General features: G+C 39.3%; 46 protein-coding genes (1 of these 46 running past the window's edge). 32 read left to right on the top strand and 14 right to left on the bottom strand.

Going from position 1 to position 57,671, the window contains the following annotated elements; all coding sequences use genetic code 11:
* From E6H07_17920 to E6H07_17910, 3 genes are all read left to right on the top strand, one after another.
* A protein-coding gene (locus tag E6H07_17920) for a hypothetical protein (protein TMI61778.1) crosses the window boundary here: on the top strand, positions 1–38 show its 3' end. Its footprint begins 331 nt before the window's first position; 38 of the gene's 369 nt are visible here — the last part of the coding sequence; its start codon lies off the left edge, out of view; the stop codon is at positions 36–38.
* Positions 25–258, top strand: a complete 234-nt coding sequence (locus tag E6H07_17915) for a hypothetical protein (protein ID TMI61777.1) — start codon at positions 25–27, stop codon at positions 256–258. The genes E6H07_17920 and E6H07_17915 overlap by 14 nt, the downstream gene beginning before the upstream one ends.
* Before the next feature lie 67 nt (positions 259–325).
* Positions 326–1,015 carry an arginine-tRNA-protein transferase gene (locus E6H07_17910; protein TMI61776.1) on the top strand — a complete coding sequence of 230 codons (690 nt, stop codon included), beginning with the start codon at positions 326–328 and terminating at the stop codon, positions 1,013–1,015.
* A gap of 56 nt (positions 1,016–1,071) precedes the next feature.
* Here E6H07_17910 and E6H07_17905 read toward each other — a convergent pair whose 3' ends face one another.
* The gene (locus E6H07_17905) at positions 1,072–3,339 is read right to left on the bottom strand and encodes an aconitate hydratase (protein TMI61775.1); all 2,268 of its coding nucleotides are present in this window, start codon (positions 3,337–3,339) and stop codon (positions 1,072–1,074) included.
* Between the two features lie 213 nt (positions 3,340–3,552).
* Between E6H07_17905 and E6H07_17900 the strand changes: the two genes are divergently transcribed.
* Positions 3,553–3,774 (top strand): PspC domain-containing protein, encoded by a 222-nt coding sequence (locus tag E6H07_17900; GenBank protein ID TMI61774.1) that lies wholly within the window; start codon positions 3,553–3,555, stop codon positions 3,772–3,774.
* 50 nt (positions 3,775–3,824) lie between these two features.
* On the opposite strand, the gene E6H07_17895 is transcribed toward E6H07_17900, so the two are convergent.
* The 4 genes from E6H07_17895 to E6H07_17880 all read right to left on the bottom strand — a co-directional run bounded on the left by E6H07_17895 (position 3,825) and on the right by E6H07_17880 (position 8,048).
* Positions 3,825–6,002, bottom strand: a complete 2,178-nt coding sequence (locus E6H07_17895) for a M56 family metallopeptidase (GenBank protein ID TMI61773.1) — start codon at positions 6,000–6,002, stop codon at positions 3,825–3,827.
* A gap of 17 nt (positions 6,003–6,019) precedes the next feature.
* On the bottom strand, positions 6,020–6,379 hold the full coding sequence (locus E6H07_17890; GenBank protein TMI61772.1) for a BlaI/MecI/CopY family transcriptional regulator: 360 nt from the start codon (positions 6,377–6,379) through the stop codon (positions 6,020–6,022).
* 84 nt (positions 6,380–6,463) lie between these two features.
* Positions 6,464–6,874, bottom strand: a complete 411-nt coding sequence (locus tag E6H07_17885; protein ID TMI61771.1) for a hypothetical protein — start codon at positions 6,872–6,874, stop codon at positions 6,464–6,466.
* Between the two features lie 46 nt (positions 6,875–6,920).
* Positions 6,921–8,048 carry a cysteine desulfurase gene (locus E6H07_17880; protein TMI61770.1) on the bottom strand — a complete coding sequence of 376 codons (1,128 nt, stop codon included), beginning with the start codon at positions 8,046–8,048 and terminating at the stop codon, positions 6,921–6,923.
* 141 nt (positions 8,049–8,189) lie between these two features.
* On the opposite strand from E6H07_17880, the gene E6H07_17875 reads away from it, so the two are divergent.
* The 5 genes from E6H07_17875 to E6H07_17855 all read left to right on the top strand — a co-directional run bounded on the left by E6H07_17875 (position 8,190) and on the right by E6H07_17855 (position 14,724).
* Positions 8,190–8,807 (top strand): 2Fe-2S iron-sulfur cluster binding domain-containing protein, encoded by a 618-nt coding sequence (locus tag E6H07_17875; protein ID TMI61769.1) that lies wholly within the window; start codon positions 8,190–8,192, stop codon positions 8,805–8,807.
* Positions 8,804–9,778 carry a xanthine dehydrogenase family protein subunit M gene (locus E6H07_17870; GenBank protein ID TMI61768.1) on the top strand — a complete coding sequence of 325 codons (975 nt, stop codon included), beginning with the start codon at positions 8,804–8,806 and terminating at the stop codon, positions 9,776–9,778. Before E6H07_17875 ends, E6H07_17870 begins: the two co-directional genes overlap by 4 nt.
* A 204-nt stretch (positions 9,779–9,982) precedes the next feature.
* The gene (locus tag E6H07_17865; GenBank protein TMI61767.1) at positions 9,983–10,435 is read left to right on the top strand and encodes a DUF559 domain-containing protein; all 453 of its coding nucleotides are present in this window, start codon (positions 9,983–9,985) and stop codon (positions 10,433–10,435) included.
* Positions 10,436–10,457: 22 nt separating this feature from the next.
* Positions 10,458–12,719, top strand: coding sequence for a xanthine dehydrogenase family protein molybdopterin-binding subunit (locus E6H07_17860; protein TMI61766.1), 2,262 nt, complete (start codon positions 10,458–10,460; stop codon positions 12,717–12,719).
* 121 nt (positions 12,720–12,840) lie between these two features.
* Positions 12,841–14,724: a hypothetical protein gene (locus tag E6H07_17855; GenBank protein TMI61765.1), complete on the top strand. Its 1,884-nt coding sequence runs from the start codon at positions 12,841–12,843 to the stop codon at positions 14,722–14,724.
* Between the two features lie 53 nt (positions 14,725–14,777).
* Here E6H07_17855 and glmM read toward each other — a convergent pair whose 3' ends face one another.
* Positions 14,778–16,157, bottom strand: a complete 1,380-nt coding sequence (gene glmM, locus E6H07_17850) for a phosphoglucosamine mutase (GenBank protein ID TMI61764.1) — start codon at positions 16,155–16,157, stop codon at positions 14,778–14,780.
* A gap of 140 nt (positions 16,158–16,297) precedes the next feature.
* On the opposite strand from glmM, the gene E6H07_17845 reads away from it, so the two are divergent.
* Entirely contained in the window at positions 16,298–17,041 is a 744-nt protein-coding gene (locus E6H07_17845) for a methyltransferase domain-containing protein (protein TMI61763.1), read from the top strand.
* 56 nt (positions 17,042–17,097) lie between these two features.
* Here the strand turns inward: E6H07_17845 and E6H07_17840 are convergent, their stop codons facing one another.
* Complete coding sequence (locus E6H07_17840; GenBank protein TMI61762.1) at positions 17,098–19,071, bottom strand: hypothetical protein; 1,974 nt, start codon at positions 19,069–19,071, stop codon at positions 17,098–17,100.
* 111 nt (positions 19,072–19,182) lie between these two features.
* Here E6H07_17840 and E6H07_17835 point away from each other — a divergent pair, with 111 nt between their 5' ends.
* Positions 19,183–19,785: a phosphatase PAP2 family protein gene (locus E6H07_17835; protein ID TMI61761.1), complete on the top strand. Its 603-nt coding sequence runs from the start codon at positions 19,183–19,185 to the stop codon at positions 19,783–19,785.
* On the top strand, positions 19,786–21,081 hold the full coding sequence (locus E6H07_17830) for an HlyC/CorC family transporter (protein TMI61760.1): 1,296 nt from the start codon (positions 19,786–19,788) through the stop codon (positions 21,079–21,081).
* A 106-nt stretch (positions 21,082–21,187) separates the two neighbouring features.
* On the opposite strand, the gene E6H07_17825 is transcribed toward E6H07_17830, so the two are convergent.
* On the bottom strand, positions 21,188–21,724 hold the full coding sequence (locus tag E6H07_17825) for a hypothetical protein (GenBank protein ID TMI61759.1): 537 nt from the start codon (positions 21,722–21,724) through the stop codon (positions 21,188–21,190).
* A 103-nt stretch (positions 21,725–21,827) separates the two neighbouring features.
* Here E6H07_17825 and E6H07_17820 point away from each other — a divergent pair, with 103 nt between their 5' ends.
* The 4 genes from E6H07_17820 to E6H07_17805 all read left to right on the top strand — a co-directional run bounded on the left by E6H07_17820 (position 21,828) and on the right by E6H07_17805 (position 28,244).
* Positions 21,828–22,406, top strand: a complete 579-nt coding sequence (locus E6H07_17820; protein ID TMI61758.1) for a HupE/UreJ family protein — start codon at positions 21,828–21,830, stop codon at positions 22,404–22,406.
* Between the two features lie 36 nt (positions 22,407–22,442).
* Complete coding sequence (locus E6H07_17815; protein TMI61757.1) at positions 22,443–24,827, top strand: M1 family metallopeptidase; 2,385 nt, start codon at positions 22,443–22,445, stop codon at positions 24,825–24,827.
* Positions 24,828–24,970: 143 nt separating this feature from the next.
* The gene (locus E6H07_17810) at positions 24,971–27,355 is read left to right on the top strand and encodes a M1 family metallopeptidase (protein ID TMI61756.1); all 2,385 of its coding nucleotides are present in this window, start codon (positions 24,971–24,973) and stop codon (positions 27,353–27,355) included.
* 70 nt (positions 27,356–27,425) lie between these two features.
* Entirely contained in the window at positions 27,426–28,244 is an 819-nt protein-coding gene (locus E6H07_17805; protein ID TMI61755.1) for an esterase family protein, read from the top strand.
* A gap of 60 nt (positions 28,245–28,304) precedes the next feature.
* Here the strand turns inward: E6H07_17805 and E6H07_17800 are convergent, their stop codons facing one another.
* Positions 28,305–29,006 carry a hypothetical protein gene (locus E6H07_17800; protein TMI61754.1) on the bottom strand — a complete coding sequence of 234 codons (702 nt, stop codon included), beginning with the start codon at positions 29,004–29,006 and terminating at the stop codon, positions 28,305–28,307.
* Positions 29,007–29,149: 143 nt separating this feature from the next.
* Between E6H07_17800 and E6H07_17795 the strand changes: the two genes are divergently transcribed.
* Positions 29,150–31,792: a glycosyl hydrolase gene (locus E6H07_17795; GenBank protein ID TMI61753.1), complete on the top strand. Its 2,643-nt coding sequence runs from the start codon at positions 29,150–29,152 to the stop codon at positions 31,790–31,792.
* A gap of 92 nt (positions 31,793–31,884) precedes the next feature.
* On the opposite strand, the gene atpC is transcribed toward E6H07_17795, so the two are convergent.
* Both atpC and E6H07_17785 read right to left on the bottom strand, forming a co-directional pair.
* Entirely contained in the window at positions 31,885–32,139 is a 255-nt protein-coding gene (gene atpC, locus E6H07_17790) for an ATP synthase F1 subunit epsilon (protein TMI61752.1), read from the bottom strand.
* Between the two features lie 15 nt (positions 32,140–32,154).
* Positions 32,155–33,651 carry a F0F1 ATP synthase subunit beta gene (locus E6H07_17785; GenBank protein TMI61751.1) on the bottom strand — a complete coding sequence of 499 codons (1,497 nt, stop codon included), beginning with the start codon at positions 33,649–33,651 and terminating at the stop codon, positions 32,155–32,157.
* 135 nt (positions 33,652–33,786) lie between these two features.
* On the opposite strand from E6H07_17785, the gene E6H07_17780 reads away from it, so the two are divergent.
* The 13 genes from E6H07_17780 (at position 33,787) to E6H07_17720 (ending at position 46,672) form a co-directional block, all read left to right on the top strand.
* Complete coding sequence (locus E6H07_17780; GenBank protein ID TMI61750.1) at positions 33,787–35,415, top strand: hypothetical protein; 1,629 nt, start codon at positions 33,787–33,789, stop codon at positions 35,413–35,415.
* 35 nt (positions 35,416–35,450) lie between these two features.
* A complete protein-coding gene (locus tag E6H07_17775) occupies positions 35,451–36,653 on the top strand; it encodes a hypothetical protein (protein TMI61749.1) in 1,203 nt (400 codons plus the stop codon).
* Positions 36,654–36,778: 125 nt separating this feature from the next.
* Positions 36,779–38,572, top strand: coding sequence for a DNA polymerase III subunit gamma/tau (locus E6H07_17770; protein TMI61748.1), 1,794 nt, complete (start codon positions 36,779–36,781; stop codon positions 38,570–38,572).
* 72 nt (positions 38,573–38,644) lie between these two features.
* On the top strand, positions 38,645–40,342 hold the full coding sequence (locus E6H07_17765) for a pyruvate dehydrogenase complex dihydrolipoamide acetyltransferase (GenBank protein ID TMI61747.1): 1,698 nt from the start codon (positions 38,645–38,647) through the stop codon (positions 40,340–40,342).
* Between the two features lie 91 nt (positions 40,343–40,433).
* Positions 40,434–41,192 carry an energy transducer TonB gene (locus E6H07_17760; protein TMI61746.1) on the top strand — a complete coding sequence of 253 codons (759 nt, stop codon included), beginning with the start codon at positions 40,434–40,436 and terminating at the stop codon, positions 41,190–41,192.
* A 48-nt stretch (positions 41,193–41,240) separates the two neighbouring features.
* The gene (locus E6H07_17755; GenBank protein ID TMI61745.1) at positions 41,241–41,747 is read left to right on the top strand and encodes a transcriptional regulator; all 507 of its coding nucleotides are present in this window, start codon (positions 41,241–41,243) and stop codon (positions 41,745–41,747) included.
* A 1-nt stretch (position 41,748) separates the two neighbouring features.
* Entirely contained in the window at positions 41,749–42,123 is a 375-nt protein-coding gene (locus E6H07_17750; GenBank protein TMI61744.1) for a hypothetical protein, read from the top strand.
* Between the two features lie 86 nt (positions 42,124–42,209).
* Positions 42,210–42,608, top strand: a complete 399-nt coding sequence (locus tag E6H07_17745) for a hypothetical protein (GenBank protein ID TMI61743.1) — start codon at positions 42,210–42,212, stop codon at positions 42,606–42,608.
* Between the two features lie 9 nt (positions 42,609–42,617).
* Positions 42,618–43,334, top strand: coding sequence for a DUF2071 domain-containing protein (locus E6H07_17740; GenBank protein ID TMI61742.1), 717 nt, complete (start codon positions 42,618–42,620; stop codon positions 43,332–43,334).
* Between the two features lie 35 nt (positions 43,335–43,369).
* Positions 43,370–43,735 carry a CoA-binding protein gene (locus tag E6H07_17735; protein TMI61741.1) on the top strand — a complete coding sequence of 122 codons (366 nt, stop codon included), beginning with the start codon at positions 43,370–43,372 and terminating at the stop codon, positions 43,733–43,735.
* Between the two features lie 216 nt (positions 43,736–43,951).
* Positions 43,952–44,428 (top strand): hypothetical protein, encoded by a 477-nt coding sequence (locus tag E6H07_17730; GenBank protein TMI61740.1) that lies wholly within the window; start codon positions 43,952–43,954, stop codon positions 44,426–44,428.
* 72 nt (positions 44,429–44,500) lie between these two features.
* Positions 44,501–46,111: a T9SS type A sorting domain-containing protein gene (locus E6H07_17725; protein ID TMI61739.1), complete on the top strand. Its 1,611-nt coding sequence runs from the start codon at positions 44,501–44,503 to the stop codon at positions 46,109–46,111.
* A gap of 87 nt (positions 46,112–46,198) precedes the next feature.
* A complete protein-coding gene (locus E6H07_17720; protein TMI61738.1) occupies positions 46,199–46,672 on the top strand; it encodes a hypothetical protein in 474 nt (157 codons plus the stop codon).
* A gap of 260 nt (positions 46,673–46,932) precedes the next feature.
* On the opposite strand, the gene E6H07_17715 is transcribed toward E6H07_17720, so the two are convergent.
* Together E6H07_17715 and E6H07_17710 are read right to left on the bottom strand one after the other, a co-directional pair.
* Complete coding sequence (locus E6H07_17715) at positions 46,933–47,157, bottom strand: hypothetical protein (GenBank protein TMI61737.1); 225 nt, start codon at positions 47,155–47,157, stop codon at positions 46,933–46,935.
* A 79-nt stretch (positions 47,158–47,236) separates the two neighbouring features.
* Positions 47,237–47,860: a YihA family ribosome biogenesis GTP-binding protein gene (locus E6H07_17710; protein TMI61736.1), complete on the bottom strand. Its 624-nt coding sequence runs from the start codon at positions 47,858–47,860 to the stop codon at positions 47,237–47,239.
* Positions 47,861–48,106: 246 nt separating this feature from the next.
* Here E6H07_17710 and guaA point away from each other — a divergent pair, with 246 nt between their 5' ends.
* The gene (guaA, locus tag E6H07_17705; protein ID TMI61735.1) at positions 48,107–49,648 is read left to right on the top strand and encodes a glutamine-hydrolyzing GMP synthase; all 1,542 of its coding nucleotides are present in this window, start codon (positions 48,107–48,109) and stop codon (positions 49,646–49,648) included.
* Between the two features lie 31 nt (positions 49,649–49,679).
* A complete protein-coding gene (locus E6H07_17700; GenBank protein TMI61734.1) occupies positions 49,680–50,885 on the top strand; it encodes an amino acid ABC transporter substrate-binding protein in 1,206 nt (401 codons plus the stop codon).
* A 418-nt stretch (positions 50,886–51,303) separates the two neighbouring features.
* Here the strand turns inward: E6H07_17700 and E6H07_17695 are convergent.
* Positions 51,304–57,671: HYR domain-containing protein (locus tag E6H07_17695; protein ID TMI61733.1), on the bottom strand; the 6,368-nt coding region annotated here is incomplete at its 5' end.

Raw genomic sequence — 57,671 nt, 5'->3', positions numbered from 1 at the left:
TATTTGAAAAGGAAGAAGAAAAGGATGAAGAAAAATAAAAATATAAGAAATTTAGAGACTGAAAAACTCCGGCTCAGGGTAAAACAATTGGAGCTGGAAAAACAGATCCGCCGCGACTGGAAAGAATTAAAAGAAGATCTATCACCCCGCAACCTTATTGAGCATAAACTGGAGGCTTTTACAAATAAAAAAACAGGAGGCAGCCTTCTTTTTGACCTTATCAACTTTGGAGTAAGCCATTTTAGTAAACAGTTCTGAAAAAAATCATATTATATCCTAAGAATTGTAAATATAGCTGATAGCTTTGTTGAAATAATAGTGGTACATGCTGCATGAAAACTATGTTTATTACCCTGAGCAGTTAACCGGCGAAGAGCTGGATGCTTTTCTTGCCAGAGGGTGGTACCGTATGGGGCAAAGTATTTTCACCACTCATTTTATTTCTTTGCGTGATGAGGTTTACAGGGTTTATTGGTTCAGGTATGATCTGCAAAAACTGAAGCTGGGGAAATCTATCAAACGATTGATCAAACTAAACTCACAATTTCACGTCACTATTCGTCCATTTGAACTTTCAGAAGAACTTGAGCAGCTTTATTCACTGTATAAAACACATATTGATTTTGAAGCAGCGCAATCGATTCATTACTGGCTTCATGGCGATCAACCTATCAATGTATTCGATACTCATCTTGTTGAAGTAAGAGATAATGGTGTATTAGTTGCTGCAGGTGTATTTGATAAAGGTCACGAAAGCATTGCGGGTATCATGAATTTTTATCATCCGGATTATAAAAAATTCAGCCTGGGCAAATACCTGATGCTTATAAAGATCCAATATGCTTTACAGGCTGAAAAAAAACTGTATTATCCTGGTTATATCGTTCACAATTATCCCCGCTTCGATTATAAATTATTTGTGGATAGTAATGCTGCAGAAATTTATATCCCTGAACGGCAGGGATGGTTTCCTTATGATGCAGCTTTGCTGGAAGCCAATGAAGAAAAAACATAAAAAAGTCCTGTTACTTTCAACAGGACTTTGAAAAAAACATATAAGTATTATTTCTCTTACACAATCTGCGAAGAACGTATCACATTCAATGCACCACCAGCCTTAAACCATTCGATCTGCTGAGCATTATAAGAATGATTAGCTTGAATAGTTTCACTGCTTCCATCCGCATGATTGAGTACTACCTGCAATAGTTTACCAGGTCTAAAAGTTACCAAGCCTTCGATATCAATAGTATCGTCTTCAAGAATTTTATCGTAATCAGCTTTATCGGCAAATGTGAGTGCCAACATACCTTGTTTTTTCAGATTGGTTTCGTGTATGCGGGCAAAAGATTTAACCATTACTACACGAACACCTAAATGACGTGGTTCCATCGCTGCATGTTCTCTTGAGGAACCTTCACCGTAGTTCTCATCTCCTATTACGATTGTTCCAATACCTGCAGCTTTATAGACACGTTGTGTCGCAGGAACGGGACCATACTCCCCTGTAACCTGATTCTTTACCGTGTCAGTTTTTTCATTAAAAAAATTAACTGCACCAATCAGCATGTTATTACTGATATTATCGAGGTGACCACGGAACTTTAACCATGGTCCTGCCATACTTATATGATCAGTTGTACATTTTCCTTTTGCTTTAATAAGCAGTTTCAATCCTTTTATATCAATCCCTTCCCAGGCTGCAAAAGGATAAAGTAATTGTAAGCGTTTGCTGTCGGGGCTTACTTTCACAGATACTTTACTTCCATCTTCAGCCGGTGCCTGGTAGCCTGCATCTTCCACATCAAATCCTTTTGGAGGTAATTCAAACCCGGTTGGCTCAGCAAGCATCACTTCCTCGCCTTTTTCATTTTTCAGTTTATCAGTAAGCGGATTAAAAGCAATAGTTCCCGCCATTGCCAATGCTGTTACTATTTCAGGTGATGCCACGAATGCATGTGTGCTGGCAAGACCATCATTTCTTTTTGCAAAATTCCTGTTGAAAGATGTGATGATTGTGTTCTTACGATTAGGATCATCAATATGTCGTGCCCACTGACCAATACAAGGGCCGCATGCATTTGCCAATACAACACCTCCCGCATCTTCAAACTGTTTTATGAACCCGTCCCTTTCAATTGTAAAACGAACCAGTTCGCTTCCCGGAGTAATCGTGAATTCAGATTTTGTTTTTAATCCTTTATTCATCGCATCTTTTACAATAGAAGCCGAACGGCTGATATCTTCATAAGAAGAATTGGTGCAACTTCCGATCAATGCTACTTCCAGTTTTTCAGGCCAGCCATTTTCCTTCACGGCTTTTGCTATCTGTGAAATAGGCGTTGCGAGATCGGGAGTAAATGGTCCGTTAATATACGGCTCCAATTCATCAAGGTTTATTTCTATTACACGGTCAAAATATTTTTCCGGGTTAGCATATACTTCTGCATCACCGGTCAGATAATCTTTTATTTTATCAGCAGCAGCAGCAACTTCTGCTCGGCCTGTTGCTTTCAGGTAACGGTTCATACTTTCATCATACCCGAAAGTAGATGTCGTTGCGCCAATCTCTGCACCCATATTACAAATAGTTCCTTTACCTGTACAACTCATGCTTTCAGCTCCTTCACCGAAATATTCAACAATTGCATTTGTACCTCCTTTTACTGTAAGGATACCTGCTACTTTAAGAATTACATCTTTAGCAGAAGTCCATCCACTCATTTTGCCTGTAAGCTTCACCCCTATTAATTTCGGCATTAATAACTCCCAGCTAAGGCCCGCCATCACATCACATGCATCGGCACCGCCAACACCAATTGCAATCATTCCTAAACCGCCTGCATTAACAGTGTGACTGTCGGTACCGATCATCATTCCACCCGGGAATGCATAGTTTTCCAATACAACCTGGTGAATAATACCAGCCCCTGCTTTCCAGAAACCAATTCCATATTTGTTGGAAATGGAACCAAGAAAATCATATACTTCACGATTTGTTTCTATAGCCAGGGCAAGATCCTTTTTAGCACCGATCTTAGCCTGTATAAGGTGATCGCAATGGACTGTTGATGGCACTGCAACTCTTTTACGACCAGTCGTATCAAACTGTAATAATGCCATTTGTGCCGTTGCATCCTGCATAGCTACTCTATCAGGTGCAAAATCAACATAGGCTTTCCCTCTTTCAAAATCTGTTACTGCCAGGTCTTTCCAAAGATGAGAAAATAGAATTTTTTCTGACAATGTAAGAGGGCGGCCCAATGCTTTGCGGGCAGCATCTATTTTGGCCGGCATTTCACTATAAGCTTTTTTGATAAGATCGAGATCGAATACCATGAGGAATGAATTTGAAAATTTGAAAATGTGATTAATGTGCAGATTTGCGAACTTGCAGATGTGCGGATGAGACAAGTTGGTCAAAACAAACCAATTAATCCGCACATTCGCACATTAACCAATCCACACATTCGAGTCGCGAATTTACGGAATGTGGATTGTTTTTCCGGCGATGCGGTTGGAGGATTTTCTATTATTTTCTAAATTAGCAATATGAACCGATTCAAAAGCTTTGTAGAATGGAATGCCTTTGGGGTTTGTTCGGCTATTGGCAATCGCCTAGGCATTGCAACCACCAAGATCCGGCAGTATTTTATTTACCTCTCTTTACTTACAATGGGCTCGCCGGTCATCATCTATCTTATTCTTGCTTTCTGGAGAAATATGCGGAAATATATCTGGGCCGCAAAACGAAATCCCTGGTATTATTTATAAAAAAGCCTGCAGATATTTTCTACAGGCCCTGAAATATTTTAAACAGATTTTTAAATAACCGTCTTCTTTGTACTTGTCAGTGTCTTTTTTATATCACTCAGATCAGTCAGTATTTTAAAACCCACTTCATCACCCTCATGAAAAACGGCAATGGTCAGGTCTTTAAAATCTTTAGCAGAAAAAGTTGAGCTGCTTCCTTTATATTTTATAGTGCCGCTGATATTTGTCAAAACACCATCATTAAAATTCTTATCGGTGAATTTCAGCTCATAACCCTTTTCCTTCATCTTAGTTATCAGGTTCTCCAACTCTTTCTCTGTTGTATTCTTTGTGATATTGATCACTATATCGAAATCTATTAAAACCGCAGTTACCGGAGTAACTGTTGTAACTACATCAGTTTTTAAATTCGTTACTATAGGCGAAGAAACAGTCGTTGCCAGTTTTGCATTCATAATATTATCATTAGCAATCTTCACATTTACATTTGTGCTGGTCACATTAATTGCATTAATATTATTATTTGCAACAAGGTTAGATTTTAAAGTAGTTGCTAAAACTGATGTGATCTTTGTATTGATATTACTATTAACTGATGTGGTTATATCAGAAACTATAATGGGATCACCATATTTTTCAATGAATTGTTTTTTCTCCTTTTCATTTTTCAAATCGAAAACTTCTTGAGTACCATCTTTTGATTTTACAGTCATTACATTATTGTTTAAATCAAAATCTGCAGTCACACCGTTTTTTGGTTTTACTCCAATAACTTTTGTTGGTGGTGTTGCAGGTGCTGCAGGTGTTGCTGGTGCTGCTGGCATTGCTGGCTGAGCCGGTACTGGAGCCGGAGATGGCATTGGTAAAGCACCATACTTATCTTCAGCCTTTTTTCTCTCAGCATCATTATCTATTTTATATTCCTCCGAAGTCCCATTTTTCTTATTTATATGTACAATGGCAACGGTATTATCAAGGTGATAAACCCATCCCACATCTTTTACATCAGTGTTTCTTTTCAGAAAGTCGCTTACAGTATTTATTTCTGCTTTCTTTGGCTCGCCAGGTTTAGACGGATCTTTAGGTGGCGGCGGTGGAGGAATTTCGCCATACAAATTCTTATAGTAATCAGGCTTTTTATTCCATGTTGTAAGAAGCAACCGTTTTACTTCCTTTTTGTTTTTGTCTTTTATCACCACTTCACATTCGCCGGATTTATCTTTTATGTTAATGATATAACCTTTGCTATTCGGACTCTTTACTTCAGGAACTGTATCCCTGGTAATTGCTTCACTGGTTTTAAAAGGCGGCTGATCCTGATCCTGGTTTTCAAAAACATCAATTTTATCTCTGAATGCAAGTAATAACACTGCGGTAGCTGGCAGCAAAAACAACAACCGCAGCAATTGTCGTTTTGCACTTTTTGTTTTGTTCATCATGGCTATACGTTTTTTTAATGAAGAAAAATTAAACTGGGTAGCTATACTAAATTGACTGTTGCCAATTACTTTCAGCAACAGGTATTGATATTGTTTTTTGTCAATGCCATTTTCAACAACTTTATTATCGGCAATGAACTCAAGATTCTGGCGAATGGATTTTTTAAGCAACCAGGCAAAGGGATTATACCAGTTAATTATACAAAGCAACTCCACCCAGATAATATCGATCGTATGCTTTTGTCTTACATGCACAAATTCATGACGAACTATTTCTTCTAATTCCTCTGAAGTATGCTGGCTGCAATTGATAAAAACAGCATTTCCAAAAGAAAAAGGAATAATACTTTCATCGACCTGGTAAATTTTTATGCCCCCATCAGAGATCAGCTCTGCTTTGTTCCTGATGCGGATAAAAGAGATATAGCGCATAAGAAACCGGATTAGCAATATTGCGGCTCCCGTCATTAATGCAAATGCTGCCCAATCCCATTTATCATAGTTAGTTGACCAGATGGGTATGGGACACTGAGATGCCTCTTCCAAAGCAATAGTATATTGTCGAACAGAAGGAATTAATTGTATAAGATCATTCCCTGGATCGTTACTGTTTCCTACAATTGATGAGACATTAATAAAAGGAATAAAAAAAGAGATCAGGGTATAACCCACCAGGTACCAACGGTTGGAATTATAAAATGTAAGCCTGCGTAATACAAACTGGTAAAATAGCCATACTACAGCGAGGCTGATGGAAAGCTTGATCAAATAACTGATTAAGTCATGCATAAGTTCCGGTTAATGGTTTATATGTTTCCTTTTTCAATCATCGTAATTATTTCTTTCAATTCTTTTGCGGAAAGCTTTTTTTGCTCCACAAAAAAGTTTACCAGCTCTTTGTAAGAGTTATCAAAATATTCCTTCACCACTTTACCCATGAACTTCTTTTTATAATCCTCTTCTGTTATCGCTGGTTTATACAAATAGGCATTCCCTACAAGCCGGCTGGTGAGATAGCCTTTCTTTTCAAGGTTTTTAATAGTAGAAGCTACAGTAGTGTAAGGCAGCGCCTCATCCAAATGATCCATAAAGGATTTTACATTGCCTTCGCCGGTACGCCATACGGCTTGCATGGTTTCTTCTTCGGTATGTGTAAGTTTTTCCATATCTACGAAATTTTCGTAAAGCTACGGTAATTTCGTAGAGTTCCAAATTTATTTTGCAGGAATTTGTTAAAAGGAAATAAAGAGTCAGTTTACAATAACTGTATCCGTTTTAAATAACAGGTTCTGATTATAAAAATGCAGGTAATATGTTCCTCGTACTGCTGGTGTAAGTAAAATTGAATTGGTTGAATTATAAATGGCTTGCGCACAATTTGTGCTTTTGCATGGTATTGTTCCTTTTACTTTTATGAAGTATTTAAACTGATAAACCGTGCCAGATGGAGTTGGTTGTTGTGTGATCTCCATACCAGAAAACCTGTAACATAAATCAGGTCCGTAACTATTAATAGTACTTGTAATGCCTTGATCAAGAATAGCTGCAGCAGGTGTATTTGTTGAACTAATGGTTAAATAAGTATCACATAGCTCCTGGTCATTTTTCTTACAACTAAAAATCAATGAAACAATTAGTGCAATTGATAATATTTGTTTCATAAGCAACTTTAATAACCCTGACAAGAGTTTAAAGAATTCCGTTGCATCAGATAAGTTCCTTCACTTTTGCTACCACTGCATCCACTTCTTCTTTAGTATTATGTTTACTAAAAGAAAAACGAACGGCTACCCTATTAGGGTCATTATTAATAGCCCTGATAACATGGCTACCAACATCAGCGCCGCTGCTACAGGCACTGCCACCAGATACACAGATATTATTCATATCAAGATTAAATAATATCATTTCTGATTTTTCATTCTTAGGGAATGAAGCATTGAGGACTGTATATAAACTTTTACCTAAATAATCGCCATTGAAATGAACAGTCGGAATATTTGATTCCAGTTGCCCGATCATGTAAGTCTTTAAGGATTGAACGTATGCAGCATCTTTTTCCATTGCAGCATCAGCAAGCTGTAATGCTTTAGCAAAACCAACTATGCCATACAAATTTTCCGTACCAGCCCGCATATTACGTTCCTGGCCGCCACCATAAATAATGGGTTTGATCTTTATATTATCGTTGATATATAAAATTCCAACTCCTTTCGGGCCATGAAATTTATGCCCCGCTCCCGTTGCAAAATGCACCGGCTTGCTACGCAGATCAATTTTATAATGGCCAACTGTCTGCACCGTATCGCTATGAAAAATGGCATTGTATTTTTTACATATTTCTCCGGTTGCATAAATATCCAGCAGGTTTCCTATCTCGTTATTTGCATGCATCAAACTTACAAGACATCTTTCCTCATGAGATGCCAGCTGAGTTTCCAGGTCTTCAAGATCTATATGCCCGTTGGGTAAGAGTCTTACAAAACTACTTGTCACTACATCATCATGATCAAAATGTTCAACTGCATGTAATACTGCGTGATGTTCGATGGATGATGTAATGATATGACGACAACCCAGGTCATGTATAGCTGAAGAGATAGCCATATTATCACTTTCTGTTCCACCACTTGTAAAAAATATTTCACCCGGATGAGCATTCAGAATTTTTGCCACGGTTTTCCTTGCATTCTCAATTGCCAGCCTCGATTCACGACCGTATGAATAAATTGAAGATGGATTACCAAAATGAGTTGTCATATAGGGCAGCATAGCTTCAAGCACCTCTTTATCAAGGGCTGTAGTGGCTGCATTATCAAAATAAATACGTTGCATGGGGTGCAAATATAATTATTCAGAATTGAGTGAAACAGGTTTTGTACCAACAGGCTTAAATGCCTGATTAACTATGCCATATGCAATATTTATTTTTCTGCGACCTGTAGAAAATCTAACTTAGAAAGATATAATTCAACTATGTACACAGAAGAACAAAACCATTGTCCGCATAAAAGCCGGCGTGGATTTCTGAAAAAATCAACAGCTATTGCAGCATTGGTCACCGCTTCACCGGTTTTGCTGAAAGCCGCAGAGAATGAAGAAAAGATAGCTTCCTACTTTGAAAAAATTCCATTACAACTGGAAATAAATGGTGTAGCACAAAATCTTTCCGTTGAACCGAGAGTAACCCTGCTTGATTTATTGAGGGAGCAATTGGGTTTAACAGGTACAAAAAAAGGTTGTGATCACGGCCAATGCGGAGCTTGTATGGTACATGTTGATGGTAAACGCATCAATTCATGCTTGTCACTTGCTGTAATGAATCAGGGAAAAAAAATTACGACCATCGAAGGGCTTGCAAAAGGAGATGATCTTCATCCTATGCAGGAAGCTTTTATGAAACATGACGGTTTCCAATGCGGTTATTGCACACCGGGACAGATCATGTCGGCGATAGGATGCATAAGAGAAGGTCATGCAAATACACCTGAAGAAATTCGTGAATACATGAGTGGTAATATCTGCCGCTGTGGTGCTTATCCAAATATCATTGATGCAATTATGGAAGTAAAAAAAGGAGGGCAAGCTGTATGATAAACTTTGAATATACAAGAGCCACAACTGCTAAAGCGGCAACAGATGCACGAATAAAAAATAGATCATCGCAGTTCATTGCCGGCGGCACCAACCTGGTTGACCTGATGAAAAAAGGTATAACAACACCCGATCGTTTGATCGATATAAATGCATTGCCATTAAAAGATATCAGCAGTGATGCAAAAGGCTTAAGCATTGGAGCATTAGTTCTGAACAGTGCAGCAGCTGAGCATGAACTGGTAAAAACAAAATATCCTTTATTAGCAATGGCTTTGAATGCTGGTGCCTCTGCCAGTTTGCGGAATATGGCAACTGTCGGCGGTAATATTATGCAGCGTACACGTTGCCCTTATTTTTATGATACAACGATGCCCTGCAATAAAAGAAAACCCGGAAGTGGTTGTGGTGCCATGGAAGGTTATAACCGGATGCATGCCATTTTTGGCGCCAGCTCTAAATGTATTGCTGTTCATCCGAGTGATATGTGTGTAGCACTAGCTGCATTAAATGCAACGGTGAATGTAAGTGGCCCGAATGGAGAAAGAAAAATTCCATTTGCAGATTTCCATCGCTTGCCGGGTGATACACCTGAACTGGATAATAATTTACAAACTGGCGAATTGATTATGTCCGTCAATGTACCGGTTAATAGTTTTAATAGATCATATTACCTGAAGGTACGTGACCGCTTATCCTATGCATTTGCATTGGTATCAATCGCAGTTGCATTGGAAGTAAAAGATGGAGTTATTAAATCAGCTTCTCTTGCAATGGGTGGCGTTGCACATAAACCATGGCGATTAACTGAGGTTGAAAAATTCTTAGTTGGTAAAAATATTTCGCAGGAAACTTTTGCTGAAGCTGCTACCCTGGCGTTGGCAGGAGCAAAAACATATGAGCATAACCAGTTTAAAATTAAATTGGGAAAAGCGGCTATCATAGAAGCATTAACCAAAGCAACGGCATAAACCCTCCCCTGCCCCTCCAAGGAGGGGATGCTGAGCTCAGCCCCAGCTTTCCGACGACCCTATGATTAATCGAAACAGATTGAATAATGAAACAAGCGTTGAAGTTCACGGTTACGCAAAACAATTGAGGACTCTTCCCCTCCCCCGGGAGGGGCGAATTAAGTGAAGTAACAAATTATAAACGACCGGGGTGGGTCAACACAAATGAGAAGAAAGATTATTCCATATAATCCGATACTGAAAGAAAGAGCAAAGTCTCTTAGAAAAAATATGACTTTCTCTGAAGTGAAATTGTGGAATGAAATAAAGAATGGGAAAATAAAAGGATATGATTTTGACAGGCAAAGACCAGTAGCCAACTATATATTGGATTTTTATTGTAAAGACCTCCAATTAGCGTTAGAAGTAGATGGTATTACGCATCATGATGAGGAAGTAATGCGAAAAGATAAAATAAGACAAGATGAGCTGGAAATGGTGGGAGTTAGTTTCTTACGTTTTAACGCATTGCTTGTGATAAATAAAGTCGAAGCAGCAGTAAGGGAAATAATACAATGGGTTGAAAAATATGAGGAACAGTATGGAGTGAATGAGTTTGTAAAACGAAAACGTGAAGCACTGGCCAATCCGGGACCAAGGAGAAGGAAACGTAAATGAACAAGTTTTAATAAAAAAGATTATGAATAATAACTACGAACAACTCCCCTTAGTAGAGGGGAAAATTGAAAACTCTGGACAAAACAATACTTCAGGTTGGTTTGCAGATGATGACCGTGTGGATGGATTGGCAAAAGTTACCGGCACAGCAAGATTTACGGCTGAGTTCAAATTAGCCGGTCTGGCCTATGGAGTTTTTGTAAACAGCACTATTGCAAAAGGATCGATCAGTAGCATTTATCTCAACGAAGCAAAAAATGCTCCCGGCGTTATTGATATTATTTATTATCTCAATTGCCCGGTTGTACCAGGCTACAAAGCAGCAGATCTTTCAAAGAACCCGAATGCAAGAGATTATTTTGGTTTGAAAGTTTTCTTCAACAATCTCATTGTTAGTAATGGTCAGCCCATAGCAATGGTGGTGGCTGATACTTTCGAAAGAGCAGTATATGCAGCATCGCTGGTACAAGTGGAATACAATAAAGAGGAACCCACAACAGATTTTGAAAAAAATAAATTCAACGATAAAATTTTAAAGCCCCGCGGCGAATACCTGCGCAAGGAAAAAGATGCCTGGAAAAATGCAGACGTAAAACTGGAAGAAGAATATACGATACCTATAGAAACGCATAACCCGATGGAAATGCATGCAACGATTGCATCATGGGAAGGCGATAAATTAACTGTGTATGATAAATCGCAGGGACCAAAAGGTGTGCAGAGTGAATTAGCAAGAATTTTTGGACTCGATGAAAAAAATGTAAAAGTGATCACTGAATTTGTGGGTGGTGCATTTGGTAGTAGTTTAAGAAGCTGGCCGCATGTACATGCAGCGGTTATAGCTTCGAAGAAATTAAACCGCCCGGTAAAATTGACATTGAATCGTGAACAAATGTTTACCATGGTAGGCTATCGTCCTTATAGCTGGCAAAAGATCGGGATCGGCGCAAGTAAAGATGGAAAGCTTACAGGTATAACGCATCATGCTGTGAGCAATACATCAACCTATGAAGACTTTACAGAAGGTATAGCAACTGTATCTCAGTATTTATATGAATGCCCCAATGTAAATACGAGTTATAAAATTTTACCGCTTGATATTAATACACCTACATGGATGCGTGGCCCCGGCCCTGCATCCGGATGTTTTGGTTTGGAAACTGCGATGGATGAACTGAGCTATAAATTAAACATTGATCCAATTGAATTACGTATTATCAATGATGCAGAAGTAAGTCCGCTGAATAAATTGCCATGGACCACTAAATACCTGAAAGAATGTTATGCACTCGGTAAAGAAAAGATCGGCTGGAGTAAACGACCTACCGTTCCCGGTACATTAAAAGAAGATGGAATGCTGGTTGGTTATGGAATGGCAGTGGGTATTTTCGGTGCTGGTCGTGGTGGTGCAACAGCAAAAGGAGTTTTGAGAAGTGATGGAAGTATATTGCTTCAAAGTGCAGTAAGTGATATGGGGCCGGGCACATCAACAGCGATGGTAAGAATTGGAAGTGAACAAATGGCGATTGATGACAGCAAAGTAAAATTTGAACTGGGCGATACTGATTTTCCTACCGGGCCAACACAGGGAGGATCAGGTTCTGCAACCACAGTTGGTTCTGCGGTAATTGCAGTATGCGATGCCATTAAGCAAACATTGAAAGAAATGGCAATTGAAAGTATTCCTGCTTTTAAAAATATAAAGGCTGATGACATCAAATATGAGAATGGCAAACTTGTTTCAGGATCAGCGTCTATTCATTTTACTGATCTGTTGAAACAAACAGGCAAACCAGAGATACAGGTTTCAAAAGCTTCTACCGGTTTTGCACAGCGGGATAAATATGTTACGAATTCTTTCTCTGTGCATTTTGTAAAACTGCATGTACATCCTGTAACCGGTGTGATAAAACTGAAACATATTGTATCAGTGGCTGATGCAGGAAAAATCATCAGTGAAAAAACGGCACGCAGCCAAATGGTAGGTGGTGCTGTTGGGGGTATTGGTATGGCAATGACAGAAGAAACATTGATGGATCATCGCTATGGCCGTTATATTAACAGCAATTTTGTGGACTATCATGTACCTGTACATGCTGATGTGCCACCAATGGATGTTTTATTTGTAAACAAGCCGGATAATATTATCAGCCCGACTGGTGCAAAAGGTATTGGCGAAATTGCTTTGGTTGGAGTTGCTCCTGCTATCTTAAATGCAGTTTATAATGCAACGGGAAAAAGAGTAAGGAATTTGCCGGTGACGCCGGATAAGTTGATTAGTTGATTTCGCAGATGTACTATCTAAAGTTTTTCAAAATTGAGTTGTAAAGGCGTAAATTTAAATGTCGTGGGCAATTTTAACATCCATCCAGCAAACAGACTTTCAGTCTCGAAAACCAAAACAAATGAAAAAGAATTTATTGACATTGACTGCTTGCTTAACTATTACCGTAGTTTACTGTCAAAATGGAGCTGAAAAAGAGTTAATCAAGAAATATGATTTACCCAGTAGCTTCTTCAGCCCAGCTTACAATGCTAAAGAATACATAGTAACCCATTATGACAGCATATCGAGGTCAAATGGAAAAAACATATTACCCCCAGAAGACTTAGTAATTAAATCAGCAACATTTTTTATGCGAAAAGAAATGTTTGATAAAGCCTATTGGTTACTCAGGATGAATATTGATAATTACCCTAATAACTATATATTATACCAGCAAATGGCAGATTATTATAAGGCCAAAGGAGATAAAGACAGATCATTTGTGTATTATTCAAAAGCATTAGTCGTAAAATATAAGGAACCCTCTTTATTTGCAGATTCATTAATAAAATTTGACACTGAAATCATCAAGGATTACGACCAGTTATCTAAAAATATTGGACGAAAGACTCCGCCGCCACAATATCTGGTAAGAAACATTGCAAACAATTTAATTCGGCTCAATAAGAAAGATAAGGCCATGATTCTATTTAAAATGAATTACGAAAATAATCCCGAAAATTCTACGGCGCTTGATGATATGGGGGATTATTACGAAAACCTTGGAGATAGTATAAAGGCCTTTGAATATTGGGCTAGGGCTGCTTCGGTTCAGAACAAACTGCCTGATAACTTTTTTAATGCGTCTTTCAATCCTGTGAATTATTTAAACTCTTTCTATTCAAAACAACCTGGAGTTTCCGGAGAAAAGACCTTCCCCCCGGAGCAATTAGTTAATTGGCTTGGGTATGTTTTTTTATCCGGGAAAATGTTTGATAAAGCTGAAATGCTTTTTAAACTGAATATTGAGAACTATCCCAAAAGCAGTAATGTATTTGACAGTATGGCTGATTATTATGAAGCAACGGGAAATAAAGAAAAGGAAAATGAATTTCGTCAACAATTCGAAAAACTAAAACCTAAAAACTCATCAACACAGCAGAACTCACCGAGAGAAGTGATTGCTGATACAGCTTTTGATACTCAAGTCGCAGTGCCCATTTGTCAAATTAATTGTCCGGTTATTTTATTTGATGAAGCACATAATAATTATCATAAAGCTACAGGACGTTATAAACCATTTGCCCGCCTGATGGAAAATGATGGATTCAGAGTAATACGAAGCTTGACTCCTTTTACAAAAGAATTGCTGGGACAGGCAAATGTTGTAGTAATTGCAAGCCCGGGTGCAATTAATGTTGCTGAGATACAGATTTTGAAAGATTGGATTCAACAAGGTGGATCCTTACTTGCGATTACAGACCATGATAATTTTACGATTGATGAGTTATTATATTCCGTAGGTGCAGAGACACAGGAAATAAGTATTACCCTTGATTCACTTCATAGCAGCAGGTATCGGCCAGATGGTGTGACAATTAATCCAGGAAGTATTTATTTCTCTGAAACTGATAGGTCGTTGGGAAATCATTCAATACTTCGTGGTAGGAATGATTCGGAGAAAATAAAACGGGTACAAACGTTTGCCGGAAGGACTGTTGTTGGCCCAGACGGGAGCTCAGCACTTTTACCATTAAGTGAATCTGCAATTGATTTTATGGTTGTAGATCCGGCACAACCTAATATTTCAAGAGTCGCGATAAAAACAAAAGGTTTACGGACACATGGGGTAGCATTTAATTTTGGAAAAGGAAAAGTGGTAGTACTTGGTGAGGCCGCCATGATAACAGCCCAGCTTTGGCCTCCGAATTACACTCCGGATGCAGGAATGAATGTTCCCGGTTCAGATAATAAACAGTTTGCTTTGAATATTATGAGATGGCTGACAGGTTATTTAAAATAGACTATCATTTGACTTATTACAGACATGCTTTAGGTTCTGAAAAGCACAGTTGCTTACATAAACTCCTTAATATCCCTCATGATCTGCAGAGCAATGTTATTAGCAGTTGTTTCAAAATCACTTTCTGAATAAATGCGGATGATAGGTTCGGTGTTGGATGGACGCAGATGAACCCAGTCTTTGTCAAATTCTATTTTCAATCCATCTTCGGTATTGAGCGGTTGCTTTTTGTATTTCTTTTTTATTTTTTCAAAAATGGCTTTCAGGTCAATGCCATTTTCCAGTTCTATTTTATTCTTGCTGATAAAATAATCAGGATAATTGCTGCGCAATGATTTGATCCCTTTTTTATGATTGGCCAAATGACTTAAAAATAAACCGATACCGATCAAAGCATCACGGCCGTAATGGAAATCGGGAACTATGATACCGCCATTACCTTCACCGCCAATTACTGCATTCACTTCTTTCATCTTCTTTACCACATTCACTTCTCCCACCGCTGATGGAAAATATTCGCCGCCGTTTTTCAACGTAATTTCTTTCAGCGATTTGGTGCTACTCATATTGCTTACGGTGTTCCCCTGTTTTTTACCCAGGATATAATCAGCAACTGCGACCAATGTATATTCTTCTCCAAACATGCTTCCGTCCTCACATACAAAACAAAGACGATCAACATCCGGGTCAACAGCGATACCCAGATCAGCTTTATTTTTTACTACTTCATTACTTAATTCCCTTAAATGTTCAGGCAATGGCTCCGGATTATGTGCAAATTTTCCATTTACTTCTCCGTTCAGCACTATCACTTCATTTACACCCAATGCTTTTAATAACGCCGGAACATATGTAGCCCCGGTAGAATTAATTGCATCGACTACGACTTTAAACTCTTTTTTAGCAATTGCTTTCGCATTTACCAACGGGTATTTTAAAATAGCATCAATATGCTTTTGCAGATAAGTTTCATCAGTAGTAACTGCTCCAAGTCTTTCAACTGAATTAAAAACAAATTTCTCTTTTGATGCAAGCTCTAAAACTTTTGCACCGATCTCAGCTGAAATAAATTCTCCTTCGTTATTCAACAATTTCAATGCATTCCATTCTCTCGGGTTATGGCTGGCTGTAAGAATAATTCCGCCATCAGCATTTTCCATTTTTACTGCGATCTCAACTGTTGGTGTTGTAGATAATCCCAGGTCAATTACATCAATGCCCAATCCTGTAAGTGTACTTACGACAAGGTCACGAACCATTGCTCCGCTGATGCGGCCATCACGTCCAATTACAATTTTTGCTTTTGATTTACCCGCAGCGATGATAGTGCCGAAGGCTGCAGCAAATTTTACAATATCAACAGGTGTGAGATTATCACCGGGTACTCCCCCGATCGTGCCTCTTATTCCGGAAATGCTTTTTATCAGTGCCAAGATCTTGTGTTTATGGTTCGGACGGCAAAAATACGTAAAACAGGGTTGACATAAATGTTATGTATTACACTAATTAAAAACAATACAGTCAATATTTATCCGCATCATTTGAGTAACCCCTGGCTAACTTACATTTGCTTATGGCTCAAACAGCATGGTACTCAGAATGGTTTAACTCCCCTTTTTATCATAAACTCTATTTTGACAGGGATGAAAAAGAAGCTGCCGCATTTATTAAAAAACTCCTGGAACATCTTTCCCCTTTACCTAACAGCCGAATGCTTGATGTAGCTTGTGGCAAAGGCCGGCATAGCAAAATACTAGCTTCTCTCGGCCACCAGGTTACTGGTATTGATATTTCACCTAACAGTATTGCTTTTGCAAAACAATTTCAAAATGACAGGCTGGAGTTTTATGTGCATGATATGCGGCTGCCGTTCTATATCAACTATTTTAATTATGCTTTTAATTTCTTTACCAGTTTCGGTTTTTTTAAAACAAGACGAGAACATGATGATTCCATCCGCACAATTGTAAAAAGTTTAAAGCCCGGTGCTGTGTTTGTGATAGATTACCTGAATGTGCATTATTCAGAAGATCATTTAGTACATAATGAAGTAAAAAAAATTGACGGTACAACTTATACTATTCACCGCTGGGATGATGAAGCCCATTTTTACAAAAAAATAATAGCAGAAGATGTTGCACTCAGCAAACCGCTGGAATATACTGAGCAGGTAGCTAAATTTTCTTTAGGTGATTTTAATGATATGCTCAGTTACCAGGGCATGCAAGTGAAAGAAGTGTTTGGCGATTATGAATTGAATGCCTATGATGTAAGGAAAACGCCGAGGCTGATCCTTATTGCAGAAAAGTCTAGATAGTAAAATGATATTGTGATATTGTTACTACAGACTCCTGACTCCCGACTACTAACTCCTCATTCCTTCTTATTATTCATGATCATCCACCTGGCTGTTTCATAAAATGCAGATGTGAAAATTGAAAGCTTTTCCCGGATCGAATCCTGTTGTGGTTTTGAATACCTGAGTGCATTAGTTGTAAATGGAATTAATTGTTCATCAGGAAATTCAAGATTCTTCGTAAAATAAAAATCATCTGTCACCATTCCGATCCTGCCTGATGTATTGGTTGTAAATGCAAAGTTTTTTCTTTTGGTTGAATCCAGCAAATCACGGCCCAGCGTTGTATTTACATAGGGCTGGTGTATCATGCCTGCAATGGTAGGCAATACATCGATCTGCGATACTACTTCTTTTCTTTTTTGCGGCTGTAACAGTTCCGGCGCATAAAACAAGAGGGGTACATGCATATCCGTAAGCCGCTGCTCAGTCCATGCTGCATGATAAATGGAAGTTGCATCACCGGCAACTCCATGATCACCGACAAAAACAAAAATGGTATTGTGAAAATAATTTTCTTTTTGTGCAGCTTCAATAAATTTCTGGAAGCAATAGTCGGAATACCGGAATGAATTGAATTCATTAACCGATTCAAATCCGTATTTCTTTAGCTGCAATTCATCAACCTGGATCTTTTTAAATGCCGAATCGACTTCAGGGATCATAAATGGCCGGTGGTTGTCGGCTGTTTGTACCAATGCAAAAAATGGTTTGGTTTGTTGTTTAAAAACATCATTTGCTTCGAGAAATAAATTCTTATCACTGATACCCCAAACATTCACTTTCGGTGATTTTAGTTTTCCTTCTGTATACTTCTGCAAACCATGAATATTGTTCAGCAATCCATCAAAATTGCTGAACTCAGGATTTCCGCCAAGAAAATAAAATTTTTCATATCCTTCAAAATTATTGATGATAGTACGTTGCTGCACGGCTACTGAATCACGGGTGGAAAACTTGTAATTCTGCGCATCCGGGATGCCGGTTATCAGGGCAAATAAACCTCTTGCTGTGGAAAAATGCGGCGAAAAACATTTTTCAAAAAATACCCCGTTATTTCTCAGTGAATCAAAGAAAGGAGTTGTATTTAGCGGGTTGCCGCTCATACTGCTTTTATACATGCTGAAACTTTCACACATCACCAGTACAATGTTCGGCCTGCTTTCCAGTGAAGCGCTGCCAGGTAGTATCTGGCGTCGGTAATTCAATTCACCTTTTAAATTCAGTTGCATCCATTCTTCCATTACCGGTATTGCTTCTCTTGCTTTTATTGTATTGAATTCATGCTTGCGACCTTTGAGTGTACTGAAAAAATTTTGCAAGGGGTTAATGGCGATATAAGATTTAAAACTGTTTTTGAATTTAAAACTGTCGCTTCTTTTTAATGGCGGCCAGGATAGAGAACCATAAATGAACAATCCCATTATCAATGCAGCAATAAAAAAATATTTCCTCCTATAAGGAATTCCTTTACCATCTGTTGATCTGATCACCTGCCAGTGACTTTTATGATACATCCAGCGGAAAAGCATTACAGCTACTATCAAACCCAGTATCATCCAGATAAGCGGATAAGTTTGCCACATCATTTGCAATGAGATCTTTGGGTCTTCTACAAAATTCATGGCCTTGGCATCCAGCGGTTCAAGATTATAAGAAAAACTGCCAAAGCTTGCAGCAAAAAAGAAGAACAAAATAAAAGTGATGATAGCAAGATACCATGTCCACCATTTTTTATTTTGAGAAGAATAAAATGGTGACATTTCTGGCCGCATGCTGACCAGTATGATCGGGAACATGACGATGGATATCCAGCGTAGATCATACCGCAATCCCATGAACAAAGAAGGCAGAATATCATTAAAAGAAATAGTGGCGGGTTTGAAAGCAAAAAAAGTGATTAGTCGGTAAAGAGTGAAGATGAATAAAAAGATCAGGAACAGGTTGAGCACCCATAAAATTGTTTTTGGTATCCTGAACCGTGAAAACATCTGCCGTTTGATTTTTTTTATGAAGAATGCAAAGTAAAACTAATTCAGCTGTATCTGCAATGAGTATTAGACCACCTTTAACATTACTGTGTTACATTTGCGCCATAGAAAATGCTATTGAATATTGTAAATACCCTGGTAGATGCTGACCGTTGGCTGTTTAAAAAAATAAACAGTGACTGGGTGAATGATTTCTTTGATGCTGTTTTTCCTTTTCTAAGAGAAGGTAATCACTGGCTGCCGGTTTATGTATTTCTCTTCTTTTTCGTTACTCTGAATTTTAAAAACGGTTGGTGGTGGGTGGTTTTTTATATCTGTACTGTTGCCATCACTGATTTAACCGGCACTAATTTATTTAAACATAGAATTGAACGTTTGCGTCCTTGCTCAGATCCTGATTTTATGGACCAAGTCCGTCTTATTCTCGATCATTGTGCCGGGGGTTATAGTTTCATTTCAAATCATGCTGCTAATCATTTTGGCATGGCTGCATTCACTTATCTCAGTTTCAGAAAAACATTCAATAGTCCTTACCTGCGCCTGATTTTTTTATGGCCCTTGTTGGTATCTTATGCCCAGGTATATGCCGGCATACACTATCCTACTGATGTTTTTTGTGGTGGCCTTTGGGGCTTACTGATCGGTTCATTGGTAGCACAGTTTTTCAATAAGCGCTACGGAATCGCTATCTTCGATAATCAACTTAAAGCATAGATGGAAATCTTCATATTACTCGTTCTTATTTTTATCAACGGATTATTTGTAATGAGTGAAATAGCCCTGGTATCGGTTCGAAAATCCAGGCTGGAAAGCATGGCCGAAAAAGGAGATGAAAAAGCAAGAAAGGCCCTCGAACTTTCCAATAATCCGGAAGTTTTTTTATCGGCTGCTCAAATCGGCATCACTTTAATTGCTATTCTTACGGGTGTGTACTCCGGTGACAGGTTCAGCGTTTACCTTATCCCTTTCTTTGAACAATTTGATTTTCTGAGATCCTATGCAGAAAATATTTCAATTGCGATCGTTGTAATCATTGTTACATTTCTTTCCATCATTTTTGGTGAATTGATACCTAAACAGATCGGGTTGCTGCGGGCAGAACGGATCTCAAAATTAGTAGCAGGCCCTATGCGAAATTTTGCAACAGTTACCCACCCGATAGTATGGTTGCTGAATAAGATAAGCACTTTATTCTTCCGCATTTTTAATATAAAGAAAAGTAAAGATGATGCAGTGACAGAAGAAGAGATAAAAACCCTTATCACAGAAGGAACCGAAGCAGGCACTATTGATGAAGCTGAACAGGAGATCATTGAAAGAGTGTTTCATCTCGGCGACCGTAACATCACTTCGCTTATGACACACCGCAGTGACATTATCTGGTTCAATCTTGACGACACTGAGGAGAAGATAAAAGAAAAGATCATCAAAGAACCACATTCGGTTTACCCGATTTGCGACAATGATATTGACGAATTAAAGGGCATTGTAACTATCAAAGATCTATATGTGGCAGATGATATGACACTGTTCAAAGAACTGATGAAACCCGCCATGTTTGTTCCAGAAAATAATTCTGCTTACCAGGTTTTGGAAAAATTTAAAGAATCAAAGGAGCATAGCTGTTTTATTGTGGACGAATACGGAACAGTATTAGGCATGATCACTTTGAATGACATACTGGAAGCAATTGTTGGTGAAATGCCGCAGCCTGATGTACCGGATTATGAAATACAGGAAAGAGAGGATGGATCTTTTCTTGTTGATGGACAAATACCTTTTTATGATTTTTTGGTTCGCTTTGATAAAACAGAATGGATGAACGAAGGTGAACATGAGTTTGATACGCTGGCGGGATTTATTTTGCATGAGCTTGAACGCATACCATCAACAGGCGACAAATTTGATTGGAAAGGTTTTACTATAGAAATTATTGATATGGATGGTCACCGCATTGACAAAGTGCTGATAAAAATAACAGAGGAGTTGAGAGAGGATATGGATGAGTGATTCTGGATAGTGGATACTGGATTCTTGATGCGGTAAACACTTCTACATCATAAAGTATTATTAATTTGAAGACTATTACCAGTATCCGATATCTAGCATCCAGCATCTAGAAACTAAACTCCGCATTCTTTACCGGGTAATCCAATTTGGTGCTCTTCCTGTTCCCGTTTACAATTACATGAACGATCTCCGTTTGGTCGTCGAACATATCATGCATTATAGAACTGATAATAGAAACTTTTTTAACTGAAGCAACATTATCGGCCTGTAAATAAGAAAAAACTACCACATCTTCTTTTTCATAACCTACAAAATTCAAAGGAATTATTTTTCCATCAATGGTTATCTGCAAATGTGATTTAAGGTATTCAAAGATCACCTTGTTATTATCCGAAACAGCTTTAGTGCTGGTGAGGTCAATTGTCTTTTTATTGTTCTTGCTTAAGATGCTTTCAAAGTCATCCCAGAAAGTTTTACAGGTTATTTCGAGGGTTTTATCTGTCCCATTATGTTCTATTTCTACCGTAGCGATATGGAGGGGATGTGCCTTATTTTCATTGATTTGAACAGCCGGTTTGCCCCCCATAAAAAGAAGCATTGAAAAGAAGGGGGTAAAACACCATTTATAGAGCATTATTGCCATTAGCCAAATTAAATTTTATTGGGACAAAAGTCTGCTTTATTTTGATGCCCGGTTAAGGATAGCTGTTAAAATTTTATGAGTGGTTTAGCCGGAATGGGTATCTATGAGTGATTTTTCCTTTTATTTTAAAATTGGCTGGGAACATATTGTCAGCTTTGACGCAATGGACCACCAGCTTTTTATTTTAGCGCTGGCCGCCATTTATGTCATTAAAGACTGGAAACAGGTATTAGTACTGGTAACTGCTTTTACAATTGGTCATTCGCTTACTTTATACCTTAGCGTAAAAGAACTGGTAACCGTAAGCAGTAAATGGGTTGAGTTTTTAATACCCTGTACAATTTTTATAACAGCCATTACCAATTTGTTTCAGAAAAAATTTACCCCACGTACCATCCGTATCAATTATTTTCTGGCCTTGTTCTTTGGCTTGATCCATGGTTTGGGTTTTGCAAATACGATTCGTATTGCACTGGCAAGTGATCAAAGTCTTGGATGGGGATTATTTGGATTTAATGTTGGATTGGAAGCCGGGCAAATTGTAATTGTGTTGATCATTTTGACGATAGCCACTTTGGTCATGGATGTATTTAAAGCTAACCGGAGAGAATGGGTGGTTTTTACTTCCGGTTGTGCATTTAGTGTTGCTGTAATTACTGCCATCGAAAGATGGCCATTATGATATCAATTTTTTAATTAATAAAAACCTGTAACAAAAATGAAACGTGTCTTTTTATTTATTGCTTTTGCTTTTGCAGTTTACAGTATTGGATTGTCCCAGGACATAAAGAACAATTCCAACAGTAACCATGCAAACAAATTTGAGCAATTAGGAACCATTCTGCCTACACCAAATGAATACCGCACAGCTAGCGGCGCCCCCGGCACTAAATACTGGCAGATGCGTGCAGACTATGACATTAAGTGTACACTGGACGAAGTAAACAACAAACTGACTGGTTCTGAAACCATCACTTATTTCAACAACTCACCTGATGTATTGAGTTATCTCTGGTTGCAACTGGACGAGAACCAGCACAGCACCGCTAACAATGCAAACTATCAAACCGGCAATCCGATGCAGCCGCAGGTGACTGATAAAATGCTGGATCGTTTTGACGAAAGAAAAAGCGATAATGGATATGGTTTTATGATCACTAAACTCACTGATATCATGGGTAAGCCGTTGAAATATGTGATCAACAAAACAATGATGAAAGTGGATCTGCCTACTCCGTTGAAGCCGGGTCAGAAAATTTCTTTTAACCTTGATTGGAATTATAAAATTGCTAACCGTGGAGATTTTCTCCGCTTTGGTGGTGCAAGAGGTGGTTATGAAAATTTTCCAGAAGATGGAAATAACAATTACACCATGACACAGTGGTACCCCCGCATGTGTAAATACGGTGATGAAATCGGATGGCAAAACCACCAGTTTACTGGTACGGGTGAGTTTACACTCAGCTTTGGAAACTTTAAAGTTCAGATGACCGTTCCTGCTGATCATGTGGTTGGTGGTACAGGTCTTTGTCAGAATTATGCACAGGTTTTATCACCTACGCAAATGGCAAGATGGACCAAAGCACAAAATGCTGCTGACCCGGTACAAATTGTAACACTGGATGAAGCATTGAATGCATCTAAAGTAAAAAGCAACAGCAAAACTAAAACATGGATATACAAAGCAGATAATGTTCGTGATTTTGCATGGACAAGTTCAAGAAGATTTGTATGGGATGCTATGGGTACAACGGTAGAAGGAAAAAAAGTAATGGCGATGAGTTATTATGCAAAAGAAGCTTATCCTATCTACAGTAAGATCTCAACAAAAGCAGTAGCACATACTATTAAAACCTATTCAAAATTTTCTATCCCTTATCCTTACCCCAGTGCAGTAAGTGTGGAAGGCAACCAGGGTATGGAATACCCGATGATCTCTTTCAACCCAGGTCGTGCTGAAAAAGATGGCTCTTATAATGAAGGACAAAAGAATGCAGCCATTTTCGTTATCATTCACGAAGTGGGGCATACATTTTTCCCAATGATCATTAACAGTGATGAAAGACAATGGACATGGATGGATGAAGGTTTGAACTCTTACATGCAATATCTCACCCAGGAATTGTGGGATAATAAATTTCCTTCAAGAGGAGGCCCGGCTTGGTCAATCACTGATTATATGAAATTGCCGAAAGAACAACTGGAGCCGATCATGACCAACAGTGAAAACATCAACAACTTTGGTGCAAATGCTTATGATAAAGTTGCTACCGGTTTAAATATTTTAAGAGAAACAATTGTAGGCCGTGAGTTATTTGACAATGCCTTCCGTGAGTATGCAAAACGCTGGGCATTCAAACATCCCACACCGGCTGACCTGTTCAGAACATTGGAAGATGCAACAGGTGAAGACCTTGACTGGTTCTGGAGAGGTTGGTTCTATGGTACCGATGCATGTGATATTTCAATTGACACTATTAAACATGCAAAAGCAGATGTTACAGCGATCCCAAATCAAACAAAAGATACAGTTGTATACCGTGCTTTACCAAAAGCACAGGTAACCCGTGATGATATTTCAAAAATGAGAAACCGCGAAGACAAGAATATTGTTTTTGAAACAGACAAGGATACCGCCCTCCGTGATTTTTATTGGAAATACGATCGTGAAATGGAAAAGTATGATACAGCGAAATATCCTGTAACTATAAAAGCACAAACTGAACAATTAGACCAGGAAGGCCAGAGCAAGTATGCTAATAAAAATATGTACGAGATCACTTTCAGCAATAAAGGTGGATTGATCATGCCGATCATTCTTGAGTGGACCTATAAGGATGGTACTAAAGAAATAGAAAGAATTCCTGCACAGGTTTGGCGCAAGAATGAAAACAAGGTGATCAAAACTTTTGTAAAGGATAAAGAAGTAGCATCTGTAAAACTGGATCCGTTTAATGAAACGGCTGACGTCAATACCGATAATAATACTTATGGCGACATTAAAGAGCCAAGTAAGTTCAAAGTATTCAAGCAAAAACAGAATGTAACTCCTGCCCCAGGCATCAACCCGATGCAGAAGGCAACCGAGAAAAAAGCGTTCTGATCTTTTTGATAGAGTTTGAAAAAATGCCATTGGTTTTGAAGCCAATGGCATTTTTTATTTCCATTTGGATAAACGGCAGCTTTCTGTATTCATTTTTCTGTTAGTTTTGGAAACATCCCTATTTCAGAATAAAAATTCACACAATGAAAAAACTTCTTTCTGTCATTTTCACAATGATGGCTGTTTCAGTTGTCATTTCTCAAAACACCCAAAATAATTCAGGCAGTAATCACGGTAATAAATTTGAACAAATGGGCGGCAGTTTTCCTACGCCTAATGAATACCGCACTGCAAGTGGTGCCCCAGGTCCTAAATACTGGCAACAGCGTTGCGACTACGACATTAAATGCGAACTGGACGAAAAAAACTTAAAGCTTAACGGTAGTGAAACCGTTACTTATTTCAACAACTCACCGGATGTGCTTGAATTTCTCTGGTTGCAACTTGACGAAAACCAGCATAGCAGTGTGAACAATGCAAATTACCAGTCGAGCAATGTAATGGACAGAAGGATTTCACCACAACAGATCGATAGAGCAAATGAAGGAACAAGTGATAACGGCTACGGTTTTAATATTCTGAAGCTGACTGATGCTCTTGGCAAAAATCTCAAATACGATGTCAATAAAACAATGATGCGGATTGAATTGCCTGCACCATTAAAGCCCGGTCAAAAATTTACTTTCAAACTCGATTGGAATTATAAAATATCTGATCGTTTGGGTCGTGGTGGCCGTGGTGGTTATGAATATTTCCCTGAAGATGGTAATCATGTTTTTACCATGGCACAATGGTATCCTCGTCTTTGTGTTTATAGCGATTTCCAGGGATGGCAAAATCATCAATTCACTGGTCGTGGAGAGTTTGCACTTACTTTCGGAAACTTTAAAGTTCAAATGACCGTACCTGCAGATCATGTTATCCTGGCAACTGGTGAAGGACAAAACTATGCAGCTGTATTAACACCTGCACAGCTTGCAAGATGGAATAAAGCACAAGTTTCAAAAGAGCCGGTAGAGGTAGTAACACTTGATGAGGCTAAAGCTGCAGAGAAACAAAAAAGCGACAAAAAGAAAACATGGATATTCAAGGCTGATAATGTTCGTGACTTTGCATGGGGCACATCACGTAAATTTATCTGGGATGCATTGGCAACAAAGGTCGAAGGGAAAAGAGTCATGTGTATGAGTGGCTATCCAAAAGAAGCTTATGGTTTGTACAGAAAATTTTCAAGTAAAGTAGTAGAACATACGATTCAAACTTATTCAAAGTTCACGATCCCTTATCCATATCCTGTTGCACAAAGTATTGAAGCATCAAGCGGAATGGAATATCCAATGATATGCTTTAATAATGGTCGTACTGAAAAAGATGGTACTTACAGCGAAGGAACTAAATACGGAATGATCGGTGTTGTTACACATGAAGTAGGTCATAATTTTTTCCCGATGATCATTAACAGCGATGAACGCCAATGGAGCTGGATGGATGAAGGCCTGAATACTTTTGTACAATTTCTTACTCAAGAGCTCTGGGATAATAAATACGCTAACAACCGCGGACCAGCAGCATTCATCACTGATTATATGAAGCTACCTAAAGATCAACTCGAACCTATTATGACCAACAGTGAGAATATTGTTCAATTTGGTCCTAATGCATATTCAAAACCCGCAACTGGTTTGAATATTCTCCGCGAAACAATCATGGGTAGAAAGAGTTTTGATTACGCATTTCAGAAATATGCAAAAAGATGGGCTTTCAAACACCCTGAACCGGCAGATTTCTTCCGTACAATGGAAGATGCAAGTGGCGAAGACCTTGATTGGTTCTGGAGAGGTTGGTTCTATAGCACAGAAGCTTGTGATATTTCGCTGGACAGCGTAAAGTATGCCAAGCCTGATCTGAGTTTTGTACCTGAAGCAACAAAAGAACAAACACAAAAACGCAGCATTGACAAACCCAGGCTTGTCCCGGATAATGATATTTCAAAAATGAGAAACCGGGAAGATAAAAGCATCACTTTCCAGACAGATGCTGATACAACCCTTCGTGATTTTTATTGGCGTTATGCAAGAGGTCTTGAACCTTATGATACAACACAATTCAGTGTTACCATTCCTGCCAGCAAACCTGAAACGTTGACGGATGAGGAAAAAACGAAATACGCCAATACAAATATGTATGAACTCACCTTCAGCAATAAAGGTGGCCTGGTAATGCCAATCATTTTGGAATGGACTTATAAAGATGGGACTAAAGAAGTAGAAAGAATACCTGCACAGGTATGGCGACTGAATGAAGGAAAAGTGGTAAAAACATTTATCAAGAATAAAGAAGTAGCTTCTGTAAAGTTGGATCCCTTTAAAGAAACGGCGGATATAAATCAGGATAACAATTCCTGGAATACAATTCCCGAGCCTTCCAAGTTTACTGTCTTCAAAGGAAGACAAGGTGGACCAAGAGGTGCTGGACCGGGCCAGGCAAATAACCCAATGCAGAAAGCAGGCGAGAAAAAAGCATTCTAAAATCCAAATTTCTAAATCAAAAGCGAAGGCTGATCAATTCAACCTTCGCTTTTTTATTATCTTTCCTGTCATGAAGAATTTTCTTTTATCCCTTACTGTACTATTCATTTTACAAAATTCTTTTGCAGGAACTGTTGACACTATCATCATCCGCAGCAACAGCATGCAAAAAGATATTAAATGCGTTGTTATAAAACCAGCTACTTATAAGAAGAAGAAAAAAAACACTTACCCAGTTGTATATCTCCTGCATGGATATAGTGGCTCTTACAACAACTGGATAAAACAAGAACCTGATCTTATAAAATATGCTGATGATTACCAGTTGATAATTGTTTGCCCTGATGGTGAATTCAGCAGTTGGTATATTGATAGCCCGGTTGACAGTACAATGAAATTTGAAACCTACGTTGGAAAAGAAATTCCTGAAGCCATTGATAAATTATACAGAACAATTCCGAATAGAAAAGCAAGAGCAGTAACCGGCCTGAGCATGGGTGGTCACGGTGGATTGTTTCTCGGCTTACGTCATTCAGATATTTTCGGTGCATGCGGTAGTATGAGTGGCGGAGTTGATCTTAGACCCTTTCCTAAAAACTGGCACCTGCTGAGAAGACTCGGAGACACTATTATTCATGCAGACAACTGGAAAAACTATTCTGTGATCAATGTGATTGATCAACATAAAGGCGATTCTTCAAAAATTATTTTCGATTGCGGCACTGAAGATTTCTTTTATGATGTAAACAAAGCACTACATGAAAAAATGCTGCGGTTAAAAATTCAGCATGATTATATTGAACGGCCTGGAAAACATGACTGGAATTATTGGCGGAATGCCGTGAAGTATCAACTACTCTTTTTCAAAACATATTTCGAAGGAAAGTAAAAAAGATAAAGTTACGATTCAACAATAAAACAATCCAGCATCTGGAATCTAGTATCCAACTCAATACCCCGTCTTTCCATCCCTTACCTTAACGCTCTTCTTACCGGAGTTTTTCTTTTCATACTCCATCATCTCGGCTGTTTTTTTCACCGATTTATTTCCCAGTGAGTCTGTAGTGGGCTTATATCCTTTGGTTACATCAATCGGTGTCAGGTCTTCGCCTTTACTGTTTTGTGCACCTTCTATTTTATCCAAAAAATATTTTTCATGTTTTGTTATCGTTCCAAACTGTGGGTCATAATAGGTCCATGTACCATGCTTCAATGAAAAACCTTCCAATTTTACAATAGCATATCTCAGTACCTTATCAGGATTATCCGGATCTGTTACCGGTACAGTATCCCATGGATTGTCAGGATTCACTGCTTTCCAGCTTTCCTCTCTCACTAAACCACCACCCAACAAAAAATACTGACAGATACCATCTTTATTTCCCCAACGATAATTTTCCTGGGCAATCTTATCACCCATTGGTGTGTAACGTCTCCAAGTACCAACTCTTTTATCATTTTCAAAATAACCCTCCTCTTCATAACCTTGTTCCCCACGCAATTCAGGCACTATCACCACCCATGGACCTTGCTTTTTGCCCTGCATATCAATGCGGTTTAATGTATCTCCCTTTGGACCAATCTTATAGTCTTTGTATTGGCCAAAACCATTTATAGAAATTAAAAGGGCAAGTAGAATAATGAATCGCATAGTTTAGTATGTTTGATGATATTAGATTTTTGTTTCCGGCTGCAGTAATTCTGCTCATCGTCTGTTGCGTCGCACTCTTTTACGTTCAGAACTTTGCTCAGCATTCTTCGGCCACACATGAATAACGCCAAAACACCTCGTTTATGCTTACGAAATTAATACAATTTTGCTGCTTCGTTTCAGTACTTGTTCTTAGTTTAACAACCTACTCACAGCCAGCCCCTACTTCTGGAGAAGAAAGACTGAAAACTATTCAACAGCGCAAGACTCTTGAACAGAATTCTTTAGTGAATAATGTTAAATTCCGCAATATCGGCCCAGTTACTATGAGTGGCCGTGTTGTTGATATTGAAGCTAACCCTGAAGACCCGACAGAATTTTATGCCGCCTATGCGAGTGGTGGTCTGTGGCATACCACCAACAATGGTCAATCATTTAATCCCATTTTCGATAGCGAAGATATTTTGACTATTGGCGACATTGCTGTTGATTGGAAAAACAAAACTATCTGGATCGGTACTGGTGAAGTAAACAGCAGCCGTTCTTCTTATGCTGGTATAGGCGTTTATAAAAGTTCAGACAATGGTAAGACATGGAGCTACCAGGGTTTACCTGAATCACATCATATCGGAAAAATCTTATTGCATCCGACTGATCCGAACACTATTTGGGTAGCAGCATTGGGTCATTTGTATTCTCCTAATAAAGACCGCGGTGTTTACAAAACAACAGACGGGGGAAAAACATGGAAACAAACTTTATTTGTTGATGATAATACTGGTGCAGTGGAAATGGATATTAATCCATCCAACCCGAAAGAAGTGTATGCAGCCGTTTGGTATAAAACAAGGCGTGCATGGCAATTTGAAGAAAGCGGAAAGACCAGCGGCATTTATAAAAGCAATGATGGCGGCGATACATGGCAATTTGTTTCCGGTCCCGGCTCAGGTTTTATGACCGGTGAAAAGATCGGACGTATTGGTCTGTGTGTATTTCCGAAAAACCCGAATATTGTTTATGCAATTGTAGATAACAATAATCCAAAACCTGATACAACACAGAAGAAAGCTGACTCGAGTTATAAAAAAGAATTTTTCAAATCCATTACAAAAGAACAATTCCTTGCATTAGAAACACGGTGGATCGATACATTTCTCCGCAAAAATTTCTTTCCGGCGAAATATACTGGTGCAGGTGTGAAAGAATTGGTGAAAACCGATAAAGTACCACCCACTGCACTATACGATTACCTCGACAGTGATGATGGTTTTCAGAATACAGGCATTTATGGTTGTGAAGTATACCGCAGCGATGATGCAGGAAAAACATGGAAGAAAACACATGATAAAGCCATTCCTACTTTCAATACATATGGCTATTACTTTGCAAAAATTTATACATCCTCTACTAATCCGGAGAATGTTTATATACTTGGCTTTAATGCGATGTACTCAAAAGATGGTGGAAAGAATTTTGTAAGCATTGATAAATCAGGTGTGCATGCAGATCATCATGCGTTGTGGGTAAACCCTAAACGTGATGGCCATATCATCAACGGAAATGACGGTGGCATCAATCTCTCGTATGATTATGGCGAGCATTGGTTTAAAGCCAATTCAATACCTGTCGGACAGTTTTATGGGATCACCACCGACAATGCAAGACCTTATAATGTTTATGGTGGTTTGCAGGATAATGGTGTATGGGTTTTTCCTTCTCAATCACCCCGCAATCCATTTGCTGGATCAGGTTTGGGTCAAACTGTTACAGCAGAAACAAGTATCGGTGGTGGTGATGGTATGCAGGTGCAGGTAGATCCAAGAGATAATGTTACCACTTACTCCGGTTCGCAGTTTGGCTCTTATGCAAGAACCAACCGGGTGACAAGAGAAAACACAAAACGAATTACTCCGAGGCATGAATTAGGTGATAAACCTTTGCGTTTTAACTGGCAGACGCCTATTTGGCTTAGCCAGCATAATCCTGATGTACTTTATTATGGTGCCAACCGTTTTTATCGTTCATTAAATAAAGCTGATACATTATTACCAATGACCCCGGATTTAACCAATGGCAGAAAACCGGGTAATGTACCTTATGGTACACTTACAACTATTCACGAATCACCTTTACAATTTGGATTGGTATATACAGGTTCGGATGATGGCAATATTCATATAACAAAAGACGGAGGATATAATTGGGAGCAGATAAACCAAACTGTAATAACTACACAGCCTTCTTCAAAAACAAAAGTAAAGACTATAACAGGAAAACCTCAAACTTCTCTCAAACTTCAAACAAACAATCTCTGGGTTAGCCGTGTTACTGCTTCTGGTCATAAAAATTCAAGAGTATATGTTTCATTGAACGGTTATCGCTTCGATAATTTTGCGCCGTATTTATATGTAAGTGAAGATTACGGACAATCTTGGACTACAATTGGAAAAGATCTGCCAAACGAACCCATCAATGTAATAAAAGAAGACCCGAAGTATGACAGCATATTGTATGTAGGAACAGATGGTGGATTGTATGTAAGCATTGATAAAGGAAATAATTTTATGTTATGGAATGCAGGTATGCCTAAATCCGTTCCGGTACATGACATAACAATACAACAAAGGGATAATGAAATTGTGATCGGCACACATGGCCGCAGTATTTATATTGCTAAGCTGGATGATGTGCAAAAATTATTAAAAGACCCTGAGTACAGGGTTAAGATGGCAAAGGAAAAAGATCTAAAGACAAAAGTAGATAGTAAAGGGAATGATATAAACTGACCTTACATCTATTACAAATAAAAATCCCCCCGGTCACGAAGAGCGGGGGGACAATTTCATTTCACAATTCCGGATAAACTGGTTTTCCTGTCTCAATGCACGGGTACTGCGCCTTCGACTAATACGGTTACTTTATTATTTAATACTTCGGTAAATCCACCCTGGATATCGAAGCTTTCTGTATGTGTTTTATCTTTTAGGATCTTCAGACGTCCCGGTTTCAATGCACTCACTAATGGCGCATGTCTGTCCAGCACTTCAAAACTTCCGCTGATGCCCGGCATCTGCACGCCGTACACTTCATCGCTGAAAACTTTTCTTTCTGGTGTAAGAATCTCTAGATTCATAGTTTTTAATACTTTTTATTTAGCCTCAGCCATCAATTTCTTACCTTTTTCAATTGCATCATCAATTGTACCTACCAGGTTGAATGCTGCTTCAGGATAGTCATCCACTTCACCATCCATGATCATGTTAAAACCACGGATCGTTTCTTCGATCGGAACGAGTACACCTTTCAAACCAGTAAATGCTTCAGCCACATGGAAAGGCTGAGAAAGGAAACGTTGTACTTTTCTTGCACGTTGTACAGTCATTTTATCATCGTCGCTCAATTCATCCATACCAAGGATAGCGATGATATCCTGTAATTCTTTATAACGCTGTAAGATCAGTTTAACACGGTTAGCACAATCGTAGTGCAGATCACCAACGATCTTAGGAGTAAGAATTCTTGATGTAGAATCCAGCGGGTCAACCGCAGGATAGATACCTAAGTCAGCGATCTTTCTTGACAATACGGTTGTAGCATCAAGGTGGGCAAAGGTTGTTGCAGGCGCCGGGTCAGTCAAGTCATCCGCAGGTACGTAAACCGCCTGTACAGATGTGATAGAACCATTTTTGGTAGAAGTGATACGTTCCTGCATCAATCCCATCTCTGTTGCAAGCGTCGGCTGATATCCCACCGCTGAAGGCATACGGCCTAATAATGCTGATACTTCAGAGCCAGCCTGTGTAAATCGGAAGATATTATCAACGAAGAACAGAATGTCTTTTCCTTTACCCGTACCATCACCATCACGGAAATATTCCGCAACAGTCAAACCACTAAGGGCAACCCTTGCACGGGCACCGGGTGGTTCATTCATTTGACCGAATACGAAAGTCGCTTTTGAATCTTTCAGGTCTTCCATATTCACTTTGCTCAGATCCCACCCGCCTTTTTCCATGCTATGTTTGAAATCGTCACCATATTTCATGATGTCTGCCTCGATCATCTCACGCATCAGGTCATTTCCTTCACGAGTTCTTTCACCCACACCAGCAAATACTGATAAACCTGCATATGCTTTTGCGATATTGTTGATCAATTCCTGGATCAATACTGTTTTACCCACACCTGCACCACCAAACAGACCGATCTTACCGCCTTTTGCATAAGGCTCAATCAGGTCAATAACTTTAATACCGGTAAATAATATTTCGGCAGCAGTTGAAAGGTTTTCAAACATTGGAGGTTTGGCATGAATCGGACGACCTCCTTTTTTAGAAACGGCAGGCAATCCATCGATAGCGTCGCCGGTTACATTAAATAAACGTCCATTAATACCCTCACCAACTGGCATTGCAATAGGAATACCCGTATCAACAACCTCCAGCCCACGAACAAGGCCCTCGGTACCATCCATTGCTATGCAACGAACGCTGTCTTCACCCAGGTGCTGCTCTACTTCCAGAACCAGTACATCGCCATTCGGCCTTTTCAGTTCCAATGCGTTATAAATTTCGGGGAGGGTGCCATCGAATTGCACGTCAATCACGGCGCCGATGATCTGTTTGATTTTGCCAGCTTTTGCCATAAATTATTTAATTAGGTAGGTCTGTTTTGAGGCCGCAAAGGTAAGGGGGTAGGGGTAATCTGCCAATTTGAAAAACAAGGAATTTGAAGGTGGGGAAAATATAAATTGAAGGCATGGCTTTTGCAAAACATCGGTATGAAAAAAATATTTATCGCTATCGCCATCCCGGTTTTGCTTATTGCCTGTAATAATGTGAATACCGATACTGAAAGTACTTCTAAACAGGAATCAGAAAAGAAAATTAGTCTCCGTGACAGTGGAATTAATTCCACAAACTCATATTCTAACCTGTTTTTTGACAGCACAGTATTAGAAAATTTTGTTGCCGAAAAAAAAATAGATGATACCCTGGCTCGCCGCATGCGCAGCTTTTATAATACCCGCAATTACCAGTTTGCATGGTTTAGCAGTAATGGACTTACTGAACAAGCACGAGGCTTTTGGAACCTGCATGATTATGTGATGGCTTATGAACCCGATTCTTCCCTGACTGATAAAAAGTTCCAAAAAAGAATGGATAACCTGCTGGCAGAAGATGATTTGTCTGTTTCAGCTTCTGATAAAACATATTTGAACACTGAGCTTACATTGACGCAACATTTCATTTTATACATGTTACATAATTATGATAAAGGTTATGTAAAGCGTAAAGAAATGGAGCGGTTCATACCCCGCAAAAAAGAAGATGCACTTGCTTTGGCTGATTCATTGATAAATAAAAAACATAAAGATGATAAATATTTTGAAGATGTAAATCCAACCTATAAAGCGTTAAAAGATCAATTGGCAAAATACCTGGACATTGCAAAAAAGGGGGATTTACCGCAGGTTAATCCAATAAAAAAATCACTTAAGAAAGGAAGCAGTTCACCAGAAATAGTATCAATAAAAAAGATATTACTCGCTACCGGAGATCTGGCAATAGCCGATACCAGTCAATTGTTTTCTGACACATTAGAACTGGCTGTAAAAGGTTTCCAGGAACGATTTGGATACACCCCTACAGGTGTCATTACAGATTCCCTGATCAAACAAATGAATGTTCCTGCAAAAAAAAGAGTACAGCAAATACTCATGAATATGGATCGTATGCGGTGGCTTGCCAGTGATCCAAAAGGAAATTTGATCATAGTGAACATCCCCGAATTTGTGTTGCATGTTTATGAAAGTGGTAAAAAAGTTTTTGATATAAATGTTGTAGTGGGTAAGGAAGGACATAATACAATGATGTTTAATGGCGATCTGAACCAGGTAGTGTTTTCGCCGTACTGGAATGTTCCGCCAAGTATTGTAAGCAAAGAAATTTTACCTGCAATTGAAAGAAACCCAAATTATCTGCAAGGACAAAATATGGAGATCACGGGTAATGAAGATGGCTTACCAGTCATTCGGCAAAAGCCGGGTGCTGGAAATGCATTAGGAAAAGTCAAATTTTTATTCCCCAATAGTTTCAATATTTATTTTCACGATACCCCTTCAAAAAGTTTGTTTGAGAAAGACAAAAGGGCCTATAGTCATGGTTGTATACGGTTGCAGGAACCTGAAAAAATGGCAAACTATGTTTTGCGGGATCAACCTGAATGGACACCTGAAAAAATTTCAGCGGCCATGAACAGTGGTGAAGAAAAATTTGTGAAAGTGAAACAACCGATCCCCGTTATAATTACTTATTATACTGCATGGGTTGATGAGCAGGGGCGTATCAATTTCCGAGATGATATTTATGGTCACGATGCGAATCTCGCAGCGAAGATGTTTTTATAATCACTTAGCCGCTGTTTATTACTTTTGCTACCTATATGCAACTAACGGAAGTAAATAGTACTAGCCTGGCAAAAGAGTTTATTAGGGTAAATATTGAACTTAATAAAAACAATCCCGCCTATATCCGTCCGTTGGATAAAGACGTTAATGAGGTTTTTAATACTAAAAAAAATAAGGCTTACCGGTTTGGGGAAGCCACCCGCTGGATATTAAAAGATGAGGATGGAAATTTCCTGGGACGAATTGCCGCATTTACAAATAAAAAATATAAGAACAAGGGTGATGATGTGCCCGTCGGTGGTATTGGCTTTTTTGATTGCATCAACGACCAGGCTGCTGCTGATATGTTGTTTGATGTTGCCAAACACTGGCTGATACAACGTGGCGTAGAAGCAATGGATGGACCGATCAATTTTGGTGAACGGGACCGGTGGTGGGGACTAGTGGTGAAAGGACATGAAATAGAACCGATGTACTGCATGAATTTTAATCCGTCGTATTATGTTCTGTTATTTGAAAATTATGGATTCAAAAAATATTACAACCAGGTATGTTTTTCATTGCGGGTAAAAGACAGGATACAGCAAAAATTTTACGACCGTCATGCAGAATGTGCAAAGAACCCGGATTTCAGTTCAGCGCATATAGACAAAAATCAACTGGAGAAATTTGCACACGATTTTACGATCGTTTATAATAAAGCCTGGGCAGGACATGGCGGTATGAAACAACTGGAAGAAAAAGTAGTAGTGAAAATGTTTAAAAGCATGAAACCTGTGCTCGATGAAAGATTGTGCTGGTTTGTTTATTATAAAAATGAACCGGTTGGCATCTGGATCAATTTACCTGACCTGAACCAGTGGTTTAAACACCTGCATGGAAAATTCAGCCTGTTTCATAAATTGAAATTTCTTTGGATAAAATCTACTGTAAGAAATAAAAAGTTTACGGGACTTGTATTTGGGGTGGCACCAGAAGTTCAGGGACGAGGCGTGGACAGCTATATGATAGTAGAAGGCGCCAAACTGATCCAGGGTGTTACTATAAATAATAAGGGTGAATATAATATAGGCCATGTTATCTATGATGACTACGAAATGCAATGGATCGGCGAATTCAATCCTAAAATGATAAATGTCGCTGAAGCATTAGGCACTTACCGTAGCCGCATACTCACTACGTATCGTTATTTGTTTGACCAAACAAAAGAGTTCAAGCCGCATCCAGTACTTAATTGAGAACTAATGAGTCTTTGAAGATTTATCAACATTGTAAAATTCTTCTCATCATTCAATTATTTGGTTTCTTATCTTGCAAGTCTCTCTAAAGGATTTTTATACTCCCTTTAAGAGGCCGGAGGTTTATGGAGAAGTTTATTGTTTCAGCCCGCAAATACAGACCACAATTATTCGACTCAGTCGTGGGGCAATCACATATCACTACCACACTTAAGAATGCGATACTGAATAATCAACTGGCGCATGCATTTCTTTTTTGCGGGCCGAGGGGTGTGGGTAAAACAACCTGTGCAAGAATTTTAGCCAAAACCATCAACTGCGAAAAGCCAACTAAGGAAGGCGAAGCCTGTGATAAATGCCAAAGCTGTAAATCATTCAATGACGGCGCATCGATGAACTATTTTGAACTCGATGCTGCATCAAATAATTCTGTTGAAAATATCCGTGACCTTGTTGACCAGGTTCGCTTTGTACCACAAACAGGAAAATACAAAGTGTATGTGATAGATGAGGTTCACATGTTAAGTTCAGCAGCATTCAATGCTTTTTTGAAAACATTAGAAGAACCTCCACCCTATGCCATTTTCATTTTAGCTACTACAGAGAAACATAAAATACTCCCAACGATCCTTAGCCGCTGCCAGATCTTCGATTTTAAAAGGATCACTATCAGCGATACCGTTGCACACCTGGAAGAAATTTGTAAAAAAGAAAAAATAAAAGCAGAGCAACCTGCCTTACAACTGATAGCCCAGAAAAGTGAAGGCTGCATGCGGGATGCATTGAGCATACTTGATAAGATCGTAAGTTTTACAAACGGAGATGTTGCTTATGCCAATACATTGGAACATCTCAACATTCTGGACGAAGATTATTATTTCAAATTGCTTGATTGTATGCAGCAACAAAACCTCAGTGGTGCTATGTTGCTGTATGATGATATCAACCGTAAAGGATTTGAAGGTGATATGGTGATGAATGGTTTTGCAGAATTCATACGCAACCTGCTGGTATGTAAAGATGAAAAAACAGCCGGGCTGATGGAAGCCGTTGAAGCATTCAAAGAAAAATATATTGCTGAAGCGAAAAAAGCAAACCCTGCATTTCTCATCAGCTCTTTAAATATTCTGAACGAAGCAGAACTGAGCTATAAAGCTGCACGCAATAAAAGATTGCATGTTGAACTTGCCATTATCAAACTCTGTTATTTACAACAGGCTCTTGAGCTCACAACCGACAGCAACGGTTTAAGTAAAAAAAAACTAGTTGATGCCGCAAAGCCGATAGCGTTTCGTTCTATAGCACCGATAGAAATAAGAATTCAGGATTCAGGATTCAGTAGCCAGAAGCCTAAATCAAATGAAGCAAAACTGATAATTGAAACCTCAAAGAAAAAAGCTGAACCGGTTTTAAGCCTAGTTGAAGAAGAAGCCCCATCGGACAACCAACAACCAATACCCGGTAATCAAAAGATTTCTGCTCTCAGCAAGATACGTAGCCAGTATAAATCAGCCGCTAATGGTGATAAAACAATTCCTACTACACCACTTGAAATTGAAAGCTTGCAAAAAGCATGGAATGAATTTGCTCAAATGCTGAAGGACCAGAAGAATGCAGCTGGACAAAATTTTGAAATGGCCTCCCTGCATATTGTCGATGCTCATAACTTTTATGCTAAGACAAGCAATTCTATCCAATTTAAGTTTGTTGAAAACAACGGATTGAAAGTAACTGACTTCTTAAAAGAAAAACTAAACAACCAGCTGTTGAAGTTTTTTGTAGTAATGGAAGAAAATAAAGAAATGCGGCCTGCCATTGATGCACCTCTTACCGCCAAACAACAATTCCAGAAAATGATCGACCAATACCCGCTGGTAAAGGATCTGAAGGAAAAGTTAGGCCTGGAGCTGGATTATTGATTTACTATAACTGCCCTTCTAACACTCAGTTTCCACATTTTGCCTTAATTTCGGCGCACAATTGAAATTGATATGGCTGACGTAATATTAATGCCCCGCCTGAGCGACACCATGACTGAAGGTGTTATTGCTGCATGGCATAAAAAAGTGGGTGATACTGTAAAAAAAGGTGATTTGCTTGCAGAAGTAGAAACTGATAAAGCTACTATGGAGCTGGAGAGTTATAAAGATGGCGTGCTGTTACATATTGGAACAGATAAAGGAGGTAAACTACAGGTGAATGATCTGCTCGCAATCATTGGCTCAGCAGGTGAAGATATTTCTTCGCTTACAAAAACCACTAGTGCTCAACCAGCAGCAAGTTCACAACCAGCTGCCGCTGAAAAACCGGCAGCAACAAGTCCGCAGCCTGCTCCCACTGAAAAACCAGCAGCCAAACCTGCAGCTAAGGCTGCAACTACAACTGCCCCGGCAATGGATATTTCCAAAATGGATGAAGTAGTATTAATGCCAAGACTAAGCGATACAATGACGGAAGGTGTGATCGCATCGTGGAATAAGAAAGTAGGCGATACAGTAAAGAAAGGCGAAGTGCTTGCGGATATTGAAACTGATAAAGCCACCATGGAACTGGAGAGTTATAAGAACGGTACATTATTATATATAGGTGCAGAAAAAGGACAAAAGATCGAAGTGAATGCACTCCTCTGCATTATTGGTGAAAAAGGAAAAGTAGATGTGGATGCAATTGTTGCTGCAGCAAAAGGTGGTGCTGCGGTAAGTGCTCAGCCTACGTCGGCGGAACCAGCAGCAAGTGTACCAGAAACAGCAACCTCACAGCCAGCAACGAGTATCCAACAACCGGCTACAAGTAATGGCCGTCTTAAGGCTTCACCACTTGCAAAAAAATTGGCGCAGGAAAAAGGAATTGATATTAAATCTGTTCACGGTAGCGGCGATGGCGGAAGAATTGTAAAGGCTGATGTGGATAGCTATAGTCCTCAAACTGCAGCAGCTTCACTACAACCGGCTCCAAGTACTGCAAAAGCTGTGACACCTGTTCCGGTTTTTGCTCCTGTTTCAGGTGAAGAAGGGTTTACTGATATACCGAATAGCCAGATTCGTAATATAATTGCAAAACGTTTGGGTGAAAGTAAATTCAGCGCTCCGCATTTCTATCTTACCATGGAAATTAATATGGATAATGCCATGAGTTTCCGTACACAACTAAATGAGCTAAGCCCGGTGAAAGTAAGTTTTAATGATATGGTGGTAAAAGCATGTGCATTGGCATTGCGTCAGCATCCTGCGGTAAATGCAAGTTGGATGGGAGATAAAATCCGTCGCCATCATCATATACATATTGGAATTGCTGTTGCTATAGAAGATGGCTTAATTGTTCCAGTAGTTCGTTTTGCAGATCAGAAAACTTTTCCGCAGATAGCTGCCGAATCAAAAGAGCTTTCTGGTAAGGCAAAGACAAAAAAACTACAGCCAAATGAATTTAGCGGAAATACATTCACCATCTCCAACCTCGGTATGATGGGCATTGAAGAATTTACAGCGATCATCAACCCACCTGACAGTTGCATAATGGCTGTTGGCGGGATAAAAGAAATTGTAGTAAGAAAAGGCGAAGGGTTTGGCGTAAGTAATGTGATGAAAGTAACACTTAGCTGCGATCATCGTAGTGTAGATGGAGCAACCGGTGCTGCCTTCCTGCAAACAGTAAAAAAATATTTAGAGAATCCTGTTGGGATGATGTTATAAACTCAATGAAAAATTTCTAATTATGTCCCGCCCCGGCGGGACTTTTTATTAAATCTCTTTTTCATAAATTCGATATTCAATCAAATCATCCATGAAATTCATGCGGATAATTCTTTTATTAGTAGCAGGTATCATAAACATTCCAACACAAGGCCAGAAGAATAAAAAAGAAACAGAAAAGTATTACGTATTCGATAAAGATTGGAAACCAACAACAGTTGACAAAGCTGTTTACATGATATATGTAGAAAAGAAGAATGATACTACCTGGCAATCGAACTATTACAATTATGTCGGGCCCTTACTTTACGTTGAAACCTATCGTACAGAAGAATCAGATACAGCCCATGGTTATTTTGCATGGTTTAATAAAAAAGGAAAAATAGATTCCTGCGGTACTTTGTATAAAGGAGTTAAGCATGGCAGTTGGCAATTTTTCGGGGATAGTCTTAATCCACAAATCTCTCATACCTATGAATACGGAAAACTGGTGAAGGAGTGGAAAAGATCAGATGATGCAAATAAACCAAAAGGACCAAGCCCTGATGAGAAGGAAGCTTCATTCAAGAATGGCATCCCCGGATGGAGAACCTATATATCAAAAAATCTCACGACTCCTGACAGGGCTTTAAAAAGTCATATGGGCGGAACCATTAATATTGGTTTTGTAATTCTTGAAAATGGGGAAATAGGTGATACCCGTATCATAAAGTCAGTTGAGTTTTCATTGGATAGGGAGGGAATTCGTGTTATTAAAAAATCCCCGGCTTGGGTTCCTGCTGAAAAAGGTGGTAAAAAGGTAAAGGATTATCATGTGCAACCTGTGACATTTGTAATAACTGAGAATTAGTTTTCAATAAATTTTGAAAATTCAAAATATGAGCCGTAGCTTTGGCTCATGAAACTTACAGAAGCAAAACAACAATTCATCAGCAGTTGGGGCGCCTTTGGAACTCATTGGGGCATTAACCGCACCATGGCGCAGATACATGCATTGCTGCTGATCAGTCCCGACCCTCTCACACAGGATGATATAATGGAAGGGCTTAATATCAGCCGGGGCAATACCAATATGAATATTCGTGAACTTATCAACTGGGGACTGGTGGACCGTGTGATATTATCCGGAGAAAGAAAAGAATTTTTTACAGCTGAAAAAGATATTTGGAAAGTAGTAAGACAGATCGTGAAAGAAAGAAAGAAAAGAGAACTGGATCCTATGCTTAAGCTGCTTGATCAACTGGAAGATGTAGAAGGTGATAAAAGAGATAAGCATGTAAAAACTTTTGTAGATACTGTAAGTGGAATAAAAAGACTCGGGTTGCAGGCCGATAAAACACTGGATGTAATGATCAAAGCGGAAGAAAGTTGGTTTGTAAGCAGCCTCGTTAAACTATTCAGGTAATATGAAAGAATTAAAAACAGGTGACTTTGTTTTACAACTGCTGGTGATATTAATTATCATTATTGGTACAGCTTCTGTTGGCAGTACTATTCTGATGGGTTTGTTTTTGTTGGGTGGTGTGCAGATACTTAGTGTTATTGTTCACCTGTTTCACCGGGATAAACCCTGGATAAGCCCCTTAAGAAAATTTTATTATTGGTTGTTGCTGCTTCCTTTAGGCGGGTTTATATATGCCCTGAATGTTGACCATGTAGACAAATATGATATGCCAGAACTTGAGGTCATGTTTTATGTAGGTATTGTTTCTTACCTGCTTGGCATATTCTACTTTATCATCACAATTATTGAATGGCGAAAGGTGAGTAACCAAAACTAAAAACACCGGCCGGTTATAACCGGCCTTTATTAGAAAATATACTTTCATTATTTTCTGAAATATTAAAATTTATAAAAATGAATACGGTGAGAAAAATAGATTGGTATGGCCAGCTCTTCTTCGGCATTTTAATGATCCTTTCCATTTTCATTTTGTTTCTTTACGGTTTCGGATTCGGATTATTAATATTGGGAGCCTGGCAATTAATCAGTGCATTGGCAAATACATTTGGTTTCACTAAGAGTGGCTTGAAAAAAGAAATTCGTAATTACTGGATTTTCACTGTTACTGATCTTTTAATTTTCTTCTCCCCTTTCTTTCTAAAAAATATTTTTGACGAAGATGATCTGGAAGTGTTGATCTGGACCGGGGCAACACTCGGAATGCCTATTGCAATCTATTATTTACGGATCTATAAAAAACTGATCATGTATGTTGATCTTTCAAATGAACTAACCGGGTTTACCAAACATAATAACATTTAAACAATCTTTATGTCCGGCATACTCTTGTCCGCCCATTGGACCAACCTGCTGGTTGCAAACTATGAAGTTGATAAACATTTGCTTGAAAAATTTCTGCCAGCCCGAACAGAACTTAATGATTGGAATGGAAAATATTTTATAAGCCTGGTAGGGTTCCAATTCTCAAAAACAAAACTTCTTGGTATCCCCTCTCCTTTCTATCGCAGTTTTCCTGAAATCAATCTCCGGTTTTATGTAAAAAGAAAAATAAAAGATGGCTGGAGAAAAGGTGTTGTATTTATAAAAGAAATAGCCCCTGCTAAATTGATTGGTTATATGGCAAGCTTACTTTATAATGAAAATTTTATTACACTTCCTTTGAAAAGCCAGATCAGGCATACGATTGATAAGATAAATATCGAATACAGCTTTCCAATTAACAATCATACAAATTATGTAAAAGCAATTGTCAATAGAAACCCTGCTAATTTCGCCGAAGAAACATTGGAAAGTTTTATTGCTGACCATTATTGGGGTTACACAAGAGTGAATGAAAAAATCACTAAAGAATTTCAAATCATTCACCCGCCCTGGAAGATTCATCCTGTTTTGTCATCGGAAATAAAAATCGATGGTGAAAAATTATACGGAAACGATTTTACAAACTTTATGACTCCGCCGTTCAGCATCTTCCTGATGGATGGTTCAGAAACTAAAGTAACAAGACCCTTAGTAATTAAAGATTAAATTCTTTTACCGAATGAGAATATCTTTGTCAAAGCATGATTTTAAAACCGACATTAGTACTTGGTGCTTCTCCTAATCCATCACGTTACAGTCACCTTGCTGTACAGCGTTTGCGTTCGCATAACCACCCGGTATTTGCTATTGGTAAAAGACCGGGCATTATAAAAGATGTATTGATTGAAAAGGAGAAAAAGAATTTTGAAAATATTGATACGATAACCCTCTATCTTAACCAAGATCATCAAAAGGAATATTACGATTATATCATTTCATTGAAACCGCAACGTATTATTTTTAATCCCGGCGCTGAAAACCCGGAACTGGCCTCACTTGCAGCGGATCACAATATCATACCTGTTGAAGCATGTACACTTGTTTTACTCAGCACAGGACAGTATTGACCTCAACTAACTACACGGATTATTACGAAAGCCTTCTAATTCTTTTACGATTATCACAAAGTACTACCACCCGATTTATACCTGTTTAGTCTTCCAATGCTTGCAAGTAAATCAAATAATCACAAACATTGCATCCGTATCCAACCCCTGTGAAGAATGACAACCTTAATCCAGTTGTCATAAACAAAGTTTAAAGAACTTAAAATCTAAAGTCCAATGAGAAACCTAAAGCCGCTATGCGCAGCTATCATGCTGCTCATCGGTGCCGTATCCTCAAACGCACAGGAAACCGCACCCCCCCTTACTGAACCTAATTACAAAAAGCCCCAGCTTTTTACTTCATTACCTGAAAACATCAAGGTCAACGTCGACAACCTGAAAGTACTTCTGAAATCATCTACCGGTGATGCAGTAGCTTCTGATTTAGGTAATGTCTCAGCTTTTGACTTTAATGGCCAGGTAGTTTCTACTGCCAGCACACAAAACAACATGATCAAAAGTGTTGTCATCCGTTCAAGCAACTATAGTGGTGCAAGCCTTACGATCAGCCAGATCACTAATGAAGACGGCAGTATCAGTTATACGGGCCGTATCATCAGTTTCAATCATGGCGATCTGTTCGAGCTTAAACAACAGCCCGACGGCACTTATGCCTTTGTAAAAAAGAAATTCTATGATTTAGTCAACGAATAAAAATCTTAAGTCCATCCAATCCATCCGTTTTTAGTCCGCCCTGTGAAACCAAAAATTAAAATCCTCCTTGTTATGAAAAATCTTTTAAAAACTGTTCTCGTGATACCGGCAATGGTACTTGCCATCGTATCCACAGCACAGGTGCCTATTATGAACAGCCTGCCCTCTGCACCAGCAAATACACCTACAATATTGTTAGACTTCGATGGTCATACTGTTGTAGGCACAAGCTGGAACTTTGGTGGCCCGATTGTTTGTGGCGCTGCTGCCTTGGACAATACTCAAATCACTGAAGTCTTTAACAGGGTTTCAGAAGATTACCGGCCATTTATGGTAAATATTACAACTGACGAGACAAAGTATGCTGCTGCACCCATCAATAAAAGATCAAGGGTCATCCTTACCGTTTCAAATTCCTGGTACGGAAATGGCGCTGGCGGTGTGGCTTTTGTAAATTCTTTTACCTGGGGTGATAATACACCCTGTTTTGTGTTTACAGCTTTATTCAACTATAATGTAAAGAACATTGCTGAAGCTACTGCACACGAAGCCGGGCATACGTTAGGTTTATATCACCAGGCGAAATATGATGAAAACTGTGTATACGTATCGGACTACAATAACGGAGCCGGCACAGGTGAAATAGGCTGGGCGCCTATTATGGGTGTCGGTTATGCCCGCAATTTCACTATCTGGCATAACGGTCCGCTTGCAGGGGGTTGCAACCAAACTCAAAATGATCTTGATGTAATTACATCTGCTGCCAATGGCATTGTTTTTCGTGCAGACGATCACAGCAGTACCTTTAACCAGGCAACACATGCTAACTTCAGTAATAACCAGTTTAATGTTCAGGGTATTATTGAAAGAAACACTGATCAGGATATGGTCAGATTCAGCCTGCAGAACGGTGGCCGTTTTACTTTAAATGCAGTTCCTTATAATGTAGGCACTGGCAATGTAGGTTCTGACTTGGATTTGCAGGTAAGCCTTTATAGCAACGCACAAACATTAATAAACATCTACAATCCGGGGGCATTATTAAGTTCAGTAATTGATACTGTTCTTAGTTCCGGTACTTACTACCTGCGTGTAGAAGGTAAAGGAAATGCTTTTGCACCGGCTTATGCAAGCCTGGGTTCATATTCACTGCAAGGCAATTTCACCGGCGGTGCACTTCCATTACGTCGTCTTGAACTGAATGGAGTTGTCCGTGGTAATAAACACCAATTGAACTGGGTGATAGATGCCGATGAACAAATAACAGATCTTGCCCTTGAAATTTCAACTGATGGCAGAAACTTTGAATCATTGACACAATCCGATGTGCAGGCAAGAGCATTTGCATACACCCCTTTTACAGCCAATAATTCTCAATACCGCCTGAATGTAACTTTTGATAATGGCCGTCAGTATTATTCAAATATTGTAAGCCTTCGTGGATTTGATAACAGATCAAAACCACAATTGGCGGGTACTATTCTTTACACAAATACAATTACTGTAAGTAGCCCCGGCACCTATCAATATACCGTGCATGACATAACGGGTAAAATTGTAAGTCGTGGTAATCTGAACAGTGGTGTCAATAAAATCACATCTGCAAGTCTTGTAAACGGGATGTATATCATCCGCTTTACAAAGGATGATGAGCAGTGGATAGAAAAATTTATACGTCAATAAACGCTTTTTGGTCCCGGTTTGAGGGACAATAATCCGTACCCTTTGTATATTAAAAGGTTTTCCTGTAACTTAGGAAAACCTTTTTTTATGCGTTGGAGAAAATTTAATGGCGACCCTATCGAATTTCCCATTCATGAGGCTGTTGAAAAAGCTATTCAAAGGGAAACAGCGAAAGGCTTCCATCTCAAAGTCTGCATCGGTACCGACTCTCAGGTAAAAGGACGTGAAACAGAGTTTGCAACAGTGATTGTTTTTTTACGTGAAGGACATGGCGGGTTCATGTTTATTCACAATGAAAAAACAAAACAACAGTTTACCATCAAAGAAAGAATGCTGATGGAAGTAGGCAAAAGCATTGAAATTGCCTACGAACTCTGCGACCTGTTTACCGTGTACGACGTGGATATGGAAGTGCATGCTGATATTAACACCAATCCGCACTTCAAGAGCAATGATGCCTTGAAAGAAGCGATGGGTTATATCCTCGGAATGGGATTCGCATTCAAGGCCAAGCCTGAAGCATTTGCCAGCAGTAGCTGCGCAAATAAAGTAGTAAACTGATTTTAAAATTTCAGTTGAAGACCCGGAGTCACTTAATTCCGGGGTGTGTACCTGTCTCTCTTATTTTTCCTACATAGTTTCTAAAACCAATAAGTAATGTTGAAACTAATTAAGGGTTTCGATGATTTGCAATGCTCTTTTATAAACTCTTTTTGAGGATTTTCTCTATTTGTTGAAAATTATTCAAATAGCAGTACGATAAAAAACTAGAAAGCTGACAAAATCAGAATCCCTAGGATGATGAGAGATCAATGCCCGAATTAGGGCTGGGTAGTTTCTTCTGCTAAGGACTTTTTCCCCAGTTCTTTTGATAACTGGGTGTCTATACTTTTCACCAAAGCTGTTTTTTCAGCTACTGGCAAGGGACGGAAACCGGAGTAAAATCGCTCCATATCCTTGCTGTCTTCATGGGCTAAGGAAAAAGTGATAAACACAAGTACAAACAGAACAACTACGATATGACGGTCTGAGATAAACTTGTTCATTAATGGTTCTTAATGGGGTGCAAAATACTGCATATATCGGAAAAAAACATACCACTAATGAGTTATTTTCCACTAATTATTAAGCTATACCTGCTGTTGTTCCAATGTATTGCAATAATTCTTCACGTCCCTGTTTAGATATAGCCGAAGTAACAAAGATGATTGGTAATTGAGCCCAGGTATTTTTCAACACCTGTGAAAATTGCTCTATATGCCTTACTGTACGGCCGGGTTTATTTTTATCTGCTTTAGTAAAAACAATAGCGAAATGAATCTTCCACTCGCCCAATTGATTAATAAATTCGATATCGATCTTCTGCGGTTCATGACGACTATCGATCAATACAAATACTGAAACTAAATTTTCTCTTTTGCGGATATAATCTTCAATCATTTTTCCCCAGTCTTTCCGCATACTTTTTGAACGGGATGCATAACCATAGCCGGGCAGATCCACTAAAAACCATTTTGCAGGCTTTGCATTTTTCGTAGCCGTGGAAACAATATCAAAATGATTGATGAGCTGCGTTTTGCCGGGAGTACCTGATGTTTTTGCAAGGCTTGTTTTATTACAGATCAAATTTATCAGTGATGATTTGCCCACATTACTTCGGCCGATAAATGCAAACTCTGGCCTGTCGGGTTTTGGACAATTATCCACTGAAGGATTGCTGATTACGTATTCTGCTGACCTGATTTCCATTTTTATAAGGCTGCAATATACACTATCGGAAATAGGGAGTGAATTTCGATGTGTATTGAATGATATTCTGCTGCCGAAGGGCTGCGGGACTGAAGCAAGTACCCCGGTGAAGCACTTCGACAAGCTCAGTGTGACAGCCAGTGCGAAGCTTTGTGCCGGAGTACTGTGTAAGGCCCGAACCAATGTTGAGATATGCAATTGAACCCACAGCCCCAACTCACTTCACTTTCTTACCTTCGCTGCACTATGAACGAAAAAATTCTGATCCTTGATTTTGGCTCACAATATACCCAATTGATAGCCCGTGCCGTAAGAGAAGCCAATGTGTACTGCGAAATAATTCCCTGGCATAAAAATTTTATTTACGATGAAGGATTGAAAGGAATTATTCTTTCTGGTTCACCTTTTTCTGTAAATGATGCAAATGCACCGGATGTAAATGTTCAGGCAATGATTGAAAAATTGCCGGTACTGGGTGTATGTTATGGTGCCCAGCTTACAGCAAAACAATATGGTGGCCGGGTTGAAAAAAGTAATAAACGGGAATACGGCCGTGCCCATTTGCATAAACAAAAAGAAGATATCCTGTTGGCTGAAGTAAGTGAACAAAGCCAGGTATGGATGAGCCATGCCGATACTATACTTGAACTGCCAGATGGATTTGAACTACTGGCAACTACTGAAAGTATCCCTGTTGCCGCTTTCAGAAAATTACAAAACGGTGTTACCCTCTCTCCTCTTTACGGTTTACAATTTCATCCTGAAGTATATCACTCCACTGAAGGAAAGAAAGTTTTGAAAAATTTTTTAGTTAATATCTGCGGATGCTCACAAAACTGGACACCCGAACATTTTATTACCGATACGGTTGATCTTTTGAAAAAACAAATCGGCGACCGGCATGTAGTAATGGCTTTAAGCGGTGGTGTTGATTCAACCGTTGCTGCCACATTGATCAGCCGTGCAATTGGCAGCAGGCTGCATGGAATATTTGTAGATAATGGTGTATTGCGCAAAGGTGAGTTTGAAGATGTATTGAAGATGTATGCTTCAATTGGGTTGAATGTAAAAGGTGTGGATGCGAAAAACCGTTTTTATACAGCGTTGGCTGGTAAGGATGATCCTGAATTAAAAAGAAAAACAATCGGCAGATTGTTTATTGAAATATTCCAGGAAGAAGCGAAAAACCTGCAAGGAATTGAAATGCTTGGACAAGGAACTATTTACCCGGATGTAATAGAAAGTGTTTCAGTGCATGGCCCTTCACAAACTATTAAATCACATCATAATGTGGGAGGCTTACCTGAACAAATGCATTTGGAACTGGTAGAGCCATTACGTTTCCTTTTTAAAGACGAAGTAAGAAAAGTGGGACTGGAACTTGGCATACCGGCTGATATGATCGGCCGTCATCCCTTCCCTGGTCCGGGGCTTGCAATACGCATATTGGGTGAGGTAACGGAAGAAAAAGTAGAGCTGTTGCAAAAAGCCGATGAAATTTATATCCGTGCCTTAAAAGATAACAACCTGTATGCAACGATTTGGCAGGCCGGGGCTATCTTACTTCCTGTAAAAAGTGTAGGTGTAATGGGTGATGAAAGGACTTATGAATATACTCTTGCATTAAGAGCTGTAACAAGTGTGGATGGAATGACGGCAGACTGGGCACATCTCCCTTACAGTTTTTTAGCTATGCTTTCAAACGAGATCATTAATAATGTAAAAGGCATCAACCGGGTGGTATATGATATAAGCAGTAAGCCACCGGCTACAATTGAGTGGGAATAGAGAGAGAAGGATATTTGATACTGGATATTGGATGCCGGATGTTGACCGAACTTTAATTCATACTATGAAGAAATTATTATCATCAGTTTTTGTACTCACTGCATTTTTATTTTCGGTACATGCACAAAATGTCGGCAATGGAAAATTGAAGATCGCCGTGTTGATGCCTATTTATCTTGATTCTGCTTTTGATGCGATGGATACATACAGGTATGATAAAACCTTTCCAAAATTTATCAATCCCGGGCTTGAGTTTTACGAAGGTGTACAGTTGGCCATTGATTCATTATCAAAAGAAGGGGCAAATTTAGAAGTACATGTTTTCGATACCCGTTCTTCCACAACATCATTAGCTGCTAACCTGGAGGCCCTCGTTCAGGACAGTGTTCAACTCATCATTGCACAACCCGGCGGCACTGAAATAGGGCAGATAGCCGAAGTTGCAATGAGAAATAATATTCCTTTTATCAATGCCACTGCGCCCATCAATGGTGGAGTAACAGGCAATCCATTTTATCTCCAGCTTACGCCAACGCTTAAGACGCAGATCGAATCACAGTATAAATATCTACAGAAATATTATTCGCTGAACCAGCTTGTAGTATTTCGCAAAAAAGGTACAAGAGAAGATGAGATAAAAAATTATCTCGATGATGCCACCAAAACAACTGTAGCTATTCCATTGAAATTAAAATATGTTGACCTCCCGGATAGTTTTACAATAACACATTTAACCCAGCATCTTGACTCCACTAAAAATTTTTTGTGTATTGGCGGCAGCCTGGATGAAAATTTTGGTATGCGGCTGAGTACACAGCTTGCTTCCATCAGCAAATCTTATAAAGTTACTTTAATGGGCATGAGCACCTGGCATAATATCAATTTTACAAAACCAGAATACAAAGGACTCGATATTATTTACGGTACGCCTTTCTATCATGCCAAAACGGATAAAGCAAGTGTTTCAATTACCAATCATTTTGCTACAAAAATGTATGCAAGACCCAGTGATATGGTTTTTCGTGGCTATGAAGTTTTCATGCGTTATGCCCGATTACTGATACAGTATAAAAATGAAATAGCTTCACAGTTAGCTTCCAAACAATATAAGGTTTTTAATGAATTCGATATTCAACCCGTATTAAACCGCAGCACATACACCATGGAATATTTTGAAAACAAACGATTAAGTTTTGTCAAATGGAAAGATGGTTTGGTTACCGGAGTGAACTGGTGAGTTGAGTAGTAGATGCTGTATGCTGGTACTGCATAATCACATTACTATCTGTTACTTTAATATTAAGGAGTCCGTCCTAAAAACTGAACACTACTAATAAAAGGATTGCAAGAACCGCTAAGATGAATTTGCGGAAAATCTCAACAGATCTTGATAAAAGCATCTCCTTTCTATACAAGTCATATTGCCCCGACCTTTTCATAATGCTACTAATTTGTTGAACAAATGATTTATTTATTCTCTTAGCAGGGTTATTCAAACAGTATGCTAAAGTTTAATCAATGATTTTTCTTGTTCGAAATAATGACCAGGAGTTGACAGAATTCATTCTTAATGATGAAACAATTCCTGATATTGAGAAAAAAAGACCACTCAAAACTGAGTGGTCTTAGATTATAGTCCGAACCGTTCTCGAATTTTATTGTTTCATCACCTGTAGCATTTTCACTTCGCTGCCCTGCCTTACCTGAACAAAATACATTCCACCGATCCAGCCATTGCCGAATTTATAATTTCGGTTTGATGTGCCTTTTACCTGGTGAACGATTGCGCCTTTCACATTATATACCACAATCTGTACTTCATCATTACTACCTCCCTCAACAAAGAGGTTGAAGTTAGTTTCTGAAGGATTAGGGAAAGCCTTGGCTGTAAGCGGTGTAACTATTACAGGTTTAGTTTCTGTTTCAGCAGTTGACTTCATTCCACCAGGGCCTGAACTAACAAGATTACTACTGCCCACACTAAATCCGCTATGTACCTGTAGGTTGCCTCCACCCAGTTTCATCATCTGTGTCATACTGCCTACCCAATTACTTGACCATATAACATTTGCGAGTATACTTGGGTTAGCATTTCCGGCTACGATCACAAAGGAGATCGAGTCATTTACACCAGGCTCTCCATTATCGATCATCTTAACATATAACATCCTGTTTCCACCAAGGTTAGGATCAGTTGATAAAGGATTAGTAAGATCCTTTAAGGTAACCTTTGAAACATATTCAGCAGTTTGCCTGTTCGGATTAGTTGCATTCACACCTAATGACTGCATTGAGTTTGCTTTGATTTGGTAATTATGTACAAGCCCGTCACTTTCAGTTCTGCGGAAGATGATGTTCATGCTACCCTGCAAGTTCTTACCGCCATTACCAAACTTCACATTGAAACCGAAATTAGCTTTCTTGCCATCGTCCGATGCTTTGGTACCAACTGACTCATTCGGTATAATATAACCGCCTCCTGTAATGAAATCGCCTACAGGCAGATAAACGGTCAATACCACATCGTCATCATCGCTGTTCCTGATATAGTATCCGTAATCGACAATGACACCCACTGTTACTTGTTTACTTGGAGTGCTTGAGCTTAACCCGCCAATTAAGTAGCCCGGGCCAGTGAATATAGCATTACCGATCTTCAGATCAGATGGATCAACAAGGTTTACAGTCAACCATCCTGAAATTGGTGCGTCAGAATTATCACGATCAACAAACATCACTTTTGCATTCCTGATATCACCAGGATAATTATCAAATGCCGGATCAGCAGGAGATTGTGGTACTGTAATATCCATGATCTTGGCACTTAACGTAAAGTATGCTGAATAGGTTGTAGCATTTGCTGTTGCTTTAATGATATCTCCATTATAAGTGATCCTCGCATCTTCCTGTTTGATAGTAAGCGTTTGATTAGCCAGAGCCGGAACTGTATAAGCTGAATTCACATTGCAGAATACAGCGCTTACAGTTTTATTTCCGGGCGACATCTGACCGACAATACCTTCTAATAATTTCTCAGTTAATACACCTACAAGGTCAGCACCAACAATATTCATCTTCACCTTACCCATCAATTGAGTACCTACATAGAATTTCACTGAGTCAGCTGCTTGTGGTCCGCATGGGCTTGCACCACCTGTGATTTTCGCACAGAAGCGGACTGTATCACTGTACTGTTGTGCAGTAGTAGCAGGATCTGTCGGAGTTAACAGCGGGTTACCAGTAATTGTAAGTGATGATGTAGTTGCAACGGAACCTACCGTTACATTGAATGAACAGGTTGCTGTATTACCTGATACATCTGTTACTTTATACGTAACTACAGTTGTTCCAATCGGGAATACTGAACCACTTGCATGTGCAGAATTCAGCAAGGTTGTTATAGCTCCCGGACAATTATCCGTGCCCACAGGTGGTGTATAAGTTGCTACTGCACCACAAATTGCCGGGTTATAGATCAATCCTGTTATATTTCCGGGGCAACTGATAGCAGGTGCCTGATTATCATTTACCGTTACAGTAAATGAACAAGTTGTTGAATTACCAGCAGGGTCTGTTGCTTTCCATGTTACAGTTGTTAGTCCTTTATTAAATACTATGCCTGACAAACTTGATGCGTTAACATAACCAACTGTCGTAGTCATTCCACTTAGAGAATAGCTTAATGTATAGCCACAGTTGTCAAAAGCGGATGTTTTATCAAACTCATACCCTGAAGTTATATATGTACAGACATTAGGATTAGTGTTTCTTACCTGGTTCGCTTTACAAGTAATTGACGGTGCCTGGTTATCTACAACTGTTACAGTAAAGCTGCATGTAGCACTATTGCCCGCCGCATCTTTTATTACATAAGTAACTGTTGTTACGCCAACATTAAATGTTTTAGTTCCAACAAAATTGATTCCTGTAGCAGGCGAGCTTCCGGATGTTGCACCTGAGTATGACCATGTCTGACAAACCACCCCGCAATTATCAAAAGTAGTTGGGCTAGGTACCGCTACACTTGCATTACATACTCCTGCATCTGCATTTTGAGTAATGTTAGTTGGACATGTAATAGTTGGAGCTGTATTATCGACCACTGTTACCGTGAATGTACAGGTTGAACTATTTCCTGTAACATCGGTAAACTTATAAGTAACCGTAGTTATTCCTTTAGGGAATGTTGCACCCGGATTATGGCTAGGCAATACCGATACTGAGCTACAGTTGTCTGTTGCCGTTGGCGCTGTCCATGTAGCTGTCTGATCGCAGGTTGTTCTGCCAACTCCTGTATAAACAGTGATATTGGGTGGGCAATTAATGTATACAGGTGCTGTTACATCCTGTACCGTGATCGTTTGTATACAGGTTGAACTGTTACCTGATGGATCAGTTGCTTTCCATGTTCTTGTGATCGTGTAATTATAATAATTGCTGTATGCAGGGTTTGCACCTTGTGTACTTGTTTCTGATTGTGTGATCGTCACATTTCCGGTTGCACAATTATCCGTTGCTGTTGCTGTGCCTGTTGCTCCAGATGTATTATTATCCTGGCAGTTCACTGTTGTATTGCCTGGACATGTAATGATCGGCGCTGTTACATCCTGTACAGTTATCAGTTGTACACATGTGCTTGAGTTACCTGATGGATCAGTTGCTTTCCATGTTCTTGTGATTACATAATTATAGTAATTGCTATACGCAGGGTTTGCACCTTTAGTGCTGGTCTCACTTTGTGTGATCGTCACATTGCCTGTTGCACAATTATCCGTTGCTGTGGCTGTACCTGTTGCTGTCGATGTATTATTATCCTGGCAGCTCACTGTTGTGTTTGCAGGACATGTAATGATCGGAGCTGTTATATCCTGTACTGTTATCAGCTGTACACAGGTTGAACTGTTACCTGATGGATCTGTTGCTTTCCATGTTCTTGTAATTACATAATTATAGTAATTGCTGTACGCAGGATTTGCACCTTTAGTGCTTATCTCACTTTGAGTGATCGCAATATTCGCTGCACCTGCACAATTATCCGTTGCTGTGGCTGTACCTGTTGCTGTCGATGTATTATTATCCTGGCAGCTCACTGTTGTGTTTGCAGGACATGTAATGATCGGAGCTGTTATATCCAGTACTGTTATCAGCTGTACACAGGTTGAACTGTTACCTGATGGATCTGTTGCTTTCCATGTTCTTGTAATTACATAATTATAGTAATTGCTATACGCAGGGTTTGCACCTTTAGTGCTGGTCTCACTTTGTGTGATGGTCACATTGCTCGTTGCACAATTATCCGTTGCTGTGGCTGTACCTGTTGCTGTCGATGTATTATTATCCTGGCAGTTCACTGTTGTGTTTGCAGGACATGTAATGATCGGAGCTGTTATATCCTGTACTGTTATCAGCTGTACACAGGTTGAACTGTTACCTGATGGATCTGTTGCTTTCCATGTTCTTGTGATTGTATAATTATAATAATTGCTGTTCGCAGGGTTTGCGCCTTGTGTACTTGTCTCGCTTTGTGTGATCGTCACATTACCTGTTGCACAATTATCCGTTGCAGTTGCTGTGCCTGTTGCTCCGGATGTATTATTATCCTGGCAGTTCACTGTTGTATTGCCTGGACAGGTAATGATCGGAGCTGTTATATCCTGTACTGTTATCAGCTGTACACAGGTTGAACTGTTACCTGATGGATCTGTTGCCTTCCATGTTCTTGTGATCGTATAGTTATAATAAGAACTTAATGCAGGGTTGCCACCTTGTGTACTTACATCAGTTTTTGAAATAGTAATATTTGCTACAGGTGTACAATTATCTGTTGCAGTCGCAGTACCCGTATTAGAAGGATAAGATGACGCATTACAGTTAATTGTAATAGCGGTTGGACATGTGATAACCGGCGCAGTCACATCCTGTACTGTTATTGTTTGTACACAGGTTGAACTATTACCTGATGGATCTGTTGCTTTCCATGTTCTTGTGATTGTATAATTATAATAATTGCTGTTCGCAGGGTTTGCGCCTTGTGTACTTGTCTCGCTTTGTGTGATCGTCACATTACCTGTTGCACAATTATCCGTTGCTGTTGCTACTCCTGTTGCTGCTGAACTGTTATTATCCTGGCAGTTTACAGTTGCGTTCGATGGACATGTGATCACCGGTGCTGTTACATCCTGTACTGTTATTGTCTGTACACATGTTGAACTGTTACCTGATGGATCTGTTGCCTTCCATGTTCTTGTGATCGTATAGTTATAGTAAGAACTTAATGCAGGGTTGCCACCTTGCGTACTTGACTGTGATTGTGTGATCGTCACATTACCTGTTGCACAATTATCCGTTGCTGTTGCTGTGCCTGTTGCTGTTGATGAGTTATCATCCTGGCAGTTCACGGTTGTATTTGCAGGACATGTAATGATTGGCGCTGTTATATCCTGTACAGTTATTATCTGCACACATGTAGAACTGTTACCTGATGGATCTGTTGCTTTCCATGTTCTTGTGATCGTATAGTTATAGTACGATGCAAGTGCTGGATTTCCGCCCTGTGTACTCACATCAGTAGAACTGATAGTGATATTAGCCACCGGTGTACAATTATCAGTTGCTGTTGCTGTACCTGTGTTAGCTGGCAGACTTGATGCCTGGCAATTGATTGTCGTATTTGCCGGACATGTGATCACCGGTGCTGTTACATCCTGTACTGTTATTATCTGTACACATGTAGAACTGTTACCTGATGGATCAGTTGCTTTCCATGTTCTTGTGATTGTATAATTATAATAATTGCTGTTCGCAGGATTTGCTCCTTGTGAACTTGTTTCTGATTGTGTGATCGTCACATTACCCGTTGCACAATTATCCGTTGCTGTTGCTACGCCTGTATTTGCCGATGTATTATCATCCTGGCAATTTACTGTTGCGTTCGATGGACAAGTGATCACAGGTGCTGTTATATCCTGTACAGTTATTGCCTGTACACAGGTTGAACTGTTACCTGATGGGTCTGTTGCTTTCCATGTTCTTGTGATCGTATAGTTGTAATAATTGCTGTTCGCAGGATTTGCGCCTTGCGTACTTGTTTCAGACTGTGTAATAGTAACATTACCCGTTGCACAATTATCCGTTGCTGTGGCTGTGCCTGTTGCTCCAGATGTATTATCATCCTGGCAGCTCACTGTTGTGTTTGCAGGACATGTAATGATCGGAGCTGTTACATCCTGTACAGTTATCAGTTGTACACATGTTGAACTGTTACCTGATGGATCAGTTGCTTTCCATGTTCTTGTGATCACATAATTATAATAACTGCCGAGAGCTGGATTTGCTCCTTGTGTACTTGTCTCGCTTTGTGTGATCGTCACATTACCTGTTGCACAATTATCCGTTGCTGTTGCTACTCCTGTTGCTGCTGAACTGTTATTATCCTGGCAGTTTACAGTTGTGTTCGCAGGACATGTAATGATCGGTGCTGTTATATCCTGTACTGTTATCAGCTGTACACATGTACTTGAGTTACCTGATGGATCAGTTGCCTTCCATGTCCTTGTTATTACATAATTATAGTAATTACTGTTGGCAGGGTTTGCTCCTTGTGTGCTGGTCTCTGATTGGATGATCGCAATGTTCGCTGCACTTGCACAATTATCCGTTGCTGTTGCTACACCTGTATTAGTTGATGTATTATTATCCTGGCAGTTCACTGTTGTGTTTACAGGACATGTAATGATCGGAGCTGTTACATCCTGTACAGTTATCAGTTGTACACATGTTGAACTGTTACCTGATGGATCAGTTGCTTTCCATGTTCTTGTGATCACATAATTATAATAACTGCCGAGAGCTGGATTTGCTCCTTGAGTACTTGTCTCAGACTGTGTAATGGCTACATTACTCGTTGCACAATTATCCGTTGCTGTTGCGGTGCCTGTTGCTGTCGATGTATTATTATCCTGGCAGCTTACTGTTGTGTTTGCAGGGCATGTGATCACCGGTGCTGTTATATCCTGTACAGTTA

This window comes from Bacteroidota bacterium (assembly GCA_005882315.1).
In the GTDB taxonomy this organism is placed as follows: Bacteria; Bacteroidota; Bacteroidia; order Chitinophagales; family Chitinophagaceae; genus VBAR01.
This window is presented reverse-complemented; position numbering and strand designations above follow the sequence as displayed.

Coding starts and splice junctions, on each gene's coding strand:
- E6H07_17915 (TMI61777.1), top strand. CDS start 25: ATGAAGAAAAATAAAAATATAAGAAATTTAGAGACTGAAAAACTCCGG.
- E6H07_17910 (TMI61776.1), top strand. CDS start 326: ATGCTGCATGAAAACTATGTTTATTACCCTGAGCAGTTAACCGGCGAA.
- E6H07_17905 (TMI61775.1), bottom strand. CDS start 3,339: ATGGTATTCGATCTCGATCTTATCAAAAAAGCTTATAGTGAAATGCCG.
- E6H07_17900 (TMI61774.1), top strand. CDS start 3,553: ATGAACCGATTCAAAAGCTTTGTAGAATGGAATGCCTTTGGGGTTTGT.
- E6H07_17895 (TMI61773.1), bottom strand. CDS start 6,002: ATGCATGACTTAATCAGTTATTTGATCAAGCTTTCCATCAGCCTCGCT.
- E6H07_17890 (TMI61772.1), bottom strand. CDS start 6,379: ATGGAAAAACTTACACATACCGAAGAAGAAACCATGCAAGCCGTATGG.
- E6H07_17885 (TMI61771.1), bottom strand. CDS start 6,874: ATGAAACAAATATTATCAATTGCACTAATTGTTTCATTGATTTTTAGT.
- E6H07_17880 (TMI61770.1), bottom strand. CDS start 8,048: ATGCAACGTATTTATTTTGATAATGCAGCCACTACAGCCCTTGATAAA.
- E6H07_17875 (TMI61769.1), top strand. CDS start 8,190: ATGTACACAGAAGAACAAAACCATTGTCCGCATAAAAGCCGGCGTGGA.
- E6H07_17870 (TMI61768.1), top strand. CDS start 8,804: ATGATAAACTTTGAATATACAAGAGCCACAACTGCTAAAGCGGCAACA.
- E6H07_17865 (TMI61767.1), top strand. CDS start 9,983: ATGAGAAGAAAGATTATTCCATATAATCCGATACTGAAAGAAAGAGCA.
- E6H07_17860 (TMI61766.1), top strand. CDS start 10,458: ATGAATAATAACTACGAACAACTCCCCTTAGTAGAGGGGAAAATTGAA.
- E6H07_17855 (TMI61765.1), top strand. CDS start 12,841: ATGAAAAAGAATTTATTGACATTGACTGCTTGCTTAACTATTACCGTA.
- E6H07_17845 (TMI61763.1), top strand. CDS start 16,298: ATGGCTCAAACAGCATGGTACTCAGAATGGTTTAACTCCCCTTTTTAT.
- E6H07_17840 (TMI61762.1), bottom strand. CDS start 19,071: ATGTTTTCACGGTTCAGGATACCAAAAACAATTTTATGGGTGCTCAAC.
- E6H07_17835 (TMI61761.1), top strand. CDS start 19,183: ATGCTATTGAATATTGTAAATACCCTGGTAGATGCTGACCGTTGGCTG.
- E6H07_17830 (TMI61760.1), top strand. CDS start 19,786: ATGGAAATCTTCATATTACTCGTTCTTATTTTTATCAACGGATTATTT.
- E6H07_17825 (TMI61759.1), bottom strand. CDS start 21,724: ATGGCAATAATGCTCTATAAATGGTGTTTTACCCCCTTCTTTTCAATG.
- E6H07_17820 (TMI61758.1), top strand. CDS start 21,828: ATGAGTGATTTTTCCTTTTATTTTAAAATTGGCTGGGAACATATTGTC.
- E6H07_17815 (TMI61757.1), top strand. CDS start 22,443: ATGAAACGTGTCTTTTTATTTATTGCTTTTGCTTTTGCAGTTTACAGT.
- E6H07_17810 (TMI61756.1), top strand. CDS start 24,971: ATGAAAAAACTTCTTTCTGTCATTTTCACAATGATGGCTGTTTCAGTT.
- E6H07_17805 (TMI61755.1), top strand. CDS start 27,426: ATGAAGAATTTTCTTTTATCCCTTACTGTACTATTCATTTTACAAAAT.
- E6H07_17800 (TMI61754.1), bottom strand. CDS start 29,006: ATGCGATTCATTATTCTACTTGCCCTTTTAATTTCTATAAATGGTTTT.
- E6H07_17795 (TMI61753.1), top strand. CDS start 29,150: ATGCTTACGAAATTAATACAATTTTGCTGCTTCGTTTCAGTACTTGTT.
- atpC (TMI61752.1), bottom strand. CDS start 32,139: ATGAATCTAGAGATTCTTACACCAGAAAGAAAAGTTTTCAGCGATGAA.
- E6H07_17785 (TMI61751.1), bottom strand. CDS start 33,651: ATGGCAAAAGCTGGCAAAATCAAACAGATCATCGGCGCCGTGATTGAC.
- E6H07_17780 (TMI61750.1), top strand. CDS start 33,787: ATGAAAAAAATATTTATCGCTATCGCCATCCCGGTTTTGCTTATTGCC.
- E6H07_17775 (TMI61749.1), top strand. CDS start 35,451: ATGCAACTAACGGAAGTAAATAGTACTAGCCTGGCAAAAGAGTTTATT.
- E6H07_17770 (TMI61748.1), top strand. CDS start 36,779: ATGGAGAAGTTTATTGTTTCAGCCCGCAAATACAGACCACAATTATTC.
- E6H07_17765 (TMI61747.1), top strand. CDS start 38,645: ATGGCTGACGTAATATTAATGCCCCGCCTGAGCGACACCATGACTGAA.
- E6H07_17760 (TMI61746.1), top strand. CDS start 40,434: ATGAAATTCATGCGGATAATTCTTTTATTAGTAGCAGGTATCATAAAC.
- E6H07_17755 (TMI61745.1), top strand. CDS start 41,241: ATGAAACTTACAGAAGCAAAACAACAATTCATCAGCAGTTGGGGCGCC.
- E6H07_17750 (TMI61744.1), top strand. CDS start 41,749: ATGAAAGAATTAAAAACAGGTGACTTTGTTTTACAACTGCTGGTGATA.
- E6H07_17740 (TMI61742.1), top strand. CDS start 42,618: ATGTCCGGCATACTCTTGTCCGCCCATTGGACCAACCTGCTGGTTGCA.
- E6H07_17735 (TMI61741.1), top strand. CDS start 43,370: ATGATTTTAAAACCGACATTAGTACTTGGTGCTTCTCCTAATCCATCA.
- E6H07_17730 (TMI61740.1), top strand. CDS start 43,952: ATGAGAAACCTAAAGCCGCTATGCGCAGCTATCATGCTGCTCATCGGT.
- E6H07_17725 (TMI61739.1), top strand. CDS start 44,501: ATGAAAAATCTTTTAAAAACTGTTCTCGTGATACCGGCAATGGTACTT.
- E6H07_17720 (TMI61738.1), top strand. CDS start 46,199: ATGCGTTGGAGAAAATTTAATGGCGACCCTATCGAATTTCCCATTCAT.
- E6H07_17715 (TMI61737.1), bottom strand. CDS start 47,157: ATGAACAAGTTTATCTCAGACCGTCATATCGTAGTTGTTCTGTTTGTA.
- E6H07_17710 (TMI61736.1), bottom strand. CDS start 47,860: ATGGAAATCAGGTCAGCAGAATACGTAATCAGCAATCCTTCAGTGGAT.
- guaA (TMI61735.1), top strand. CDS start 48,107: ATGAACGAAAAAATTCTGATCCTTGATTTTGGCTCACAATATACCCAA.
- E6H07_17700 (TMI61734.1), top strand. CDS start 49,680: ATGCCGGATGTTGACCGAACTTTAATTCATACTATGAAGAAATTATTA.